Annotated in this window: 54 protein-coding genes (2 of these 54 only partly in view); 25 read left to right on the forward strand and 29 right to left on the reverse strand. The window is 38.4% G+C overall.

The features are described from left to right. On the reverse strand, window positions 1-4 hold the start of the coding sequence (locus CHB68_RS12110) for a ferritin-like domain-containing protein (RefSeq protein WP_089261133.1). The gene continues 446 nt to the left of window position 1, outside the view; 4 of the gene's 450 nt are visible here — the first part of the coding sequence; the start codon lies at window positions 2-4; its stop codon lies beyond the left edge, outside the window. Between the two features lie 51 nt (window positions 5-55). Further along, window positions 56-304: a hypothetical protein gene (locus CHB68_RS12115; RefSeq protein WP_089261134.1), complete on the reverse strand. Its 249-nt coding sequence runs from the start codon at window positions 302-304 to the stop codon at window positions 56-58. Between the two features lie 276 nt (window positions 305-580). Here CHB68_RS12115 and CHB68_RS12120 point away from each other — a divergent pair, with 276 nt between their 5' ends. Beyond that, window positions 581-790, forward strand: a complete 210-nt coding sequence (locus CHB68_RS12120; protein WP_089261135.1) for a hypervirulence associated TUDOR domain-containing protein — start codon at window positions 581-583, stop codon at window positions 788-790. Between the two features lie 42 nt (window positions 791-832). Here the strand turns inward: CHB68_RS12120 and CHB68_RS12125 are convergent, their stop codons facing one another. Further along, a complete protein-coding gene (locus CHB68_RS12125) occupies window positions 833-1,909 on the reverse strand; it encodes a DNA topoisomerase IB (protein WP_089261136.1) in 1,077 nt (358 codons plus the stop codon). Between the two features lie 263 nt (window positions 1,910-2,172). On the opposite strand from CHB68_RS12125, the gene CHB68_RS12130 reads away from it, so the two are divergent. Together CHB68_RS12130 and CHB68_RS12135 are read left to right on the forward strand one after the other, a co-directional pair. After that, the gene (locus CHB68_RS12130) at window positions 2,173-2,778 is read left to right on the forward strand and encodes a DUF2652 domain-containing protein (RefSeq protein WP_089261137.1); all 606 of its coding nucleotides are present in this window, start codon (window positions 2,173-2,175) and stop codon (window positions 2,776-2,778) included. Window positions 2,779-2,889: 111 nt separating this feature from the next. After that, window positions 2,890-3,366 carry a Dps family protein gene (locus tag CHB68_RS12135; protein ID WP_089261138.1) on the forward strand — a complete coding sequence of 159 codons (477 nt, stop codon included), beginning with the start codon at window positions 2,890-2,892 and terminating at the stop codon, window positions 3,364-3,366. Between the two features lie 209 nt (window positions 3,367-3,575). On the opposite strand, the gene CHB68_RS12140 is transcribed toward CHB68_RS12135, so the two are convergent. Genes CHB68_RS12140 through CHB68_RS12150 form a run of 3 tightly spaced genes read right to left on the reverse strand, consistent with a single transcriptional unit; the run spans window position 3,576 to window position 4,463 of the window. After that, window positions 3,576-3,770, reverse strand: a complete 195-nt coding sequence (locus CHB68_RS12140) for a hypothetical protein (protein ID WP_089261139.1) — start codon at window positions 3,768-3,770, stop codon at window positions 3,576-3,578. A 9-nt stretch (window positions 3,771-3,779) separates the two neighbouring features. Further along, the gene (locus tag CHB68_RS12145) at window positions 3,780-4,127 is read right to left on the reverse strand and encodes a hypothetical protein (RefSeq protein ID WP_089261140.1); all 348 of its coding nucleotides are present in this window, start codon (window positions 4,125-4,127) and stop codon (window positions 3,780-3,782) included. A gap of 3 nt (window positions 4,128-4,130) precedes the next feature. After that, window positions 4,131-4,463 (reverse strand): YtxH domain-containing protein, encoded by a 333-nt coding sequence (locus tag CHB68_RS12150; protein ID WP_089261141.1) that lies wholly within the window; start codon window positions 4,461-4,463, stop codon window positions 4,131-4,133. A 200-nt stretch (window positions 4,464-4,663) separates the two neighbouring features. On the opposite strand from CHB68_RS12150, the gene CHB68_RS12155 reads away from it, so the two are divergent. From CHB68_RS12155 to CHB68_RS12165, 4 genes are read left to right on the forward strand one after another with little or no spacing between them, the layout of a single operon-like run. Further along, window positions 4,664-6,025 (forward strand): NAD-dependent succinate-semialdehyde dehydrogenase, encoded by a 1,362-nt coding sequence (locus CHB68_RS12155; protein ID WP_089261142.1) that lies wholly within the window; start codon window positions 4,664-4,666, stop codon window positions 6,023-6,025. A gap of 5 nt (window positions 6,026-6,030) precedes the next feature. Next, window positions 6,031-6,201 carry a hypothetical protein gene (locus CHB68_RS18570; RefSeq protein WP_179213195.1) on the forward strand — a complete coding sequence of 57 codons (171 nt, stop codon included), beginning with the start codon at window positions 6,031-6,033 and terminating at the stop codon, window positions 6,199-6,201. 37 nt (window positions 6,202-6,238) lie between these two features. After that, window positions 6,239-9,967 carry a BamA/TamA family outer membrane protein gene (locus CHB68_RS12160; RefSeq protein ID WP_089261143.1) on the forward strand — a complete coding sequence of 1,243 codons (3,729 nt, stop codon included), beginning with the start codon at window positions 6,239-6,241 and terminating at the stop codon, window positions 9,965-9,967. 54 nt (window positions 9,968-10,021) lie between these two features. Further along, window positions 10,022-11,233: a Pycsar system effector family protein gene (locus tag CHB68_RS12165; RefSeq protein WP_089261144.1), complete on the forward strand. Its 1,212-nt coding sequence runs from the start codon at window positions 10,022-10,024 to the stop codon at window positions 11,231-11,233. Window positions 11,234-11,246: 13 nt separating this feature from the next. Here CHB68_RS12165 and CHB68_RS12170 read toward each other — a convergent pair whose 3' ends face one another. The 13 genes from CHB68_RS12170 to cobA all read right to left on the reverse strand — a co-directional run bounded on the left by CHB68_RS12170 (window position 11,247) and on the right by cobA (window position 27,067). Then, complete coding sequence (locus CHB68_RS12170) at window positions 11,247-11,687, reverse strand: nucleoside deaminase (RefSeq protein WP_245838927.1); 441 nt, start codon at window positions 11,685-11,687, stop codon at window positions 11,247-11,249. 23 nt (window positions 11,688-11,710) lie between these two features. Further along, window positions 11,711-11,836: a hypothetical protein gene (locus tag CHB68_RS18800; RefSeq protein ID WP_261375021.1), complete on the reverse strand. Its 126-nt coding sequence runs from the start codon at window positions 11,834-11,836 to the stop codon at window positions 11,711-11,713. Between the two features lie 236 nt (window positions 11,837-12,072). Continuing rightward, on the reverse strand, window positions 12,073-13,509 hold the full coding sequence (locus tag CHB68_RS12175; RefSeq protein ID WP_089261145.1) for a rubredoxin: 1,437 nt from the start codon (window positions 13,507-13,509) through the stop codon (window positions 12,073-12,075). Window positions 13,510-13,520: 11 nt separating this feature from the next. Continuing rightward, window positions 13,521-17,051, reverse strand: coding sequence for a nitrate reductase (locus CHB68_RS12180; protein ID WP_089261146.1), 3,531 nt, complete (start codon window positions 17,049-17,051; stop codon window positions 13,521-13,523). A 230-nt stretch (window positions 17,052-17,281) separates the two neighbouring features. Continuing rightward, on the reverse strand, window positions 17,282-17,944 hold the full coding sequence (locus CHB68_RS12185; RefSeq protein ID WP_089261147.1) for a response regulator transcription factor: 663 nt from the start codon (window positions 17,942-17,944) through the stop codon (window positions 17,282-17,284). A gap of 127 nt (window positions 17,945-18,071) precedes the next feature. After that, a complete protein-coding gene (locus CHB68_RS12190) occupies window positions 18,072-19,355 on the reverse strand; it encodes an alginate export family protein (protein WP_089261148.1) in 1,284 nt (427 codons plus the stop codon). 35 nt (window positions 19,356-19,390) lie between these two features. Then, window positions 19,391-20,215, reverse strand: coding sequence for an ABC transporter ATP-binding protein (locus CHB68_RS12195; RefSeq protein ID WP_089261149.1), 825 nt, complete (start codon window positions 20,213-20,215; stop codon window positions 19,391-19,393). 11 nt (window positions 20,216-20,226) lie between these two features. Beyond that, on the reverse strand, window positions 20,227-21,066 hold the full coding sequence (locus CHB68_RS12200) for an ABC transporter ATP-binding protein (RefSeq protein ID WP_089261150.1): 840 nt from the start codon (window positions 21,064-21,066) through the stop codon (window positions 20,227-20,229). A gap of 18 nt (window positions 21,067-21,084) precedes the next feature. Further along, window positions 21,085-22,185, reverse strand: coding sequence for an ABC transporter permease (locus tag CHB68_RS12205; protein WP_089261151.1), 1,101 nt, complete (start codon window positions 22,183-22,185; stop codon window positions 21,085-21,087). A gap of 32 nt (window positions 22,186-22,217) precedes the next feature. After that, the gene (locus CHB68_RS12210; protein WP_089261152.1) at window positions 22,218-23,603 is read right to left on the reverse strand and encodes a CmpA/NrtA family ABC transporter substrate-binding protein; all 1,386 of its coding nucleotides are present in this window, start codon (window positions 23,601-23,603) and stop codon (window positions 22,218-22,220) included. 258 nt (window positions 23,604-23,861) lie between these two features. Further along, entirely contained in the window at window positions 23,862-24,614 is a 753-nt protein-coding gene (locus CHB68_RS12215) for a Crp/Fnr family transcriptional regulator (RefSeq protein WP_089261153.1), read from the reverse strand. 11 nt (window positions 24,615-24,625) lie between these two features. Continuing rightward, a complete protein-coding gene (locus tag CHB68_RS12220; protein ID WP_089261154.1) occupies window positions 24,626-26,062 on the reverse strand; it encodes an MFS transporter in 1,437 nt (478 codons plus the stop codon). A 231-nt stretch (window positions 26,063-26,293) separates the two neighbouring features. Beyond that, window positions 26,294-27,067, reverse strand: a complete 774-nt coding sequence (cobA, locus tag CHB68_RS12225; RefSeq protein WP_089261155.1) for a uroporphyrinogen-III C-methyltransferase — start codon at window positions 27,065-27,067, stop codon at window positions 26,294-26,296. 123 nt (window positions 27,068-27,190) lie between these two features. On the opposite strand from cobA, the gene nirB reads away from it, so the two are divergent. From nirB to CHB68_RS12255, 6 genes are all read left to right on the forward strand, one after another. Continuing rightward, complete coding sequence (nirB, locus tag CHB68_RS12230; RefSeq protein ID WP_089261156.1) at window positions 27,191-29,707, forward strand: nitrite reductase large subunit NirB; 2,517 nt, start codon at window positions 27,191-27,193, stop codon at window positions 29,705-29,707. A 105-nt stretch (window positions 29,708-29,812) separates the two neighbouring features. After that, window positions 29,813-30,190 carry a nitrite reductase small subunit NirD gene (gene nirD / locus CHB68_RS12235; RefSeq protein WP_089261157.1) on the forward strand — a complete coding sequence of 126 codons (378 nt, stop codon included), beginning with the start codon at window positions 29,813-29,815 and terminating at the stop codon, window positions 30,188-30,190. Window positions 30,191-30,211: 21 nt separating this feature from the next. Next, window positions 30,212-30,802, forward strand: coding sequence for a DUF4202 domain-containing protein (locus CHB68_RS12240; RefSeq protein ID WP_089261158.1), 591 nt, complete (start codon window positions 30,212-30,214; stop codon window positions 30,800-30,802). 16 nt (window positions 30,803-30,818) lie between these two features. Then, a complete protein-coding gene (locus CHB68_RS12245) occupies window positions 30,819-32,645 on the forward strand; it encodes a sensor histidine kinase (RefSeq protein WP_089261159.1) in 1,827 nt (608 codons plus the stop codon). Window positions 32,646-32,655: 10 nt separating this feature from the next. Next, the gene (locus tag CHB68_RS12250; RefSeq protein WP_089261160.1) at window positions 32,656-33,240 is read left to right on the forward strand and encodes a precorrin-2 dehydrogenase/sirohydrochlorin ferrochelatase family protein; all 585 of its coding nucleotides are present in this window, start codon (window positions 32,656-32,658) and stop codon (window positions 33,238-33,240) included. Window positions 33,241-33,394: 154 nt separating this feature from the next. Then, on the forward strand, window positions 33,395-34,282 hold the full coding sequence (locus CHB68_RS12255) for a diacylglycerol/lipid kinase family protein (protein ID WP_089261161.1): 888 nt from the start codon (window positions 33,395-33,397) through the stop codon (window positions 34,280-34,282). A gap of 27 nt (window positions 34,283-34,309) precedes the next feature. Here the strand turns inward: CHB68_RS12255 and CHB68_RS12260 are convergent, their stop codons facing one another. Further along, the gene (locus CHB68_RS12260; RefSeq protein WP_089261162.1) at window positions 34,310-34,864 is read right to left on the reverse strand and encodes a hypothetical protein; all 555 of its coding nucleotides are present in this window, start codon (window positions 34,862-34,864) and stop codon (window positions 34,310-34,312) included. Between the two features lie 147 nt (window positions 34,865-35,011). Here CHB68_RS12260 and CHB68_RS12265 point away from each other — a divergent pair, with 147 nt between their 5' ends. Together CHB68_RS12265 and CHB68_RS12270 are read left to right on the forward strand one after the other, a co-directional pair. After that, on the forward strand, window positions 35,012-35,572 hold the full coding sequence (locus CHB68_RS12265; protein ID WP_143815203.1) for a hypothetical protein: 561 nt from the start codon (window positions 35,012-35,014) through the stop codon (window positions 35,570-35,572). A gap of 60 nt (window positions 35,573-35,632) precedes the next feature. Next, entirely contained in the window at window positions 35,633-36,682 is a 1,050-nt protein-coding gene (locus CHB68_RS12270; RefSeq protein ID WP_089261164.1) for a phosphotransferase enzyme family protein, read from the forward strand. A gap of 10 nt (window positions 36,683-36,692) precedes the next feature. On the opposite strand, the gene CHB68_RS12275 is transcribed toward CHB68_RS12270, so the two are convergent. From CHB68_RS12275 to CHB68_RS12290, 4 genes are all read right to left on the reverse strand, one after another. Further along, entirely contained in the window at window positions 36,693-37,391 is a 699-nt protein-coding gene (locus CHB68_RS12275; protein ID WP_089261165.1) for a TVP38/TMEM64 family protein, read from the reverse strand. A gap of 2 nt (window positions 37,392-37,393) precedes the next feature. Beyond that, window positions 37,394-38,278 carry an SdiA-regulated domain-containing protein gene (locus CHB68_RS12280; protein ID WP_089261166.1) on the reverse strand — a complete coding sequence of 295 codons (885 nt, stop codon included), beginning with the start codon at window positions 38,276-38,278 and terminating at the stop codon, window positions 37,394-37,396. Window positions 38,279-38,503: 225 nt separating this feature from the next. Beyond that, window positions 38,504-39,769: a sensor histidine kinase gene (locus tag CHB68_RS12285; RefSeq protein ID WP_089261167.1), complete on the reverse strand. Its 1,266-nt coding sequence runs from the start codon at window positions 39,767-39,769 to the stop codon at window positions 38,504-38,506. Between the two features lie 59 nt (window positions 39,770-39,828). Next, window positions 39,829-40,506: a response regulator transcription factor gene (locus CHB68_RS12290; RefSeq protein WP_089261168.1), complete on the reverse strand. Its 678-nt coding sequence runs from the start codon at window positions 40,504-40,506 to the stop codon at window positions 39,829-39,831. Window positions 40,507-40,662: 156 nt separating this feature from the next. On the opposite strand from CHB68_RS12290, the gene CHB68_RS12295 reads away from it, so the two are divergent. Continuing rightward, a complete protein-coding gene (locus CHB68_RS12295; protein WP_089261169.1) occupies window positions 40,663-41,109 on the forward strand; it encodes a PepSY-like domain-containing protein in 447 nt (148 codons plus the stop codon). An 89-nt stretch (window positions 41,110-41,198) separates the two neighbouring features. On the opposite strand, the gene CHB68_RS12300 is transcribed toward CHB68_RS12295, so the two are convergent. The 3 genes from CHB68_RS12300 to CHB68_RS18575 all read right to left on the reverse strand — a co-directional run bounded on the left by CHB68_RS12300 (window position 41,199) and on the right by CHB68_RS18575 (window position 42,710). Continuing rightward, window positions 41,199-41,774 (reverse strand): TlpA family protein disulfide reductase, encoded by a 576-nt coding sequence (locus tag CHB68_RS12300; protein ID WP_089261170.1) that lies wholly within the window; start codon window positions 41,772-41,774, stop codon window positions 41,199-41,201. Between the two features lie 468 nt (window positions 41,775-42,242). Next, window positions 42,243-42,515, reverse strand: coding sequence for a hypothetical protein (locus CHB68_RS12310; protein ID WP_089261172.1), 273 nt, complete (start codon window positions 42,513-42,515; stop codon window positions 42,243-42,245). A gap of 36 nt (window positions 42,516-42,551) precedes the next feature. Further along, window positions 42,552-42,710, reverse strand: coding sequence for a hypothetical protein (locus CHB68_RS18575; protein ID WP_179213197.1), 159 nt, complete (start codon window positions 42,708-42,710; stop codon window positions 42,552-42,554). Between the two features lie 375 nt (window positions 42,711-43,085). Here CHB68_RS18575 and CHB68_RS12315 point away from each other — a divergent pair, with 375 nt between their 5' ends. The 9 genes from CHB68_RS12315 to CHB68_RS12355 are packed head-to-tail and all read left to right on the forward strand — an operon-like array spanning window position 43,086 to window position 55,045. Then, window positions 43,086-45,866 (forward strand): type I restriction endonuclease subunit R, encoded by a 2,781-nt coding sequence (locus CHB68_RS12315; protein WP_089261173.1) that lies wholly within the window; start codon window positions 43,086-43,088, stop codon window positions 45,864-45,866. Further along, the gene (locus CHB68_RS12320) at window positions 45,867-47,471 is read left to right on the forward strand and encodes a type I restriction-modification system subunit M (RefSeq protein ID WP_089261174.1); all 1,605 of its coding nucleotides are present in this window, start codon (window positions 45,867-45,869) and stop codon (window positions 47,469-47,471) included. Further along, complete coding sequence (locus CHB68_RS12325) at window positions 47,471-48,892, forward strand: restriction endonuclease subunit S (protein WP_089261175.1); 1,422 nt, start codon at window positions 47,471-47,473, stop codon at window positions 48,890-48,892. The genes CHB68_RS12320 and CHB68_RS12325 overlap by 1 nt, the downstream gene beginning before the upstream one ends. Then, window positions 48,873-50,705 carry a restriction system-associated AAA family ATPase gene (locus CHB68_RS12330; RefSeq protein WP_089261176.1) on the forward strand — a complete coding sequence of 611 codons (1,833 nt, stop codon included), beginning with the start codon at window positions 48,873-48,875 and terminating at the stop codon, window positions 50,703-50,705. Before CHB68_RS12325 ends, CHB68_RS12330 begins: the two co-directional genes overlap by 20 nt. A 2-nt stretch (window positions 50,706-50,707) precedes the next feature. Continuing rightward, a complete protein-coding gene (locus CHB68_RS12335) occupies window positions 50,708-51,808 on the forward strand; it encodes a hypothetical protein (protein WP_089261177.1) in 1,101 nt (366 codons plus the stop codon). A gap of 9 nt (window positions 51,809-51,817) precedes the next feature. Beyond that, on the forward strand, window positions 51,818-52,456 hold the full coding sequence (locus CHB68_RS12340; RefSeq protein ID WP_089261178.1) for a hypothetical protein: 639 nt from the start codon (window positions 51,818-51,820) through the stop codon (window positions 52,454-52,456). Next, on the forward strand, window positions 52,453-52,863 hold the full coding sequence (locus CHB68_RS12345) for a hypothetical protein (RefSeq protein ID WP_089261179.1): 411 nt from the start codon (window positions 52,453-52,455) through the stop codon (window positions 52,861-52,863). The genes CHB68_RS12340 and CHB68_RS12345 overlap by 4 nt, the downstream gene beginning before the upstream one ends. Window positions 52,864-52,878: 15 nt before the next feature. Then, a complete protein-coding gene (locus tag CHB68_RS12350) occupies window positions 52,879-53,574 on the forward strand; it encodes a uracil-DNA glycosylase family protein (RefSeq protein ID WP_089261180.1) in 696 nt (231 codons plus the stop codon). A 1-nt stretch (window position 53,575) separates the two neighbouring features. Beyond that, the gene (locus tag CHB68_RS12355; protein WP_089261181.1) at window positions 53,576-55,045 is read left to right on the forward strand and encodes a DUF2779 domain-containing protein; all 1,470 of its coding nucleotides are present in this window, start codon (window positions 53,576-53,578) and stop codon (window positions 55,043-55,045) included. On the opposite strand, the gene CHB68_RS12360 is transcribed toward CHB68_RS12355, so the two are convergent. Both CHB68_RS12360 and CHB68_RS12365 read right to left on the reverse strand, forming a co-directional pair. Then, window positions 55,042-56,826, reverse strand: coding sequence for an amidohydrolase family protein (locus tag CHB68_RS12360; protein ID WP_089261182.1), 1,785 nt, complete (start codon window positions 56,824-56,826; stop codon window positions 55,042-55,044). The genes CHB68_RS12355 and CHB68_RS12360 overlap by 4 nt on opposite strands. Then, window positions 56,813-57,671, reverse strand: the 3' portion of a protein-coding gene (locus tag CHB68_RS12365; protein ID WP_089261183.1) for a hypothetical protein. Its footprint extends 854 nt past the window's final position; the window shows 859 of its 1,713 coding nt (coding positions 855-1,713); the start codon falls outside the window, past its right edge; the stop codon is at window positions 56,813-56,815. Before CHB68_RS12365 ends, CHB68_RS12360 begins: the two co-directional genes overlap by 14 nt.

The following is a 57,671-nucleotide window of genomic DNA, read 5'->3' on the forward strand; positions in this document are numbered from 1 at the left end:
TCATTGTTTTTATTTTTAAATGACGTGATTAATTGTTTAAAGATGTCAATCACAATTACATCCTGTAAAATCTATTCCTGTCCTTAAAATCCTGTAACTTCTTCTTTAATTCATTGATATTTTTTGCTTCTCCTTTATTGGATTGCATCATTATATATTCCATATCAATATCGCAAAAACCCTCATCATCCCTTTCTTGCACTCGTGTAACTTCTTGTTTGTCCGCCATGTAATAATCCTTGACTACTACGGCTATACATCCTGAAGCTAATAATATAGAAACACCTGAAATTAATTCTACCATGGTATATATGTCATATTTTCATAGCTAAACTACTTCTCTTTTAAATGAATTATTGCCTTGATTCATTCAAGGCTTAACTCCTTTCAATTGGGTTAAGTTTTCTTGTAAATGGATCAAAAAAACAACGTGTTTTAGCGTGATGTTTTTTAACAAATTAAAGATCTTTATACCACAGAATAGTTCTCTAGTTTGTGCTCCTTAAACAGGATAAAATTCCATCACCGGTTCTCCAAACTACAGCGGTGATGGAATGCGCAAACCTTATAATATAAACCAATGATACGAAAAGGTACAACAGTTAAATGGTCATGGGGAAATGGTACTGCAGAAGGCAAGGTCCAGGAAACCTATACATCTAAAATTACCAAGACCATAAAAGGTAATAAAGTCACCCGAAACGGAGAAGATGGCAACAAGGCCTTATATATTAAACAAAAAGATGGGGACCACGTATTGAAGTTGGAAGATGAGGTTGAACGTTCGTAAAACCACCTTTTTTAAAATGTCTTCCTAAATATAGTTCTGTAATTAGAACGTCTTCTTTAAATCCGTGAACGGATCATAACGTTGAATACAACCCAATAATACCTGCTCCGCTGCTGTTTGGTATTCTTTTTGTACTTTAGAATCAATTGTCCTCAAGGTCTTAAACAGCCGTTTTTCCTCATACTCCTTAACAATAAAAGGATGTACGTAATATTTTCTACAAACGTTTCTAGTATTGCCCAATGCATCCGCAGTTCTGTCAAACGCACTAATTATATTTTTTTTGAGAATAGCCTCATCATCCGTAGGTTCGTTTTCTGCCAAGGATTCAAAGAAAATAATGGTACCGGCCCAAGTCCTAAAATCTTTTGCTGTGAACATTTGCCCACTTATTCGCTGTAGATATTCATTGACCATTCCACTTTCCACACCGGTTTTTATTCCATCTTCATCATAAAATTGAAATAGCTCCCAGCCAGGTATCTCTTCACATTGTAACACCAACCTTCTTAACCTTTTGTTATTCAAGGTTATGCTGTGTTTTTTACCTTTTTTGCCCGTAAATTCAAATTTAAGCTTGTTCTTGGTCGTCTTTAAATGTCGTGTTCTTAGCGTAGAAAGGCCATATGTCTTGTTTCTTTTGGCATATTGCTCATTTCCAATGCGTATATGGGTTTCTTCCATTAACCGTATGATCAACGCCAATACCTTATCCTTGGGCCAGCCGGTTAATTGTAAATCTTCGTCCACTTTCTTTCTTATGACGGGTAGCGCTTCACCAAATTGGGCCATCCTGGAGAATTTTGTCCTGTTTCTGACCTTTAACCATAAATCATGATACCTGTATTGTAATCTTTTTTTAAGGTCATAGCCCACCGCCTGCAAATGTGCGTTGGAAATTGATGCTATTCTGACCTCCTGCCACGCTGGCGGTATTACCAGTTTTTCTATTCGGTTAATTTCCTTCTTTTTCTTTAGAGGCTTATTCTTGTATATGTACTGAAATTTTTCTTTTTCCTTAATTCTTAAAATGGACAATTTATTACGCTCTATATATTTTAGTTGCATGTGTTCCGCAATTTCTTGGGGATCACCTTCTATAAGTTGTGTATAGTCCATTTGCTCAATCCTTAGTTACACCAATGTTCTAAAAAAATTGATTTAAAAAATCAATTTATGTTTAATATTTAAGATTAAAATATAAACAAAAATAACAACATCGTCTTTTCAAGAATACTTCAATCCAACGGAAAACTAACCCCATTGACTCCTTAATAATTATACAATACCCATTTATTTTTTATAGGAGTACAATTTTAGTGGAACGGACCTATTTTAAAAATTTCATTATCATACCTTAACCTCCTAAAACAAACCTATTTATGAAAGGGTCCCCAATGTTGATTTGTATACCGGATATAAGCGGTTTTACCGAATTTATGAGCGAGACGGATTTTGAACTTAGTTCCAAAATTATTCCCGCACTTTTAAATCAGATAATTTATACCAACGAAATTGGCTTAAAGGTTTCAGAAATTGAGGGCGATGCCGTTCTCTTTTTTAAAACCGGCAAAATGCCATCCCTAGAAAAACTAATTCATCAATGTAGGGTATTCTATACGGAGTTTTACAAGGAATTGGACGCATTAAGAAAGAAGCACAACGATAACGCGGATGCGGCCTCTATTCCAGATATTTTAGGACTTAAAATCATTTTACATTATGGTAAGGAAATTGCCCTTACCAAAGTTGGCAACAGTATTAAACTTTTTGGCGAAGACCTTATAGTTGCCCATAAACTTTTAAAGAACAAGGTTAAGATAAACGATTATTTACTACTGACGGAAGGCTTGGCGAACCATTATAAAGAAAACAACTTAGATGATCATTTTGACTGGGCTTCATTAAAACAAAAGTCAACATCTTACGATCATGTTGGAGAAGTAAATTACTACTATATTGATTTAAAACCTTTGGTAAACCCATAGGCGCCATTGATAGTTTATAAGGTTTTAATTGCGTTGATCAATAGTGGTAATGAGTTAAGTTGCAACACCGCTTATAGTTAACTTTGTACCGTTAAACTTTAAACAAAAATCATGAGCTATTTAGACATAAAATCTAAGGATATAGAACCTATAGTAGAGGAATTGAACACCTTACTTGCAGATTACAACATATATTATCAAAATTTAAGAGGATATCATTGGAACGTTTTGGGCAAAAACTTCTTTGATCTTCATATAAAATTTGAGGAATTATACACTGATGCCAGAATTAAAATTGATGAGATTGCGGAACGTATTCTAACCTTAAGACATCATCCTACCAGTGAATTTTCAAAATACTTTAAAATGTCTTCCATTAAAGAGACCTCCTCATTGATCCCTGATCATGAAATGGTCCAAAATATACTTGTACAACATGAAGCCATTTTAAAACAAATGAGCAAAGTGGTCAAAAAAGCGGAAGCTGCCGGTGATGAAGGAACCATTGATATGATCGGCGGGTATATTGGTGAAATAGAAAAAGTAAGTTGGATGCTAGATGCCTGGACCAAAGATTCTAGAGACTAAAACAATATATACCATATTAAAAACACCCCATTTAGGGGTGTTTTTTTATGTTTTATAATAGTGTTATCCTATTTGTTTTCTAGCTACAAAATGTTTTAAATATGTATTACACTCTACAAACTTGCATTTTGAACATTACAACAATATAATGAATAAATGAGCGTCAGTTGCAGGTTACTCAAGACAAAAACACCAACGCTTTAAACAACCTACTTTACGATCTTCTTCATTAAATATAAAAACCCAAACTTTTTTACTCCGGACAAAATCGTAGAAATCCAGTTATAGGGACTTAAATCTTCCTGAACGTCATGTTTTAAGCCTTTTATTTCCTCCAAAGCTATTTGTCGCTCCAGTTTAAGTCGTTTAAGGTTATATTCTATCTCATCAAAATTTTTGTACATAAGTCTATTCTAATTAAAAAATTTGACCGAAAGTTTTCTTACGAGTAGGTTATCCAATTTTCTTCGCAACATATATGCAAGAATTACCAGGATTATAAATATCGCGGTAGCGATCAAACATGAAATTACCATGCTGCCCAATACATTTCCTAAATAGATAATGCCGGCTACGCTTAAAAAAATAAGAGCCAAAAAGCCAAGACCACCGATCACAGCCATTTTAAGCAGCATACCAGTGGTCATGGTCAATTGTTGAAACACTTTAAGTCTATAATACTCTTGAGTTTTCTTATAGTAAATTTCGCCTACATCAATTGCTTTATTAGATGTATCGTTAAGTGATTCAATAATTCCCATTAGTTATGATGTTTTCTGCAGTTTCTTATTCTTTGACTTTAGCTCCGCCAATTTCTTTTCTAGCGTAGATATAACGTCTTCCGTCTTATAACTTAAATCCGTTACCAGAGATTCTACTCGTGTATCCAAGGATTGTTTCTCATCCAAAACTTTGGAGGCTACCCTATTTTTAAGTTCCACTGCACTTTCGGTCAAATTATTTTTGGTTGCGGCAGCTTGGTCCGCAATCATTTTTCTGGTGTTCTCACCTTTGTCCGGCGCATAAAGAATTCCTAACGCGGCCCCTATGGCAGATCCTGCAATAATGGCCAATAATGTATTTCCGCTGTTATTCATGATATTGTTTTTTATTTATCTATTTTTTTGATTTTGAACAATCGACATCGTTCCTTACAAAGGTCATTAAATCAAGGAGATAACCTTGACTCAAAACCTTTAAATATTAACGGTAACCAAATGATTAAAAGGGTTAAAAGGGTTAACATTTAAATGAAACGCATTAAACCCTTTTTACTGGAACATCTAATTTTGTAACCATGAAAAAGAATACTTCAACAAACCCATATAACGGTGAATCAATTAATTCCTATAATAGGGATACCCAGGAGAGTTTGGACATAAAGCTGCAAAGTTCCTTATCCGTTGAAAACCAATGGCAAGAAACTTCCATTAAATCAAGGTCTAAATTACTTTCCAAAGTTTCTTCGTTATTGGTTGAACGCAAGGAGGTCTATGGCAAACTTATTACACAAGAAATGGGAAAGCCTATTGCCCAAAGTATATCAGAGATAGAAAAATGTGCTTGGGCCTGTGATTTCTATGCTACCAATGCAGAGGATCTATTGGCAGATGAACTTATTGAAACCGATGCAAGTGAAAGCTTCATAAGCTATGACCCTTTAGGATGTATTTTGGCCGTTATGCCATGGAATTATCCTTTTTGGCAGGTAATACGTTTTGCGGCACCTACACTTACGGCAGGCAACACCGTACTCTTAAAACATGCGGCCAATGTTTCCGGCTGTTCCAAGGCTATTGAACAATTGTTTCTTGATGCAGGTTATCCTGAAGGATGCTTTCAAAGTATTATCGCAGGTCATGAGGAAATTGAACGATTAATCGCCAATGATCACGTTAAGGCGGTTACCTTGACCGGGAGCGAAAAAGCGGGTAAATCCATAGCTAAACTGGCAGGTGAGCACCTTAAAAAATCAGTTTTGGAATTGGGTGGCAACAATGCCTGTATTATATGGGAAGATGCCGACTTAGAAACTCATTTAGACACCATGGTAATGGCACGTATGCAAAATACGGGTCAAAGTTGCATCGCCGCAAAACGATTCATCGTATGTGAAGACATCTACGATACATTCATGGAGCAATTTATCGCAAAAGTAAAGGATTTAAAATCTGGTGACCCCATGAAGGACGATACCTATATAGGGGTCATGGCCCGTGAGGATCTCGCAGAAACATTACAACAACAAATAAATGACTCCATTGCCATGGGAGCAAAGAACGTACTTGGCAACGAAAGGAGCGGGGCATATTTTTCACCTACCATCATTACCGAAGTTACGCCAGACATGCCCATTTTCAAAGAAGAGACCTTTGGACCCGTTGCCGCCATTATAAAAGCCAAGGATAGAGCAGAAACATTGGCGTTGGCTACAGATTCAAGATTTGGTTTGGGCAGCATGTTGTTTACACAAGATATAGATGCTGCATATTCCGTTATTTCCAATATTCCGGACGGTGCATTCTTTGTAAACGATATGGTAAAATCTGACCCTAGATTACCTTTTGGGGGCACAAAGGCATCGGGTTATGGTAGAGAGTTATCAAGAGAAGGAATATTGGAGTTCGTCAATAAAAAAACAGTATACATTAACAAATAAAAGCTATGAAAAAAGAAACTGAAGAAACAAAATTTGTAAAAGAACCGGAAGAGGAAACAAGGGAATTCATCTTACAGAAAAATAAAAAAACTAAACTAGGGGCAACTATTGTCATTGCATTCCTTGTTCTTCTTATAATCGGGATTATTGTATCCAATGTATTTTTTACGAATTAAATATACCTACGACCAAAGTATTCACTAAAATCATTTTATGACCAAACGACCATATTCAATTCAGTGGCAAAATTATAAATTCTCTTTTGTTCTTGGCTCCTTGCTATTGCTTGCATCATGCGCAACTTTTAAAGAGCATAAGGCCGCTGATTTGAACGATATCCGTGCGGATAAAAAGATTACGCATTCGTTCTATATTGCTGGTGGGTTGGGTAATTTTTCCGCTACCCCAAATGACAATCTTTTAAAACAATTTAAAGAGGAACTAACTAATGCCCCAAAAAATAGTACGCTAATTTTTACGGGGGATAATATTAGTCCAGAAATTAAGAATTGGAATACTGATAGTCTTCTTATTCAACAACAATTGTTATTGTCCGCCAGCTTTAAGGGAGAAACGGTTTTCTTGCCGGGAAATAATGAATGGAAGAGTTATGAGTTGGATAAAATTGAAAAAGTTGAAAACTTACTGAAAGAAGTCAATAGGGAAGGCACTAAGGTAGATCCCAACAATGGTTGTCCTATAGAACACAAGGTCATTAATGATGATTTAGACCTTATCCTCATAGATTCCAAATGGTTTGTTTCCAATTGGTCCAGGATAGAGGATATTAATAGTAAATGTACAGACATTATTACCCGTAGACGCTTTATGGAAGAGCTTGAAGGGTATATTGGTGACGGACAGGGCAAAAATATCGTAATTGCCATGCACCATCCGGTTTTTACCAATGGTATCTATGCCGGCAAAACTACCATAAAGGACCATATGAAACCACTACCTCTGGTAGGTACGGTTAAAAATGCGGTTATGGACCTTGGGGCTTTTAATCCTGAACATGTGAATTCCAGAAGGTATAATTATCTAAGGATTGCAGTAAGTGCTTTGGCACAGGCCAATGATCGTATAACCTTGGTTTCAGGCCATGAGGAAAGTCTTCAATTGCTTGAAGGAGGTGGTTTACATCAAATTATTAGTGGTTCCCTAGGTTCCAAAAGTGCTACAAAATTAGTTCCTGGTAAAATTACCGCAATAGGCGGGTCCATAGATTTCAATGGCAAATATGCGTATGGAGACCGTGGTTTTGCCCGTTTGGATTATTTTGAGGATGGCAGTTCCAAGGTTACTTTTATATCCGAAAATAACCTAAAGGAGAAAAAAACATTTGCCGTTCTACCACAATTTAAAACCAAAAAACAATTTACGGATTTTGCAGAACCATCGGATACCAATATTTCTACCAACATACTGGAGGACCCAGCGGATTATTCCAAAAGTGGATTTTATGAATTTTTATGGGGCAAGCGTTATCGCTCCTATTACGGTCAACCGGTCAATGCCCCGGTTGTTGAACTAGACACATTGTACGGAGGGTTAAACGTAGTTAAGGAAGGTGGCGGCCACCAGTCTTTCTCCTTACGCTTGGAAGACGCCAACGGCAAACAATACGCCATGCGCTCCCTACGTAAAAGTGCGCTCAAGTTTTTAAAATTTAAGCTACCCGGTATTTCTTACAATACCGCAGATTATCAAGATACTTGGGCAGAAAAAGCCATCTCGGATTTTTTTACCACTGCACATCCGTATATGCAATTAGTGGTAGATCCTTTGGCCAATTCCATAGCCATCAACCACTCGGACACCGATCTGTTCTATGTGCCCAAACAAGAGGCGCTCAAAGAGTACAATGAGGATTTTGGAGATGAACTTTATTATATAGAAAGGCGCCCATCAGAAGAACAGGCCAATTATAAAGGGTATAGAAGGACTATTGATGAATCGGGCAAGGTGACCGATTATGAAAGTACTACGGATATGCTCGAAAAAATAAAAAGTGACGAATCCTATACGGTCGATGAAAAAAACTTGATCCGTGCACGAATTTTTGATATGCTCATTGGTGATTGGGACAGGCACCAAGATCAATGGCGTTGGATCGAATATGAAAGTCCGGACGGAGAAAAGGAATTTATGCCCGTACCCCGTGATCGAGACAATGTATTTCCAAGATTTGATGGCAAGGTCATACCATTTATAAATTGGTTCGTGCCCAATTCAAGAAACTGGGAAACCTATGATGAGGATGTGGACAACGTAAAATGGCTAAACCTATCTGGAAATAGGTTAGATAGAACCTTACTTACTTCTTATGGTCCAGAGGCATGGGTAGAGGAGGCCAAGGCCATTCAAAAAGGTATGACGGAAGAGGTCGTTGAAAATGCATTTAAACGTCTTCCGGTAGAGGTACGGGACGAGACTTCTGAATATATCAAAAAGAGTTTGCTCAAACGTTTACAAACCTTGCCGGAAGTTGCAAGGGAATATGCCACCTACCTCAACAAAATCGTTGCGGTTAGGGGTACCGAGAAAGATGATATTTTTACCATAACCAGAATGCAGAACGGTGAAACCAAAGTTGTGGTAAAACGACTTCTATCCGATGAAAAGAATGAATTAATGTATTCCAGGACCTTTGACCCGGACATCACCAAGGAATTATGGATATACGGCCTTGGGGACGATGATATCTTTGTTGTTGAGGGTACGGAAAAAACCCGTATCAAGTTAAAAATAATTGGTGGTTATGGTGAGGATATATATACCATAAAAAACAAAAAGCAGGTTCATGTGTACGATTGGGAACATGAAAAAATATCCTTTGAGGAAGAAACTCCAAAAAATTTACTTTCGGATAATTACAAGACCAATACCTTTCATTTTAGATTCTTTGAACCTAATTCCAATATTTTAGTGCCCAATGCAGGATTTAGAACGGATGATGGTGCTTTTGTAGGTATTGCGAACACGTATACCAAAAATGGCATCAATGGAAATTCCTTTAGACAAAAACATAGGTTAAGCGCCAATTATTTCTTTAATTTCCAAGCTGCGGAAGTTGCATATTCCGGTACATATGGCAGTATCTTTCCTGGTTGGAACTTGGAAGTGGATGCCTATTTTACCAATGATCGCTACGTAAGCAACTTTTTTGATTATGGTAATGAAACCTTAAACGACGAGGACAATCTAGGTAGGGACTTCTACAGGGCCAGAATACAACAGTTTAAGGCAAGTGCAGGTTTGGCCTATTACAGTTTACGGTTTAAGGCATTATATGAATCGTTTAAAGTAGCGGACAATGAAAACAGATTGTTTAATCCCGCCAATTTGAACAATGCGCTCTTTGATAGCCAAAAATATGGTGGTGTGGAACTTACAGGTGAGTATGATCGTGATGATGCTGGAGATTTTCCTACCAAGGCCATTTATTTTGGCTTTGCCGCAGGTTATAAAATGAACCTTGATCTTAGTGCCAATAAGTTTGGATATGCTTCTTTAAAAGTAGGTTTTGACCACAAATTGGAACCCTCCGGTCATTTGGTTTACAGTACCATGGCAGAATATAAAGGATTGTTTGATTATGATACGGTGTTTTTCTACCACACCCCTTCCCTAGGAGGCCGTAACGGCTTACGAGGATTTAGGGACGAGCGGTTTACCGGCAAATCCTATTTTTTTCAATCCTCTGACCTTAAGCTAAAGGTTAAACGATATGTTACGGCTGTTTCCCCGGTTACAATTGGTGTTTATGGAGGTTTTGATTATGGTAGGGTATGGCAACCGGATGAAGATTCCAATGTTTGGCATACCTCTCAAGGTGGTGGGCTTTGGATCAGTAGCTTAAAGGCATTGACATTCAATTTGGGTTACTTTAATTCAAAGGAAAGTAATTTGATTCAAGTAGGATTTGGTCTATCATTCTAACAAATAGATTTTAAATTCATACCTTAAAAACCTCATTATGATAAAAACCTATCCATGTCCTCAATAGTTTCAAAGGCAGCACGTTTTGTTAGCGATAAATTGGCGTCGGACACCAATCCTAATTACCTGTACCATAATTTACGCCATACCCAACGTGTAGTCAATAGCACCAAAGAGCTAATTGAAGGAGAGCAAATTGGCGAAGTGGAAGAGGAAGTTCTATTATTGGCAGCATGGTTTCACGATTTGGGGTATACTGTTTCATACAGTAACCATGAGGAAAACAGTTGTGGTATGGCCAGGGATTTCTTAACCGAACATGGGTGTAGTAAAGAAATACTATCCCAGGTTTGTAGCCTGATCATGGCCACGGAAAAGGAATACGAGCCCAAAACAATACTTGAGCAGATAATGCGCGACGCAGATTCTTCCCATTTTGCGGAGAAAGATTTTTTGGCTACCTCAGAACTTTTGCGCGAAGAGCTCGAGTCTTTAGGTATTGCCCAATATTCCTTGGTAGATTGGCGAGAGGAGAATATTAGGCTATTACGTACCAAGCATAGGTTTTATACGGATTATGCCTTGGAAAACTGGCAACAGGGCAAGGATAAGAATATCAAGAAACTGATAAAGGACAAAAAAAAGAACAGTAAACTAGCCAAGAAAGAGCGATTAAAGGCTAAATATAAAGGAGAATTACCCGATAGGGGCATACAAACATTGTATAGGGTAACCTTAAGAAATCATTTAAAATTAAGTGATATTGCAGATACCAAGGCCAATATCCTATTATCCGTCAACGCAATTATCATTTCTATGGCATTATCCAACCTAATACCTAAACTGGATAACCCGTCCAATGATTATCTCATTTATCCAACATGCGTATTCATAACGTTCAGTATCGTATCTATGGTCATGTCCATCTTGGCCACTAAACCAAATGTTACTTCAGGTCAGTTTACAGAAGAAGAGGTTAACCTAAAAAAGGTCAACCTTTTATTCTTTGGGAATTTTCATAAAATGAAGTTGGAACAGTATGATTGGGCAATGTCCCAACTCATAAAGGACAAGGATTATATTTATAGTTCCCTGACCAAGGACCTCTATTTTCTAGGTATTGTCTTAGAACGTAAGTATAGAATTTTACGGTGGACATATACCGTATTCATGATCGGCATGGTACTGTCAGTAATCGTTTTTGGAATTGCACTAAAATTCTACGGTCCAGAAAGAGTATTGGAGCTACCGGTCATGCAACCGTAACCATCCATTATGGTTATTGCCATACTTTAACGGCCTCTTCCGCCATCAATTGTTCCAGATTAAATTCTTTTTGCCGTGCTTCTGTATTGGAGTCATAAAACATATTGGAGTAGATAAATCCATGTTCTTTGGCATCTTGTGCAGAACTGCCATAATATACTTTTTTGAATTTGGCCCAATAGATTGCTCCAAGGCACATCATGCAAGGTTCACAGCTGGTATACAACGTACAATCCTTAAGTGTTGTTGAATTCAATTTTCTACATGCTTCTTGAATCACTAAAAGCTCCGCATGCTGAGTACAGTCGGATAATGCTTTGACCTTATTGAACCCTTCGGCCAAAACGGTACCATTCCTTACAATGACCGCACCAAAAGAACCACCTTCGTTTTCCTTGCCAAGTTTGGCCAGTTCAATGGCCCTTTGCATATAACGGTTCGCGTTATCGTTCATTTTTTATACTGTAGTATGCAAATCTATTTATCAAGTGCCAAAAACACAAAACATAAGATAATGCCTATAGCAGCAATAACTATGGTGAATTTTATGGCTTTTTCAAGAGCGGTAACTTTCTTGGATTCGTCTATATTTACTCTGGTCATAGGTGGTTATTTTACGGTTGATATGTAACAAAATTATAGTCAACCATTTAGACTTTTTGACTGTACAAAGTAAATTGTTGCCTGTATTAAATATACGTTAACTTATTGACATAATGTAAGATAAATCCTATTTATTGTAAGAATGGTTGTGAATATTGTACTTCTAGATTCGCTGGATACCTCCTATCAATGGTATATAGTTAGCCTATATAAAACACTATTAAAGCCTTTTTCGCTTATATAAACTGTATCATGGATTCCTTAAATCTACTTTTAGGAGCATCGCACACCGGACAAGAATAAGTTTCCTTAATATCCAAAAATTGTGTTCCTGCCGGTATTCCATTAATTTCATCACCCAATGTTTCATCATATACGGTAAAACAGTCCGTACATTGAAAAATGCTCCGTTCCTTATCCTGTACTTCAACTTGGGCAGTTTCTTCTTCATTGACCACCGTACCCAATTGTTCAAAATACATTTTACTCAACTCCATTAAAAGACCGGGGAGCTCAATTTTATCAATATCCTGGGCGTAGGTAAGATAATGCTGGCTATTGGGATCAAAATGCTCAAAATGTAGCACATTGTAGGTTGGTCTTACCTCAAATTCCTGTACCAATGTCGGCAAATTATTTTTTTCTATAATTACCGATGCAAAATGAGATCGTTTACCAACTTCATTACTAATACCAAAGGTAAGACCATAAGTACTAATGTCATTTTGGTCAAAACTACGTACCAAATATTTCTTCAGCTCCAGCGCCTCCCCATCATCTATAGGAACATGCCAGTTCATCTCTAGCTGTGAATGCCTTACATTGATTCCCCTTTTACCTAAAAACCGTTCCAGTTCCGGTCTACTGGATTTTTTGATTCCTTTTACAACAAAGGACTTCCAAGGGGTAATGCATATTTTACCAATGCTGTTGTCCAAGCAAAACCCACAGAACTCTTTTAGAAAGGAGAGGTCATATTTGTTGTTTCGCCAATAAAGCCCTAGCCAATAAGAATCCAGTCCCATTCTGTTCATTCCCTCGTAATATGGAAAAGTTTGAAAAGGCACCTTAAGCTCTTTCTCCATGGTTTTGTTATTGGTTTCAAGATTTTTGTTCATGATATAAAACAACTCGTCCACATCTGCTATATCTTCCTGAAACTCCTCTATTTGCCTTGAAACAGAATTAATATCCCAACTATAGATCAATACAGGATAAAAGGCGGCGGACTTCCAATGGGGAAGCTTTATATTTAAATACCAATAATCTTCACTTTCCGAAGCAATAAAATTAAGATTGCCATTGAATATGGGAACCAAGCGCTGTTTGGGATCCGTGATGTTGATCTTGAGTTTGGGCTGAAAATCAAAACCTTCCAAAATATACAGGTAGGTAGAGCCTTTTAACCAGTGGGTCATATCAAAAATATCTGCGGAAACATAAGAACTTACAATATTTTGAAATGACCGCTCCCCAATAATATCCGTATTGAATTTTGAGATGCTTTCCAGTTGCTCTTCCTTGGCGTCCTTTAACGGAAATAAAATATCCTGTCTTGAACCAAAATTAACATGGGTCAGCCCAGCGGACTCCAGCATGGTAATAATGTCCTTTAATTCTCCCGGTGAGGTTACGCCACCTTTGATCAATATTCTATGAAGATCATCGTTCATAACATTATTGCTTAATTTGCCAGTACAAGTTGACCCTTTAATAATTCCTTTATTTCAGGTTTACAACTACCGCACCCAAGACCGGCGCCCGTTTCTGAACATAATTTGTTGAAATCGGTACAGCCGCCATGAATGGCGTCGTTAATATTACCTTCTCCTACCTGACTACAAGAGCAGACCAGTTTACCTTTTAAAGGAGTTGACGTAGAAGCTCCCCTTAATAATTCGTCCCTTTTTTCGGATAGTTCAATTTCTTCTTCTATAAGTCTCTTGAACTCCGCAAATTCATTTTTGTCCCCCATTAAAATAGCCCCTTTCAAGGTATCGTCCTTAACGATGCATTTTTTATAAAAACGTTTGCTTACATCCATCAATATAATTTCCTCATAAGTGGTATCTCCTATGGGAGCATTTACCATACCTATACTACAGAGATCAAGGTTTTCAAATTTTAAAATATTCATTAATACCGACCCATTGTATATACTGCTAAAATCCCCTAGGATAAAATTGGCGGCTATATCTGCCTGTTGCTCTGCAGCGGATGTTATCCCAAAAAGAGAATTGTTGTATTCCGCAATTTCCCCCAAGGCAAAGATAGATGGGTCTGTGCTCTGTAAATACGAATTGACCACCACACCTCTACGTGTTTTTATACCGGTCTGTTTGGCCAATTCTATATTTGGCCGGGTACCAATGGCATAAACAATGGCATTGCATTGAATGGTACGCCCTGTCTTTAAGTTTACCAAAAGGGTATGCTTTAGCCCTTTATCCTCAAAAACGGTACTAACCTCATTATCAAAATATAGATTGATGCCCCTTTCAGAAACATCTTCTGCCAATAACCGACTTGCCACACTATCCAATTGCCGTTCCATTAATCTTGGTGCACGCTGAATGATACTGATGTTAATGTCTATTTTTTTGAGTGCCGCGGCAAGTTCCAGGCCCAATAGTCCACCGCCCACGATCACCACATTTTGTTCTTTTGCAGGCAAGCCAGTTTCTAAAAGGTATTTTCTCAATTTATCCGCATCTCCCCGTTCGCGCATCGTAAAACGACCTGGTAGCTGTATCTGCACATCACTTGGTATAAAAGCCCTACTACCCGTTGCCATGATCAATAGATCATAGGAATGCTGAACTCCCATACTATCCGTAACCTTCTTATTGGTACTATCGATACTATCTATACCTATACCCGGGTGCAGTTCCACATCAAGTTTTTGCAATTCTCCTTCCTTTAATTTTTCCAAAGCCTCCCAAGACAGTTCATCACTTACATATTCCGGCAATAGTACCCTGTTATAGAATGGGTCTTTTTCCTTGGAAAAGACATGAAGGGAATCAATTGAGTTCTTTTCCCTATATGATTGTATAAATCTATACGCAGCGGCTCCTGCACCAATGACGATGATGTTCTGTCTTACTTTTTCAAATTTGGTGACCTCTACAGCACAATACTTAAAATCTGGCTCCTTGGAAACCGGATCTACCAAATCATTGGTAAGGTTGTTGGCCCTGCCAAAATCATTGTTCAATACTTTGCCCCAGTGCATGGGCAAGAATACCACCGATTCCTTTATATCATAGTTTAATTGAACCTTTACCTGTACACTGCCCCTTCTGCTCCTAACCACTGCAATGTCTCCTTCCTTGATCTTTCTTAGGTAAGCATCTACCGCGTTCATTTCCAAATAAGGGTGGGGAATATGGGTCAGCAGACGTTTTACCTTGCCCGTTTTTGTCCTGGTATGCCATTGATCCCTTACCCTGCCGGAATTTAATATCAATGGGTAGTCCCCATTGGTCTCTTCAGATTTATTATATAATGTTGAAGGCGCGTTGAAATGGGCCTTTTTATCGTTTGTAAAAAACTTAAGGTCCGTAAATAGTCTTGGTGTACCCTTGTGTGTTTTGTGCGGAACAGGCCATTGAAAGCTTCCTTCGTTGATCAGCCGTTCATATGATAATCCAGAAATATCTATTTCCGTTCCTTTTGTCAACAGGCAATGTTCATCATAGACTTCACTACTGTTTTTATAATCAAAACCATGGTAACCCATTGCCTGTGCAAATCGCCATAAAATTTCCGCGTCCGGAAGGGCTTCGCCCGGGGCATCTATTACTTTAGGCAAATAACTGATTCTTCTTTCCGAATTGGTCATGGTACCTTCTTTTTCCAACCATCCAGCGGCCGGTAGCAATAGATCTGCATATTTAGTGGTCTCGGAATTATGCGAAATATCCTGTACCACTACAAATTTTGCGTTTTTAAGAGCCTTTTCTACCTTTTTTACGTTGGGCATACTAACAACAGGATTGGTACAAATAATCCATACGGCCTTCATTTTTCCACTCTCAAGGGCATCGAACATTTCCGTAGCGGTATACCCTGGCTCTGGTTGTATCTCTCCACCACCCCAAAATTCCGCAACTTCCTTTCTGTGTGCCGCATTAGCCAAATCCTTGTGTGCGGCCAATAAACTGGCCATACCGCCCACTTCCCTGCCACCCATTGCATTTGGCTGTCCCGTTAGGGAAAAAGGACCACAACCGGGTTTTCCAATTTGTCCGGTCAATAGCGATAGGTTCAATAACGATACATTTTTTGCCACACCGATCACGCTTTGGTTTAGTCCCATGGTCCACATACTAATGAACTTTTTGGCATTGCCTAAATATTCGGCAGCCTTACGGATATCTGATGCGCCAATGCCACACTTTTTTGCGGCCTCTTTAATACTAAGCGCAAATGCCGTCTCCTTCACCGCGTTATAGTTAACGGTATGCTTTTTAATAAATGCCGTATCTATTTTACGCTTTTCTATGAGCCTACGTGCAATGGCATTGAATAATATTACATCCGTACCGGGTAAAATTTGTAAATGAAGATCGGCGCCCGCGCAAGTTTGCGTTTTTCTGGGATCTACTACAATGATCTTTACATTTGGATTTTCTTCCTTATGCTTTTCAAGCCTGCGATACAAGATGGGATGGCACCAGGCAGGATTTGCACCGGCAATTAAAAAACAGTCCGCCAATTCTATATCCTCATATGAAATAGGTACAGAATCCTCCCCTAAGGTCTTTTTATAGCCCACCACGGCCGAACTCATACACAGCCTGGAATTGGTGTCGATATTATTGGTACCTATAAACCCTTTCGTTAACTTATTCACTAGATAATATTCCTCTGTAAGGCATTGCCCGGAGACATAAAACCCAACACTATCCGGACCATGTTTGGCAATGATACTTTTAAATACCGCAGCAGCACGCTCAAAAGCCGTGTCCCAATTTATTCGTTGTAAAGGATGATTGCGACTCCATTTCATTTCTGGATACATAATACGATCTGTCGTATCCTGAGCTACATAATTAAGGTTACGCCCTTTTGTACAAAGCATACCCTTATTTGAAGGATAATCCGGATTTCCGTCTACGGAAATTGTACCCTTATTGTCCACATTGACCAACATACCGCAGCCAACCCCGCAATAGGAACAAATTGTCTTATGTGTCTTTTTTATACTCATGGTATATGAAATGAGATGCAGTAGATAATTCTTATGCAAATTAAAAAAAGTACGTATAAATACGTACTTTTTTATCATAATTGTTCGGCATTAAATCGTTTATTTCGCAATTAAAATGATCAATTGTTGAGATTTAAACAATTCGCTGTCCATAAAATGGCTCGTTGAACTTTTATTGTTGCACTACTATGCAAATGGTTTAGTAAGACAATATGTTGGTAACAGCTTTATTAGATCAAATTATATTTCTGTGATTTTTTAGAAAGGTCTATCAGGTTTTTCACATCCATTTTACGCATTAAATTAAAACGGTGGGTTTCAATGGTTCGCTTGCTATTTTGAAGTTTTTCCGAAATCTGTTGATTGGTCAGACCTGAGAGAACAAGTTCTAGAACTTTAAGCTCTTTATTGGTAAGATCAAACACATTTTCCCCTTTGGACTTTGGCGATTCCTCTTTGACCAACGGCTTGTTGGCTCCCAATAAATTATTGACCAGTACATTACTTATATCTCCACTAAAATACTTTCCGCCATCCCTTACCGTATGTATGGCTTTTATAAATTCCGTTTTGTCCGTATCCTTAAGCAAATAGCCATTGGCCCCGGCACTGATGGACTTTAAAATATATTCTTCAGAATCATGCATGCTCAATATAATGCATTTTACATCGGTATTGGTTTTTGTGAGTTCCTCTACCGCATCTATACCGTTCATAACAGGCATTCGTATATCTATAATCAATAAATCTGGGGTTAGTTGACCAACCATTTCTATGGCTTCCTTACCGTTTGATGCCTCTCCTATAACCTTTAAATCACTTTCAGACTCCAATAAAGAGCGTATACCATCTCTCACCAAAGCATGATCATCAACCAAAACAATTCTCGTCATTTCACTTAAAATATAGGTAATTATACGTAATACGCTAAATTACATATATTTTTACATATGAAAATATGGTCCATACACTCTTTGTTGCATGGACCATTTGCTTTTTATTCATTCTGTATTGAAAATACTATTCCTTTGAGGTGTTCAAAAATTGTGGCTTTATCGTCAATTGTACCCATGCCCAATTTTGACTACTTGCCGCAAGGTCTTCAGAAATGCCCTTAAGTTCATACATACCGTCCGCTGCAAAAAGCTGTGAATATCCTATGGCCAAACCATAGCCGTTGAATCCTTTTGAGAATACCACATCTATTTCCGTTCCCAAAGATTTTTCGCCGCTGGGCAAATCCTGTTGCCCACTAAAATTCAATGCCTTTACCAATAAACTAGATTTGTTCCCTAAATTAAACTTGGCACTGGCGTGGATATCGGTTAAACCTACACTATTTGCATGGTTGCCCACATAGAAGTAATCCATAAATCCATTAAATTTATGATTCGTGCCATAAAGGGGGAAAAAAGCTTCGGTCTTATCAATAGTATCGGTTTTGTTACCACTGATTATTTCAGTTCCCAATCCTAACATAATCTTGTCACTGGCTTTGTAGCCCAGTTCCAGCCCCAGTAAATAAGCTCCGCCTACTTTTACACTGTTCTGCCTTTCCCCGGTCTGTAAAAACAAATTGGCACTGGCATTGAACTTCCCTTCCTTAAAGGCCAAATGAGTACCCAAGGTCTGTAGGCTACTTATCCCGTCTGCCACACCTTGGCCATCAAAATTTTGAAACCCGTTATTGAGCGCCAGAAAACTAGCCGAAAAACCTGTCCATTGTTGTTTGGCATAAAGGTATTGCATGGTTTTATACGTAAAGAACCCTGCTGTATTATATGCCGTACCAACCGATTGAAAGCCTGTAGGGTTATCAAAATCCTGACTAAATGCCAAACCTACATCAAGTAAAAATTTATCTTTCTTATATTTCAACAATGCGGCATCATGGTTTCTACCTTGCTGTGCCCAATCTAACCCGCCAAATATGCGTTGGTCATCATATGAAATAATTTGCCTTCCCAGTTTAGTGGACCAGCCTTTTCCCAAGTTAATATTGGCCCAAGCTTCAAAAACCGCAAAGGAATCATTTTGGTCATCTGGTAAAATTTGCCTGTTCTCCCCCCATACCATTACATCTTGTATACTCAAATAAAACTGGTAGGCATCAAGTGCATAAGCGGCGTTTAACCTAGCGCGTGTAGAAATGGCAAACCCGGCATCTGCCTCATCTGCTATTAATGTGCCGAAACCATGTCTGTATTCCGTTCTTGGCCTAAACTGCCCATCTAATGTAAATTGTGCATTAATTGTATTGATGGCTATAACCAAAAAGGCAATAATTACGTATTGTTTTTTCATATTCTAATTCTTTAAATAATAAAAAGTGTTGCTGGTTAGTGTTCTAAAAAGTCTATTAAATGTTTACGATAGGTGTAGTAATCCTCATGATCCAAAACAGATTTCCTTGTTCGTGGCCTATCAAAATCTATAGCGAGTATGTCGCCAATTTTGGCCCTTGGCCCACTGGTCATCATAACGACACGGTCCGCAAGAAATATTGCTTCGTCAACATCATGTGTGATCATTACGGCGGTAATTTTTTCTTTATTCCAGATTTCTATGAGGATATCCTGAAGTTCTCCGCGGGTCAAGGAATCTAGCATTCCAAAGGGTTCGTCCAATAACAATACTTTTGGTTTTATGGCAAATGCGCGGGCAATACCTACCCTTTGCTGCATACCTTGAGAGAGTTCAGATGCCTTTTTGTGAAAATCCTTTTCAAGGCCTACCTTTTGCAAATAGTATTTTGCAATATCATGTCGTTGATTTTTTGTGGCGTGTGGAAATACCTGATCAACGCCCAAAAGCACATTTTGGAATGCGGTCATCCATGGCATTAAACTTGGTGCCTGAAATATTACCCCACGGTCAGGCCCCGGTCCGGTAACAGGTTTTCCCAGCACGGATATATTTCCTCCGGAAATAGGGTTCAACCCAGCTATCATGGACAACATTGTAGTTTTTCCGCAGCCGGAATGCCCAATTATAGTGACAAATTCTTCCTTTAATATCTGAAGGTTCAAATCCTCTAAAACCACATAATCGCCTTTTGGCGTAGGATATACCTTTTTAAGCTCAGATAGGTCCAACATAACCTTGGACGGATACACAATACCGTTTTCAGTATAGGTTTTATTTTGTTCTATTAGTGTATTCATTTTTTTGATTTTTAGGCTACAAAGCTTTTGGGAAGTATATCCGGTAATACATATTCCTCTTGTGAAACCGTTTTCCTTTGATTTCCAATATCCATAAGATATGCTATGATTTCATTCCTGGTTTTCTTGTAATTGGGATTGTCGTTCATCGCTGTTTTATCGCGTGGCCGCTCAATGTCTATCTTAAATTCCGGACCAAGTGTTGCATTTGGGCCCGGCTTAAGTGGAATTATACGATCTGCCATATAAATACCCTCATCCACATCATTGGTAATCAATAGTGCGGTACGCTTATCCTGACTCCAAATGTTCAGGATTTCATCCTGTAGGTTCCCTCGGGTCAAAGCATCCAGTGCCCCTAATGGTTCGTCCATGATAATCATCTCCGGATTCATGGCCAAGGCCCTGGCCACGGCAACACGTTGCCTCATACCCCCTGATAATTCCTTGGGCCTTTTATTGATCGCCGGACTTAGACTTACCATGGCGACATAATCTTTTACCCGTTGCCTCAAAGCCATCTTATTCTCCTGGGGAAATGCTTCCTTCACGGCCATATAAATATTTTGGCCCACGGTCAGCCAAGGCAAAAGCGAGTAGTTCTGAAAAATTACACCTCGCTCATGGCTGGTGCCTACAACAGGGGCCCCCTTAAAAAGTACCTCACCGCTAGTTGGCTTTAAAAGCCCATTGATAAGATTTACCAATGTTGTTTTGCCACTGCCGGTAAAACCTACTATAGCAACGAACTCACCCTCTTCTATAGTAAGGTTAATGTTAGAAAGTACGTTCGTAACATTGTCGCCATAGCCGTAACTCTTATAGATATTATTTAATTCTAAATATGCCATTTGCTTTGAATTTTTTGGTTAGGCCATTTCATTCTTGTTGAACGACACTATATTTTGTACCGATAACATTATTCTATCCAACAGAAAACCAATGATGCCTATGACGAACATGGCCACGATAATCTTAGCATTGGAATCATTGGCGCCATTTTGAAACTCCTCCCAAACAAAAAGACCCAATCCTTGACTCTGTGCCAAAAGCTCAATAGCTATCAATACCATCCAAGCTACCGATAGGGTAATACGCAAACCGGTAAATATTAATGGGAGGGAAGACGGCAGGATTACTTTAAAGACTTTTTGGAACGTACCTAATTTCAGTACTTTGGCCACATTGATATAATCCTTGTCCACTGACGATACCCCCATGGCCGTATTGACCAATGTGGCCCACATGGCACATAACCCTACACTGATAAAGGAAATGACAAAGGCATTGTCAGAACTATCCCCAATGTATAGTGTTTTAACGATCATGAAAACCAGGAGGTACCATACTACGGGTGATACCGGTTTGAACACTTGAATAAACCAATTGAACGCACTACGCAACGATGGACTTAAACCAATGATAATGCCAATAGGTACGGCAATAAGTAGTGCTAATAAAAATCCTGCAAAAACCGTTTTTATACTTGTAAGGACAATATCAATAAATGATGCCCTACCTGTATATACTATAGCATCTTTACCTTGGGCAATCAACTTTGCATTGGTTTCTGCCATTTTCTCCACAAATGCGGCCTTATCTGCCGTAATTACTTTATGGTCGGCGATCAACGATTGCAAGGAGCCCCATACCTGTAATGGCGAAGGCAGCGTATTGGGCTGGCAACTACTGTCCCCAGATTCTATACAGGCACGTTCTGCAGCGGCCGCTTCCTCACCTCTTTCCGTCAGGGCCTTTTCAATTTTATAATTGGCCTCTTTATTGTAGAGCGCTTTTGACCCTAATTGCCAAAGCGCCAAGAACAATAGTATCGAAACTATGGTAATCCCGGTTTGTTTCAATGATGAAAGCACCTTGGTTTTATTAAAACTCGGGGTTATTTTTGCAATGAAGGGTCGTAAAAACGCAACTCCCTGTCCTTCTTTTTTTAATACGATTTCCTGCTCCATATTACTATAATTTTAATTCTATTTGTGTGCATTTAATCTTTGTTACCAATGGAAAAACTATTGATATACCCTATTGGGTCTTTTGCATCGTAAGATGTGCCATCTATAAAATCTGTTGTAGCAGGCTTATACCCATCGGTGTTAGGGATATCGCTAGCCGGTATTTGCCCTTCCGCAACCAATAAATCCGCCGCTTTTTTCCATATATCCGGACGATAGATGTCCTTGATGGTTTCACCGTACCAATCTGCTGGTTTGGTTTCCGGAATTTGACCCCATCTACGCATTTGTGTCAAGAACCAAATACCATCTGAATAGAAAGGATATGTGGCATTGTATTTATAGAATACATTGAAATCCGGCATTTCCCTTTTATCTCCTTTTTCAAATTCAAATGTACCGGTCATTGAATTCGCAAGAACCTCTTCCGGTGCACCCACATATTGCGACATAGCAAGGATTTTTACCGCTTCTGCCCTATTAGAAGGTTCATCTAACCATTTTCCCGCCCTGATCAATGCTTTGGTAACCGCAATGGCGGTATTGGGGTTTTGCTCAACAAATTGCTTGGTCATTACAAATACCTTTTCAGGATTGTTCTTCCAGATATCATAATTGGTAGTAACCGGCACCCCTATACCTTTAAAGACCGCTTGCTGGTTCCAAGGTTCGCCTACACAGTATCCATAAATGGTTCCAGACTCTAAGGTTGCGGGCATTTGTGGCGGTGGTGTAACGGATAGCAATACCTCTGCATCTATTTGTCCCTGAACATTGTCCGCGGTATACATACCTGGGTGAATGCCTGCTGCAGCCAACCAATAACGAATTTCATAGTTATGGGTAGAAACCGGGAATACCATACCCATTTTAAAGGGTTTACCACTATTTTTATATTCGGTAATAACGGGTTTGAGTGCATCTGCCTTAATAGGATGAATAGGCTTTCCTTCATTATCCGCAGGAACATTTGGTTTCATTTTGGACCAGACATCATTGGATACCGTAATGCCGTTTCCGTTCAGGTCCATTGAAAATGGTGTTACCAACTCCGCCTGTCTCCCAAAACCAGCACCGGCAGCAATAGGTTGCCCTGCCAACATATGGGAACCATCTAACTGACCATCTATGACACGGTCCAATACATTTTTCCAGTTGGACTGCGCCTCTACCGATACAAATAATCCTTCATCCTCAAAAAACCCTTTTTCCTTGGCAATGGCCAAAGGTGCCATGTCTGTCAATTTTATAAATCCAAAGGTCAATTGTGGTTTTTCAATATCCAGCATTTTGGTCTTTGATACTGGTGAAACTTCCTTGGCTTCTACAGCATTCTTCTTTGCTTCCTTTCCTCCGCAAGCCATTAGCACTAATGCCGCACTTGCCAGTAATGATGCTCTTTTTACAATGTTCCTCATAGTGTACAAAAATTTAATTCTACGTATTTATACTTATACATGACAAATATATACGTATCGCTAATTGTAGCCTATGGGATTACCTAGGTTTGAACCTCTTTTTACACCATACTTTTGCATGGCAAATAACCATGAACAAAACTGATAATTCACAGGTTATCATTACAAATCATTAGTTTATAAGGACTTATGTGTCTTGATTTGGAATTAAGAATAATTACTTAGGAAATGTGATGGACTAAAAATTAATACGTAGTACTAACTATCTAAATAGAAGTTGTGCTCAGAAATTTCATTTTGTAGCATAGGAATGTTCAATAAGCCGATTCTTTTTCCTTTAGTGGCCACCAACCCTTCTTTCTTAAGGGCGGACAAGGTTCTAATAACCTGCTCTTCCGTAGTTCCGGCATAATTGGCATATTCCCTCCTACTTAATACTATAGCGGTATACCCATTGTTTTGACCAAACTTTCTGTTGATATATAATAAGGTATCTATGACCCGCTCCCTTACGGTCATCTGTGAGAGCGATTTTACCCTTATCTCACTTCTATTAAGCTCATTGGCATAAAACAACATAAGATCATAGGTAAGCTCCGGACTAATCTTCAATATTTCTTGCAATAGGTCTTTAGAAAAATAACACAAAGAACTATCTACCAATGCCATGGCGCTTATTGGATATGTCTCTTCAGTACCAAAACCGCGGTGACCTATAATTTCTCCCGGTGTGGCAAAACGAACAATCTGTTCCCTGCCCAACAAACCCGTTCTTACTACTTTTACCTTGCCGTTCAAAAGAAAAAACAGTCCGGTTACGGAAGCGCCTTCCATTATAAACTGTTGACCTTTTTTACATTTTATCTCTTTTCGCGATTTTATTAGCTCACTTATTGCCGGATTAGATACATGTTTCTGTACCAGACAATTAGTATTTGTGCATCTTGTACACAAGTTACCCGCTATAGGGCTACTCCTTTTATTATGTATGTGGTGAACAGGTAAATGCATGACGTATCCTTTTAAACCTTAGTGCCCAAAAATTTGTAGGGGGCAGATACTGAAGTGGCCGTCTCTGTCTGTACGCTTTTTTCATCTACGGTTGAAAATTTTATGGCCAGGCTAGCCAATGCGGCTACAATAACAAAGCCCCCGATCATGAAATATCCGCTGGAAACCGCATTGGATGCCGCAGCGGCTTGGGCTGCGCGCATGGCTTCTTCCCCAAGACCCGTGCTTGAGGCCAATGCATTTGTTTCTGCCATGGCAGATTTTGATTTTAACAATAACGCTGCAAGAAAGGCTCCTACATTTCCTCCCGCACCAACAATTCCGGATATAGAGCCAATGGCCTTTTTATTGATAAACGGTACTACTGAAAACGTTGCCCCTTCTGCCATTTGAACGGAGAGACTAAAGGCTATAAGAAAGATGATACCCATAGTAAAACTGGTGGTCAATGAAAAAATGGATAACATAAGTCCTTCCAATGCTAGTATTATGGTCAAAAAAACAACCCTGCCCCGTAACCCTTTTAGTCGGCCAAAGCGGTCGCCAAAAAAGCCTCCTAGAGTACGAGCAAAAATATTCATCAAGGCAAATGATAAAACCAAATTACCTGCCGTACTTCTAGTGAGGCCAAATGTATTCTGCAAATAATCGTCCATAGTACCGTAAACGGTCAGTTCCATACCAAAAGATGCTGCATATACAATAAAAAGAATCCAGACCCTGTAATCCTTCAACACATTTTTAAAGGATTCCTCATCTTTCTTTAGGGTAGGCATTTTGCCCAATTTTTTCAATTCACTAAAATTCCCTTCGGGGGTATCTTGGGTAAAATAATAATATATGACTCCCATAGCCATGGCAATGATTCCTGCGATGACCATGGCATAACGCCATGCGACCTCATCTGCAACCCCAAAGCTAACTACGGCCGCAGCAATCAAAGGCATTCCCAACCGGTTGGCACCTCCGCCAAGATTTCCCCAGCCTGCAGAAGTAGCATTTGCCGTGCCTACAATATTAGAGGCAAACATAATTGATGTGTGAAATTGAGTGATTACAAAAGATGCTCCTATAAAACCTATAAACAATCTACAGATCAAAAACTGTGCTGGCGTTTGTACAAAGCCAATAAGTATTACAGGTATGGCCCCTAAAATCAATAAATAGGTATAGCATATTCTTGGACCATACTTATCACATAATTTTCCGATTAGCAATCTGGCAAATACCGTTCCCGAAACGGCCAGAATTATGGAATTCCATTTCTGATTTGGGGTCAATCCCAAATCCTTGACCACATCTGGCATGAAAGGTACAATGCCAAACCAAGCAAAAAAACATATAAAAAATGCAATTGATGTTATCCAAAACGTACGTATAGGCATACTTTTTATATTGGATAAATCCATGGTTGTTGATTTGTTAGAATTGTTAGAATTGTTGTCCATAAGATGCTAATTTTACGTTATACGCAAACCTACCATTATTTATACGTAATTATACGTAGTTTTATGTTAATTTTGCTAAATACTACGTACTTTTATGTATTTCAAAATTCACGTAGGCACATATTATGGTTTTATCAATAGTGATATCAATTTTCCTGAGCTCTGTTAATACATGCCAATGTTTTTCATAAAAATCCCCGTAAACACAAAAGATAATTCAGGGAAAATAACCTAGTACCCAGAATATAATACCCGTTGCACCTCTTCCTCAAAAAAAGCTGGATGTTCCGCTACCACATCCCCAATTACAATAATACCCGGCATGTCTATCGATATACGGCCTACATAATCCTTAATGGTACCCAAGGTTGCCACTATACATTGCTCGTTGCCCAGGGTGCCATTTTGAATAACAGCCATTGGCGTTAACGACCCCCTGTATTGATTGACCTCATCTACTATTTGAACTAATTTCCTAATGCCCATTAAGACGACCATTGTGGTAGATGAACGGGAAGCATATTCAAGATCTTGGGAAAACGAACCATCTTTCATTGTAGCCGTCATCACCCAAAAGCTACTACTTACACCTCTTTTGGTCATAGGTATACCTTGACCGGTAGGCACCGCAAGCGAACTTGAAATACCGGGTACCACATGAACGGAAATACCAAATGCTTCCGCATAGGCTATTTCTTCATTTGCCCGTCCAAAAACAAAGGGGTCTCCCCCTTTTAAACGCACAACATGACCATATTGTAATGCATATGCCACCATAAGTTCATTGATCTCTTCTTGGGTGTGGGAATGTTTTCCACAACGTTTACCTATGTATATTTTAGGGATATCACTACGTAGTTCTTGCAACAGGTCATTACTTATCAATGCATCGTGTAAAATTACATCGGCTGATTGCAAAACCTTCATTCCCCTTAATGTTATCAAGTCTTTTGCTCCCGGTCCGGCACCTACCAAACTTATTTTTGCTTCTTTTTCAACCTCCATTCCCTTAGTATTAAGTATTAATAATTATCAATTTACTAACAATAGTACGTAATTATTTCGATAAAATTAATACATTTATACGTATTTATACGTAATATTGTTACGTAGCTAAATTATAATCCTATGAAAACTATAATTGTTGTGGGTAATGGAATGGTCGGATATAAATTCTGTGAAAAAATCGCGGACCGTATTAAAGGCAAAGGGTTTAAGGTCCTTGTTTTTGGGGAAGAACCCCGTGCCGCCTATGATCGCGTTCATTTAAGTGCTTTTTTTGGCAATAGGGATGCCAAAGCATTGGAAATGGCTCCTATGGAATGGTATGCACAAAATGGCATTGAGCTTATTATTAACGAAAGGGTTACGGATATCCATAAAACAAAAAAAACCATAACCACCGCCAACGATAAGGAATTTGCTTATGATTACTTGGTGTTGGCTACAGGTTCAGCTCCCTTTGTACCGCCCATTAAAGGGGTCGAAAAAAAAGGGGTTTTTGTATATAGGACCATTGAGGACTTGGAAGCCATGCTGGATTATGCAGAAGAAATAAAACAAAGAAAACCCAATGGCAAAGCGGCCGTGCTAGGAGGTGGGTTATTAGGCCTGGAAGCCGGTAAAGCGGTCATGGACATGGGCTTGGAACCCCATGTAGTAGAATTTGCGCCAAAATTAATGCCTAGGCAGTTAGATGCAAGAAGTAGTAATGTACTACAACTTACCTTGGAATCTATGGGTATTTCCATTCATACGGGCAAAGCCACCAATAGCATTCTTGGAAATGGCGCCATTACAGGTATGGACTTTGGTGAAGATGACACACTGGAAGTTGATATGTTGGTTATTTCGGCCGGTATACGTCCAAGGGATGAGTTGGCCAAAACATGTAACCTAGAGTTGGGGATTAGGGGCGGTATCGTCGTTAATGACAAAATGCAGACCTCTGACCCCTACATCTATGCTATTGGGGAAGTGGCCCTTTACAACCAAATGATATATGGATTGGTAGCTCCTGGGTATGAAATGGCAGAAGTAGCGGTAAATCAAATATTACGGGCATCTGATGTCGTCATGAAACAGGAAATAGATATGTCTACCAAATTAAAGCTTATTGGTGTGGATGTAGCCAGTTTTGGAATTCCTTACATGCCTGCAGACAAAGGCTTGTCCATCATCTATGAAAACAAGACAAAAGGTATTTACAAAAGGATTAATGTTAGCCATGATGGCAAAACCCTACTTGGCGGTATTATGGTAGGCGATGCCGAAGATTACAGTATACTTCATCAAATGTACCTCAATAACATGCCCCTTCCCGATAATGCGGAAGAACTTATAGTAGGCTCTAGGGGAGAGGGCGGTTCTGCATTTGGAAGCGCAATGGATTTGCCCGATACCGCCGTAATCTGTTCCTGTGAGGCAGTGACGAAAGGTGCGGTATGTAAATCGGTACTTGAAGACGGACTTGAATCCGTAAAAGATGTGGCTAAGGCCACAAAAGCGACTACAGGTTGCGGAGGATGCAAACCTATGGTAACCGACCTTATTAAGGAAAGCCTCAAAACCTTGGGCAAAACAGTTAAAGAGCGCATCTGTGAACATTTTAATTATTCTAGGCAGGAACTGTATGACCTTATCAAATTAAAAGGTATTACGGATTATGATCACTTATTGGACGAAGTAGGTAACGGTAACGGTTGTGAGGTCTGTAAACCTGCTGTAGCCTCTATTTTTGCAAGTCTATATAATGAAACGGCCAACAGGCAAGAGTCCATTCAGGATAGCAATGACCGGTTTCTTGCCAATATTCAAAGAAATGGTACGTACTCCGTAGTACCAAGGGTCGCCGGTGGTGAAATAACCCCTAAACAACTTATGGCTATAGGCCGTATTGCCCAAAAATATGACCTGTATACCAAAATTACCGGTGGGCAACGTATAGATATGTTCGGGGCACAATTGCACGAACTGCCCTTGATCTGGGAAGAACTTATTAAGGAAGGTTTTGAAACCGGACAAGCGTACGGCAAATCGTTACGTACCGTAAAAAGCTGTGTGGGCTCCACATGGTGCCGGTACGGAATGGATGAAAGTGTAAGCTTTGCCATTGAGATAGAAAATAGATATAAGGGCATACGCTCCCCACATAAGTTTAAAGGTGGCGTATCTGGATGTATTCGCGAATGTGCCGAGGCACGGGGGAAAGATTTTGGCTTTATAGCCGTTGAAGGGGGGTGGAACGTGTATGTTGGCGGTAATGGTGGTGCAAATCCAAAACATGCCCTACTACTGGCTGAAAAAGTAGACAAGGAAACTGCCATTAAATATGTAGATCGCTTTATCATGTTCTATATAAAAACGGCACAACCCCTACAGAGAACCGCACCATGGTTGGAAAAATTGGAAGGTGGCATTACTTACTTGCAAAATGTAGTCATTAATGATTCCTTGGGTATTGTCAAAGAGTTGGACGATGCCATGCAAGCACTGGTAGATTCTTACGTGTGTGAATGGAAAGAAGCCGTAGAAACTCCTGAGATTAGGGAACGATACACCCATTTTGTCAATTCTGATGATACGGACAATACTATAGAGTTTGTAGCACTTAGAGACCAGAAGATGCCTAAGGAATGGGTATAAAATAATGCAAGGCTAAAAATATGAAGTACTAAGTATAAAATGCTGGTATTTGGATAACGTATAATATAGGTCTAAGGTAAAATGACCTAAATAACATATAAAATTATGATAGCTCACCTTAATGTTTACGAAACAGTTTCCCCAAATGAAGTAAAGGTTTGGTTTAAAGCTGCACCTATTTCCAAATTTCCCAAAAATGGAGGCGCATGCATCAAATACAAGGACAAACAGATAGCGGTCTTTAATTTTACCCGTGAAGGTTCTTGGTATGCGTGTCAAAACCTATGCCCCCATAAGATGGAAATGGTCCTGTCCAGAGGGATGATAGGAGAAGAGCATATGGAACCAAAGGTTGCTTGTCCATTGCACAAGAATACGTTCTCCTTGAAAACCGGAGAGAATTTAAACGGCAGTTTGGACGCTATTGCCACCTACCCGGTAAAAACTGAAAATGGCTTTGTGTATGTTGGCTTTTCTGAATAGCTTTGAGGAAACACAAAACGTATGGCGACCACCAATAAATTAGAACTTGCCTTTCAGCTTTTTGACACCGCCAATGAACAAGATCCCAATACAGAAGTTTTTGAAGGCACTACTTACCCAAAAGAAGTACTTTATGGCCAAAGGATGACCAAACGCTTAAATGAATTTAATCCTAACGCATCTGAAGCGTTGCGCCTAACGGCCCGCTGCCAACATATTTGCAGGTGGGAAATTCCAAGAGAATCCTATGAAATGAACCGTGAAGGTTATTTAAGATGGAGGCAAGAGTTAAAAAAATTCCATGCCAATAAAGCGGCAACCCTATTACATGAAGTGGGGTATGACCAAGAAACCATAGATAAGGTACGGTTTCTTCTGGAAAAAAAGCAACTAAAGAAAAATGAGGAAACCCAATGTTTGGAAGATGTAATATGCCTGGTATTCCTGGAATATTATTTTGAACCGTTCGCCTTAAAACATCCTGAGGACAAAACCATAGATATTCTACAGAAGACATGGCGTAAAATGTCCGCAAAGGGACATGAGGCGGCATTGGCCTTGCCTTTATCATCATATTCCACCAATTTGATTACCAAGGCCTTGAGCGCCTAATACTAAATTTAATTTTATGGCCAATGCAGGACACGAGATACCATTAGACACTGCTACATTTTTACGCATAAGAAAATGGTACCTCTTGGCTTTTGCCGCAATTGCATTGACAATTATAATCGCCCAAATATTAATTCAGTTGCACCTAAAGGCACAATCCGGGGATTCTGAAGTTATCAATGTTGCCGGTAGACAACGTGCTTTTAGCCAAAAACTGGTCAAGGAGGTCTTGCTTTTGAACAGGGCTACAAATATTGATGACAAACAAATGCTGTTGGCCGAAATTGACAAGACCCTAACCGTTTGGAAAACTTCACATTCCGGACTTCATTTAGGTGACAAATCCTTTAATCTACCCTATGAGGACGATGAAAAGGTACAGGAACTTTTTTCCAAGCTAGATCCGCACCATACTAAAATGGTAAAGGCCCTGCAAGAAATCCTAGACCGATACGATTTACATGGGGACAATACCCAATTGTTTAAATCCAATGTGGAAATTTTACTGAACAATGAGCGGACTTTTTTGAATTTAATGGATCAAATTGTCAATGAATACGATTATAGAAGCAATGAGCAATTACAGAAATTAAAACAAAAGGAATATTGGTTGCTTGCTTTTTCGCTCTTGATTCTGCTGTTGGAAATCTATTTTATTTTTAGACCGTTGTCCATCCAGATTAAAAAGACCATTGGGCACCTTGTTGGCAGCCAAGAAGAATCCAAAAATCAACTTGCTAAAATTCAAAGCCTATATGATGAAAAAGAGCGTTCGCTAAAGGAATTGCAAGAACTTAATTTTGTTATAGACAATGCGGCCCTGTTTGCAAGTATACGCAAAGATGGCAGCGTAGTGTTCATCAGTAAAAAATTCCTGGCATTGCTTGGCCATACCCGATCTACCCTCAACAAGCCATTTTCAGAGATTCTTACCATAGATGAAGGCCAACAAGCCTATCTTAAAGAGGTGCTGAAGGTAAATCGAAAAAATATAATCCGTAAAGAAGAGCTACAGGTGCGTACCGTTAACGGATCTACGGTATGGTTAGACATGTCCATTGTACCAATGCACCACTCATCGTTAGAGCAGGACATTTTGATCTTATGTTCGGATATTACGGAACGTAAGGAAAACCAGTTAAAGGTAGCCGAACTGACCAAGCAAAACTTTGAGGAGCGCATACAACAGAAAAAAGCTCAGGCCAGCCAAATTGTAGAAGGGCAGGAAGAGGAACGCAAGCGTATTGCCAAGGATATTCATGATGGTATAGGACAAATGTTGACTGCCCTAAAGTTCAATATTGAATCCATAGACTTGGAAAACAAGGAAAAAACAGGGGAGAAAATCGCATATTTAAAGGCACTTACATCAGACCTTATTAAAGGGGTAAGAACGGCTACTTTTAACCTTACACCGCCTGAGCTAAGTGATCATGGCATATTTCCGGCCCTTCATAAAATGACTGCCGAATTATCCAAGCTTACGGGTAAGAATATCCTCTTTAAGAACAAGACCGATAGTAATATCCGGTTTGATTCATTGGCAGAGACCAATATTTACAGGGTAACCCAAGAAGCGGTCAACAATGCCATAAAATATGCCGATGCCAATTACATTTTGGTTACCTTGAACTATACCCACCCCGTTCTAAGCGTTGTTATCGATGATGATGGTAACGGCTTTGATGATAGTATCCTTGGCCAATTGCCCAAAAATAACAGTGAAGGGGGTATGGGCCTTTTCTTTATGAAAGAACGTATTGACTATATCAATGGCCGACTCTTTATCAATTCCGAGCCGGGAAAAGGTACAAGGGTCACCATAAACTACAAAACGGAATAATATATTACACATGGAACGCAATGAACTTTACCCGGTTTTCTTAAAAGTATCCAACCTACATATCCTTATCGTAGGCGGTGGTAATGTGGCCTTGGAGAAATTGACTTTTTTGTTAAAATCCAGCCCTAATGCACAAGTGGAAATGGTGTCGCCCATGTTCAGGGAAGAAACCATTGCCTTGGCCAATGAGTTTAATATTAAAATGCATGTTGCGCCCTACGACCCTTCCTATTTAAAGGGGAAGCATATTGCCATTGCCACAACGGACAATGTGCCTGTAAACGAACAGGTTTATCATGATTGTCGAGAACGGCAAATACTGGTTAACGTAGCGGACAATCCGCCGTTTTGCGATTTTTATATGGGTGGCATCGTAACCAAGGGCAATGTAAAAGTGGCTATTTCCACCAATGGCAAATCTCCGACAACGGCCAAAAGATTGCGCCAATTTTTTGAAGATGTTATCCCGGAAAATATAGACGACCTTGTTAAGAACCTCAACGAATTCAGAAAAACGATCAAAGGTGATTTTGAAGAAAAAGTGGAGACCTTGAACGAGTTTACCAAAGGGCTGGTCAACAAAAAGGAGAAATGATCTTCCACGAAATCAAATGTCAAAATGCGTTAAATTTTTGATGTAAACCTGTTTTAAGTATACGTATTGTTTTTTTACATCGTTTAACTGTATAGCTTTATGCGAAAGCCAAACCGTCTATCGGTCGGGCTTAACAATAAACACAATGTATTAGGTGATCCGTATTCATTTTATAGTAAACCCTATTGCCGGTCATGGTAACGCTCCATTGACGAAAGAGGAATTACAGCCTTATTTCATTACCAATGTCCATGACCTTACGGTCAAAATATCGGAATATAAGGCCCATGCTACCCAATTGGCACAAGAGTCCATTGCGGAACAGGCAGATATTATTGTGGCCTGCGGAGGAGATGGTACGATCAATGAAGTAGCCGCTTGCCTTATAGGCACCAACGTTGCCTTAGGTATTTTACCCATGGGGTCCGGCAACGGATTGGCCTCTAATTTAAAGATTCCGAAAAATCGTAGAAAGGCACTCACGATCATACGCGAAAGGCATGAGGAATGCATGGATGTAGGCACCATAAACGGTCGATATTTTTTCAGCAATACGGGAGTTGGCTTTGATGCCAGTTTGATCAAGAATTATGAGTCTTCCGAAAAAAGGACCATCCTTGGTTATATTAGTGCATGTGTAACAACTTTCAGGGATATTAAAAAGAACCAGCCATTGTCCATTACGGTAAATGGGGAACAACCCATGATCAATCCGTTTATAATTCTTATTTCCAACTCCAATGAAATGGGCTACAAACTAAGTTTAACCCCAAAAGCATCATTACAAGATGGTAAGTTGGATGTTTTGGTCATTAAAAAAATCAACCGTTTAAAAATGCTTTGGCTAGGGTTTTTGATTATTATCAGAAAAGTGCACTGGCTCAAGGAGTCTACCAGTTTCCAGACCACCAAACTACAACTTACCCGTAATCACGAGTCCTTTTTTGATACCCAAATAGACGGGGAGCACCACGAATTGGCAACCAATATCCTGGACATCGCCATTTTGGAAAAATCGCTGTGCGTGCTCACCGCAAAATAACATTCCTTAAATAGGAAACGGTTGCCTTTACCTGTCTTTACTAGCATGGTCTTTATTGTGACTACAACTATAATGGGCTATTTCCGCAGCATAGGCAGAAGCATCCGCCGCATCTTGTGCATCACGCATTAAACGCTGTGCCTTTCTTATATGAAATTGTAAGTTGCCCAAATTATTGGCCTTTGCGGCACTCTTGGCATTTTCAAAAGCCTCTGCGGCATAGTCCCGTGCATCTATTGCATGACTTTCCGCATCGATCGTGTAGCTCATTGCCTCGTCCAGACCGCAACTTTCCGAGTCGTACTGTGCGTCAGAAACCAATATTACGGCTTCATCGGCAGCGGTTACTGCCTGGCCCAATAACAACATGACCGTTTTACTATGGTTTTTTGCGGTGCTATAACGCGCATCAAATGCCGCTATTTCCGCGGAAGTCTTTAGGGAATCCGATAATTTACCAAACTGTACCATATACTTCTGTACATCGGAAATCTCACTTTTAAAAACTTCACATTGTGCTTGGGAAAAAAAGGCCATACCCATGAACAGGGCTGTAGCCAAGTAGGTTTTGTTATGCTTCATATTTGGGGAAACTTTATTTTAACTATGCTACTAACTGTTAAAATTCGCAAAAAGTATATTTTTTGGATGTACTGCACTAAAAAGATTCAATACTGCCTAGTAATGCTAATTGATTATTTTAGTGTTTCACAACCAAACACCACACATATGACTTTGTACCGCAAGAATCCCGGAACAGTAAAATTGGTCCTGTTGCTTTCTCTAAGCCTTATGTTCTTTACGACCTCTTTTCTTTGTGCGCAAAGCAATATGCCCGATGATTCCTATACCATTATTACAGAATCCTCTAAAGTTGGCCCGGAGAATCCCAGAAGAGGCCTTAGTCTGTTAAGAGGGTTAAAAAAACATTTTTATGATAAAGGCAGTTATGAAAATATCGATGATTTCTCTGTTTACTATTCCGTTGTGGCTGCAGAGGCTGGAATTCATGCAAACGAAAAAAAATTCTCCACGATATATAGGTTGTTCGGTGAGATAGGCGAGCATATTAAGCCGTTAATGTCCATGGATGACCAATATGCTGCTTATTATTACTTTTCCAAAGTGATGATCTTAATCTATAAGGCCCAGGAAAACAACACCGTAATTGTAGGAAATGCGAAGTATAGGGGCGAGATAAAAGCGTTGATTGAAGAAGTAAAACGATTTAACTTTAAGGAAAAAATTACCCAAAACTTAGTGACTAGCCACCTAGAACAGTATCTATAACCACCATTTACAGGTTAACATCATAGATTCTTTATTGATCATGTACGCACCACACAACCTATGACCCAACATCAAATTACCTCTATTCTTAAAGCCTTTGACCTTACCGGTGACGAGTTTCAGTACACTCCTTTAACCGCGGGACTAATCAATGATACCTTTTTAGTAACGGATGTGGAAAACCGTCAATTCATCCTTCAGAAAATAAATGAAAAGGTATTTAAGAATGTTGATGTCCTCATGCGCAATATTGGTCTTGCCCTGCCCCATTTATCTGCTCCGGCCTATGCAACGATTACTTTTATAAACAATAATAACGGGGAAAATTATATTAAGCATAATGGTGCTTTTTGGCGGATGATGACCTTTATCCCCAATAGTACCACCTATAATACTACAACTAATAACACCATTGCTTTTGAAGCGGGGCGCATCATAGGAAAATTTCACAGCCTATTGGCCCCTGTCCCGAAAAATTTGTTCAAGGACACTTTACCTAAATTCCACAACCTTGACCATAGGACCAAAGCGTTTAAACAAGCCCTTGATGCCGCTGAACCGGGCAAATTGGTTATAGCCAAATATGCCATACAGCAAGCAACTATTTTTTTAAAGGAGCTAAATCATCTCAACGACCAGGAGTTACCTGTGCGTATCTGTCATAACGACACCAAATTGAACAACATTCTATTTTCAAAAACTTCGGACAAGGCGCTGTGCCTCATTGACCTGGACACCTTAATGAAAGGCTATTTTTATTATGACTTTGGTGATGCTATAAGAACGGTGGTCAATACCGCTCCAGAAGATGAGAAAGAACATGACAACATCGTTTTCAATGAAAATTTGTTCAATGCATTTATAGACGGACTGGCAACCCAACCACATTTGTTGACCAACGCGGAAAAGGAAAGTTTAGCGCTTGGAGCGGTTTTTATGCCCTTTTTACATGGCTTACGCGCATTGACCGATTATCTGAACAACAATATATATTATAAAGTAACCTATGAAAACCAAAATCTGGACCGCTGCCTAAGCTTGTTCAACTTTGCGGAAAAAGCATTACAGCACAAAAACATAATGACCGACTATATTCTTAATAAACTATAATACACGCAGATTACGTTTTGTTTTTATGTCGCTTATCATACCAAACATATCCGCCAAAGGCTAGTAAACTGACCAAAGACCCCCATAGCAAACCCATTTTAAGGTCATCTGTACTTTTGCCGAAAATAGCAATAAATAGGGTTAAGGGAGCTATCCCCACCATGGTTGCACCTATAAATTTCCAATAGCCCATACGCAATAGTCCGCCCACAAAGCTAATGGCGTCATTGGACAAAAACGGATTAAAGCGGGTAATGATAACGGCCCAAAATCCGTAGTCCTCTAAAAAAGATTCCACCTTATCCTCAGATTTTTTGCCAATAATCTTGGTTACGATACTGTCCCCAAAATAATTCCCTATAAAATATCCTACGGATGACGCCGCAAATACCGAAGCAAAAATAATGACACTCCCCCAAATAGGACCATAGGCCAATATGGATACCACCATGAGCAGAATGGATGGGATTACCAAAAGGAACAATTGCACGATCATGGCCAAGACCAATACAATGGGTCCAAACCAACCAAAGCCGGCAACCCAATTCTTGATCTGTTCCTCATCGTCACTGGTAAGTACCCGCCAAGCTTCATCTAAAAATTCCTGTACGGAAGGAACCAAAAAATATGCGGCTATAATTGCCACCAACAAAGCAATGGAACTATAGAGGGGCAACCTGCTCTTTTTGCTAGGGGAATCGTCTGACATCGTTAGGGTAATAATTTTAATTCGGTGATGGTACCTATACCGTCCTTTTTACCTTCGCTAGCAATATAAAGTGTTCCATCCGGATCAAAGGTAATTCCCTCTGGTTGTGGAAATATTCGTTTATCAAATTTATAGGCGTGTTGTGCGGCACCTTGCTTGTCCAAAATCAATAATTTAGGCTTGGAGCCTTCCAAGACATACATTTCCCCGGTTTGTGGATGTATGGCCATATCAGAAGGCCTAAAGGTTTTGTACAGTTTTTTTTCCCTAAAATTCTTTAACACCTCATCGCCCATATCAATCGTATAAATAGGCTTTGGGTCAAGCGTATTCGTCCTTAAGGAAAAGGCATATATACTTTTTACCCTATCCGTAGCGGCATCCTTATCCTTTGGAATAATAAGCAAGCGGTTATTTTGGGCATCATACTCCAAACTTTCCATATTATTTTCAATATCAAAACCGGTATCAAAAGAAGTTACGGTTCTATCATGGTCTTGAAAATTCTTAACGATCGTTATGGTTCCGTTACTTTCCAACACATAGGCATCCTTATCGTGTACGGCCAATCCTTCATAATCACCGGCATGGCCAAATTTAATTTCTTGGGTTACCTTTTGCCGTTGAAGATCGTATAGAAAAATAATTCCGTCCTCATCTTGAACAGCGGCTATGGTATTATCCCTTAACCACGCAATTCCAGAAACTTCACGTAACTCAATTGGCAGTTCCCAACGCCCTGCAATTTCATATGTTACTTTTTTGGCACTATCATACGGTAACCAGTCCCTAAAGTTCATAAATAGAAACCCTATACTGATAATCAATGCCGCCACGGTCCAGAATTGTATTCTTGCCATGCTGAAAGTGTTCGTATTTGTTTTCATTGTTCCAATACTTTTAAAGGGTTATTAACCGGCAATCCAAAAGGAATATGAACCGGATACAAAACTTATATTAGTTGAACAAATTTGCCCAAACCTTTGTTTTTTCGCTCAAAACAATATCATATCCTTCAATTCCTTTTTGAAAGCACTTATAAAAATAAGCTCCAAAACTGGAAAGAAACAGGAATTTGCTTGTGTTTAACAACTTTAGGAGAACCTTAACGCTTAAGGAAAGGTAAGCGTAAACTCATGCCTGTCCGTAAAGGAATAGGTCAACGCAACATCATACTTATCTGCAATGGCCTTGGCAATGGAAAGTCCCAATCCTGTAGAACGACTATCTGCAGAAGCTTTACGAAAGCGTTCAAAGAGACCGCCGGACTGCAATGCGGAGTTCTCCCCATAGTTCTGAATACGAATTTGGTTCTCCACAATCTCAATATGTATGGGTTTTCCACCTTGCCCATGTACAATGGCATTTTTAATTAGATTGGTCATGAGCACCACGGCTAGGTCTGGGTTCATGGTATAGGTCAGTTTTTGATGGGCATCTACCTTAAGTTCTATGTCTTTATGGGTAGCAAAATCCGCAAAATCCTGCACCATCTTTTTCACCAGATCCGTAAAATCTATTCGTTCCGCATCAACATATTGCTTGTTGTCAATTTTGGAAAGCAGCAATAAGGATTTGTTCAAACGGGTCAACCTTGTCAAATTATCCAAAACACTTCCCACTTCCTGAGATTGTGCTATGCTCATTCCGTTCTTTTCCAACAGGAGCTCCAATTTATTGATTGCAATGGCCAAAGGTGTCTGTAATTCATGGGCCGCATTTTCTATAAACTCCTTTTGGGCCAAATAACTATCCCTAGATTTTTCGGTAAGTCGCTCCACACTTTTGTTGAGCAGGTTAAACTCATCTATGGTCGTAGGTTCAGCGGTAATAGGGTCGTCTTTTTCAATACGGAAAGTTTTTAACCTGCCGATCAATCTATAAAAAGGCTTCCATATCCTTTTCATCACAATATTGTTCAGTACCAAAATACTTAGGATCAGCGCCAGGTACAGTCCAACCAAATAGATAAAAAGGTTTTCTATCTGGTCATCTTCCTCTACCATTGAGGTAATCAACTTTAGTTTATAATAGGAACCATCCTGTTCAAAAACACTTTCAAGAATACGCACGGGTTCATAATCTTCCTCGTTCTGCATGTACATCAAGGTATCTCTATAGCTGTCCTTGAACTTGGTTTCCTTATGGACTTGCGTTTTTTTAATGGTATAATTATTGACCCCAAATTCCGTATCGTTTAATAACTCTGGGTTATCATTGACTGCCTGTATGATAATTTCCTTTTGATTTTCCAATCCGTCGTCCAGACTATCATAGACCTCATCGATCATGGCCACATAGAATATTACGGCCCAGACCGAAATGAGTACGACCAGCAGGATGGCAAAATATTTTGTGGTATGGTTTAACAGTTTCATAGGCGTATCAGCACTTAAAAATAAGCATTACATTGGCGAACGGTAGATATGGTTTGCCGCTAGACGACCTGTAATTTATATCCTACCCCGTATACCGCCTCAATTTCTATCGTTGCCCGCGCATCTGCCAATTTTTTGCGTACGTTTTTTATTTGGGAATAGATAAAGTCAAAACTATCGGCTTGGTCTATATGGTCTCCCCAAACGTGTTCTGCCAGTGCGGTCTTGGTAACCAAACGGGTCTTGTTGGATATCATATAGGTAAGGACATCAAACTCCTTACGGTTAAAAACGACCTCTTTTTCGGCAACAAAAACACTTCTACTTTCCGGGTCTATGCTCACATTGCCGATTTCGATTTGGTTGTTGCCCTCAAAATTACGCCTGCGCACAATGGCCTTTACCCGAGCATGCAGTTCTGCCATATGAAACGGTTTGGGCAGGTAATCGTCCGCCCCTAGGTTCAAGCCTTTTATACGGTCATCCAAGGAATCCTTGGCCGATACAATGATGACCCCATCTTCTTTGCCCAGCGCCTTTAGTTCCTTTAACAGCTCTAACCCATTACCATCGGGCAAGGTAATATCCAATAAAATACAATCATAGTCGTACGCCCCGATCTTGTCATTGGCGGCGGTAAAGTCCGTTGCCGTTTCCACAATATACTGCTCGCGCTCCAACGTTTGGCGCATATTCTCCAACATTTGCGGTTCGTCCTCAATAATCAGAATCTTCATGGGCTATGGTTTGTTACAACAATATAGCAACAATCTAGAAAGAAATGGGAATAAAGTCCAATGGGAAACCAATGCCTTTGGCCAAGATAAATAGGCATTCCCAATTCCTTCTAGAATTGTACCTTTTATTTGTAGGGAATCTAAAAAATATACAACATGAAAAACAAGCATATACTTACGGGAGCCTTGGCCACATTGGGGATTTTTATTGGCTCTGCACAGGATATTGACAGGAATACGGTGCCGACAAATCTAAAGGATACTTTTGAACAAAGCTACCCTACAGCCAATGATGTAGAGTGGGAAAAGGAAGGTACTTCCTATAAGGTAGAATTTGAAATCAATGCCCAGGACCATGAAATATGGTATGCCACAGATGGTACAACGACAAAAACGGAGCAAGAACTCACGGAAGCCGATTTGCCACAGGCCATACGCACCGCAATTACGAATACCTATGCCGGTTTTAAGGTCGATGAGGTAGAAAAGACTACGGAAAATGGTAGCACCACCTATGAAGTGGAGTTAAAAAAAGGGTGGATGAATGAAAAGGACGTAGTTTTTAATGCCGATGGAACGGTACTGCGCGAAAAGAATGATTGATGTTTCTTTGATTGGGAAATGTGGAAGAGGCCGGGAACTATGTTTCCGGCTTTTTTTGCACCTATTTTCAATGCCCGATGCTATACAAACTACTTCATAGGTTCTGCGATCAATTCATCTAACAGGGAACGTATTTTTGTACTGTTCCAATCTGCCGCACCTGTTTCCTTAACAATGATCTTTCCTTGGGCATCTATGACATAATTGGTGGGCAAACTGTTTTCGTTAAGTACTTCCGGGGCCTGCATTTGCGGAAAATAAATGGGAAGATGGTATTGCTTTCTGGCTACAAAGTTTAACACCTTAGCTGGTTCCTCCTGGGTCAGCAATACAAACATTACCTTGTCCCCATAATCAGTGTACAATGCTTGAATACCGGGCAATTCCGCAATGCAGGGAGGGCACCACGTGGCCCAATAGCTCAAAAAAACCACTTTTCCCTGGCCTATAGCAATGTGTTGGGTTGCCCCTTGCATATCCGTAACGGCATAATCAAACGCCGCTATCTTTTGCTGGTCCTCTTGATCCTCAATACTGGGCGACCAAATGGCCACCTTTACTTTGTTGACCGCTACTTGAATAGGCGTTCTGGTCTGGGGAATCAATAACAATACAATGAATACCCCAAATAGAATATCGCTAATTTTAAATTTTCGCTTTTTCATATAAGGCGTTGGTCGGAATAGGTGCGGATAGTTTACTGAAATTTGTTCGTTTCTTGAACGCTGAGGGAAGAATCTTTTGTGTACTAGCAGATTTTGATAATATGCCCATAATTAGTACAATTTTTACATCTTGCAACCTTTAAATGCAACATTAGTGTTATTATTGTTCAAAACCGATTTTATACAGAAGCCTTTCGTGCTTTAAGATAATTGTTTAACATTAACCCGAATAAGGCTGCCCAAATGATGCGAAAGACCCAAATGTTAAATTCAAAACCGAAGAATCGTCCGGTGTCGTTCATGGTATAAAAACTGTAACCAATTTCCACCAACGCAATTGCCATTCCTATAATAGGTATTATTTTTCTCATCATGTGTTCTTTAATTATGCTATGCAAACTATAGCGCCTACTGCTATTCTGTTTGCTTTTTTAGGATACACATTGTCCATGTTAATGACAACCCCCTTTACTGATCACTGGTATTGTCGTTGGACTTGTTGTACTTGGTAAAGGCCACCTTTTTATCTTCCAGAATCTTATAAAACCGCCGGTGGCTTATCTTAAGGTCCTTGGTAATTTGGGCCACCTTTTTCTTTTTCTTCTTGTACAGTTTGATCTCTTCCGTAACCGCCTTGTTGAAGTAGTGTTTTTCAAGTGCGGCTACCACCTCCAATGCCGTTTTGTTGTTCGTTTCCACATAGTGATCAATAGCACGCTTTATTTCCTGTAGCCCTTTCATAATTTAAATCTGTAAACAAGTAAGTTACAAAATTATCTATGCATATTTACTCATTAGCAAGGCATACTTGTCAATGTCTTCTAAGGAATGGTTGCCATAATCGTTGACCACGTTAAACTTTATATTGTTGTTGGCCAAGAATGTAGCTACTCTTTCCAACTCTTCTGGGGAACCTTTAATTTCAATTTTTGCCATGGATAGGTACTCGTGTTTATACGCTATAAATGTAGTAGTTTTCTTTCAATGATAATGTATATGAAGCCTACGCCCCATTTATTGAGCGCCAAAGTTACTGGTTTTTTTGCACTACCCTAGCCTAATAGTACAGCCGTAAGGTGAATTTTATCCCCTAAGAAAATATTAATTGGTCTTTAAGCATCTTTTCCTGGAAAACATTACGGCTTTCCGTAATGAATGGTTTAAAAGTAATAGTACTTTTCAAAGGTTAAAAAAAGGGGGATGTATTGCTGGTTTCCCTGCTTTTTACAGATGGATTGATTAATTTGGTGGTATGAAATGATCTTCCCCCGCTAATTTGGATTACTTTATAGAGTTTTCTATTTAGAAATAATGATAAACGAGAAACAAACACGTAAAAAACTAATTGACCACCACTTGAAATCAGCAGGGTGGAATATTAATGATTTTACCCAAGTGGTCTCGGAGTATTCAGTAATCTCGAAATCTAATGAGCCTTCTCTTGAGTACGGCACCACCTTCAGCGATTATGTTCTTTTGGGCAAAGACGGCAAACCTCTGGCAGTGGTAGAAGCAAAACGGACTTCGAAAGACGCTGCATTAGGTAAGGAACAAGCCAAGCAATACTGTTTGGGCATTGAAAAAGAAACCGGGGTTTTGCCTTTTTGCTTTTACACGAACGGGTTGGATATCTTCTTTTGGGACCTGAACAATTATCCTCCGAAAAAAGTTATTGGTTTTCCTTCGCGTGATGATTTAGAAAGGTATGACTATATAAGAAAACGAAAAAAACCTCTTGCAACCGAATTAATCAATACGGCAATAGCCGGAAGGGATTATCAGATACAAGCGATTCGTGCGGTGATGGAAGCTATTGAACGTAAGAGAACCAAGTTTCTATTGGTGATGGCAACAGGTACTGGCAAAACAAGAGCCTGCATTGCATTAACCGATTCTTTGATGCGTGCAAGCTGGGCTGAACGTGTTTTGTTCTTGGTAGATAGAATCGCCTTACGAGATCAGGCTTTGGATGCCTTCAAAGACCACTTGCCAAACGAACCAACATGGCCCAAGAGAGGTGAAAAATCAATTTCGACGGACAGACGAATTTACGTTTCCACCTATCCTACAATGCTCAATATTGTCAAAGATGAAGAGAACACCTTATCCCCTCATTTCTTTGATTTGATTGTGATAGATGAAAGCCACCGGTCAATTTATAATACCTACCAAGAAGTTTTAAGTTATTTTAATACCATAACTCTTGGGTTGACCGCCACCCCTACCGATGTTATTGACCATAATACATTTGAGTTGTTCGAATGTGAAGATGGGCTACCAACTTTTGCTTATTCCTATGAAGAGGCTGTGAATAATATTCCACCTTATCTCTGCAATTTTGAAGTGATGAAGATTCATACCAAATTTCAAGATGAAGGCATTAGTAAGCGTACTGTTTCTTTAGAGGACCAAAAAAAATTATTGAAGGAAGGACGTGATATTGAAGAAATCAATTATGAGGGGACACAACTTGAAAAATCAGTAAGAAACCGTGGAACAAATGCCTTGATCGTTCGTGAATTTATGGAGGAATCCATAAAGGACCCTAATGGCGTACTACCAGGCAAAAGTATATTCTTCTGTCAATCGATTCCACAAGCCAGGCAGGTAGAGGAAGTTTTCGATAAGCTTTATCCTGAATATAACGGGGAACTGGCCAAAGTTTTAGTATCCGATGACCCTAGGGTATATGGTAAGGGGGGATTATTAGATCAGTTTAAATTGAACAATATGCCCAGAGTGGCCATTAGCGTAGATATGTTGGATACCGGTATCGATGTTCGCGAATTGGTAAATTTAGTTTTTGCCAAACCTGTGTACTCGTACACCAAATTCTGGCAGATGATCGGTCGTGGTACTCGCCTGCTGGAACCAACGGCTATGAAACCTTGGTGTGTTGAAAAAGATGTCTTTAGAATTATCGACTGTTGGGATAATTTCGAATACTTTAAGCTCAACCCAAAAGGCGTAGAAAACAAAAAACAAGTGCCTTTACCCGTCCGTTTTGCGGGATTAAGGATAGATAAAATTGAATTGGCATTGGAGTTGGATGAAATGGACATTGCCTTAAAGGAAATTGAACTCTTCCGAACACAGCTAAAGAACCTACCTAAAGATTCGGTGGTCATCCAAGATGCACAAACTCCTTTGCTCAAAGCCATGAAAGCCGATTTTTGGGAAAATTTAGACGCTAAAAGCTTCGATTTCCTAAGAGAAATTATCACTCCTTTATTCAGAACGGTCTCACAAGTTGATTTTAAGGCCATGCGCTTTAAAAAAGACGTATTGGAGACTTCGTTGGCACATCTAGAGGAAAATGCTGAGCAGTTAACAATCCTCAAAGAAAATGTTCAAGAAAAGGTGTCCCTTCTGCCCTTGTCGGTAAACGTGGTCGAAAAAGAGGCGGGTTATATCAAAAAAGTGCTTACCAATAACTATTGGGCGACTATTACAGACCTGGAGTTTGACGTGCTTGCCCAAAAGCTCGCTCCCTTAATGCGCTATGTTGACAAACCTGTTACGGGTAGTGGCATGGATCATTTGAATCTAAGGGATGTTGTCACCACAAAGGAGTTCGTGGAATTCGGGCCCCAGCACGAATCGGTTAGTATTTCCCGATATCGAGAAATGGTAGAGCAAAAAATCACTGAGCTTTTAAAGCGCAACCCTATACTGCAAAGCATAAAGGAAGGGAAACAAATTACGGCCGAAGAAGCGGAGCAATTGGCCAAAGAACTGCATTCGGAAGACCCTCATATTACCGAAACCCTATTACAAAAAGTGTACAAAAACCAACGTGCCAGTTTCTTGCAATTTATAAAGCATATTTTGGGCATTGAGGTATTGGAAAGCTTTGATGAAACTGTCAGCAAAAAAGTTGCTGAATTTATACAAACACACACTACCTTGAGCACCCGACAAATTGAGTTTTTAAATCTCTTGCGCGATTATATTATAGAACGCGGCCAAATACATAAACGTAATTTAATGGAAGCCCCCTTTACGGTCATTCACCCAAAAGGGATACAGGGAGTATTTAACCCTAAGGAAATTAAAGAAATAATAACATTAACAGAACAATTGGTAGCATAAATGAGCTTATTACAAAGTAACCCAGAAATAAAATCGAAAATTCAGGAACTCTGGAACAAGTTCTGGAGTGGCGGTATCTCAAACCCATTAACAGCCATTGAGCAGATTACTTATTTGCTCTTTATGAAAAAACTGGACGAGAACGATCGCGACGCTCAATCAAAAGCTGAGTTTACCGAAGAACCCTATACATCTCGTTTTGAAGGGGTGTTCCAACTGCCAAATAGTGACCTGAAAATTGAAAAGCAACAATTGCGCTGGAGCGAGTTTAAGCGATTGCCCGGCGAGGAGATGCTGCAACGGGTTCAACAATATGTTTTTCCCTTTATCAAAACACTGGACACCGATGACTCGCCTTTTGTAAAACATATGCGCAATGCGGTCTTTATCATTCCCAAACCTTCTTTGTTGGTAGAAGCGGTAAAGATTATCGATGGGATATATGAAGAAATGGAAAGGGATGCCTCTGAAAAGGGACAGGATTTTCAGGATATTCAAGGGGATGTGTACGAATACTTATTGAGCGAAATTGCAAGTGCGGGTAAAAACGGACAGTTTAGAACTCCAAGACATATCATTAAATTATTGGTAGAGTTGGTAGCGCCGCAATTGGGCAACCGTATTGCAGATCCTGCCTGTGGTACTGGGGGTTTTTTATTGGATGCTTACCAGTATTTAATTACCAACTTACCCGGTAATAAAGTTAAGGTTAACCCAGACGATGACGGTTTTATACGCTCTAGCAAAGCATCTAGTTATGACAAAAAAACTAAAGACATTTTAGATAAAAGCTTACAAGGCTATGATATAGACCAGACCATGGTACGTTTGGGGCTGATGAACCTAATGATGCACGGTATAGAAAGCCCCCAGATAGATTATACCGATACCCTGAGCAAAAGTTATAATGAAACCAGCCAGTACGATGTGGTATTGGCCAACCCACCCTTTACAGGCAATATAGATAAAGGTGACATTAACGAAAGCTTACAATTAGGCACCACAAAAACAGAGCTGCTGTTTATTGAGCGTATCTACCAAATGTTGCGCATGGGGGGTACGGCCGGTATCGTAGTGCCCCAAGGGGTGCTATTTGGAAGTGGCAAGGCCTTTAAAGAGGCCCGAAAGCTGATGATCGAAAAAAGTGAACTTAAGGCAGTGATTACCGTTCCCAGTGGCGTTTTTAAACCTTATGCCGGGGTTAGTACTGCTCTCCTGATTTTTACCAAAGGCGGAGAGACCGAAAATGTGTGGTTCTATAACATGGAAAGCGATGGCTATAGCTTGGATGATAAAAGGACCAAGTTAGAAGGTTACGGAGACCTGCAAGATATTGTCACCAAATACAAGAGTGCTAAACCGGCCTCTGAGAACAACCGGAAACGCAAATGTTTTACCGTACCCAAAAAAGAGATTGTTGCAGAAGGTTACGATTTGAGTTTTTCCCGCTATAAAGAAGAAGTATATGAGGAAATTGAATATGAAAAACCCAAAGTGATTTTGGAAAAACTATTGGGAACATTTGGAGAGGATGGTGAAATTATAGAAAAGGGCCTAGAGCAACAAATTAGTGATAAACTGAACAAATTGAAAGAGTTGTTTTAATGGATATACAAATAAAACCATTTTCTAAGGTTCTAGATGATTCCACTAGAAAATTCAAAAAAATTCCTAAAGGTGAATATCTGTCGGAAGGCCTTTACCCTATTATAGACCAGTCCAAAGATTTTATTGCAGGTTATACTAACGATGAAAATCTTGTGAATAGCCAAAATCTTCCTGTTATAATTTTTGGTGATCATACTAAAGCAATAAAATATGTAGATTTTCCAATCGCACTAGGTGCTGATGGGGCGAAAGCATTAACATTAAAAACCGATTATGCTCGATATGTATACTATACTTTAAAAAATCTGAAGCTACCTGAAGCTGGTTATAGTCGACATTTTAAGTTTTTAAAGGAAAGTAAACTTGCCATTCCAAAAAAAATTGACGACCAAAAACGCATAGCGCAAGTCCTGACCGATTGTGAAGAACTCATTGCCAAGCGAAAAGAAAGTATTGCCCTATTAGATGAGTTGTTGAAAAGTACTTTTTTGGAAATGTTTGGGGATATAAGAGCGAAGAAATCACCATATAAATGGGAGAAGTTTCGGCCATATATAAAGGCTCAAAGTGGTAAGTCAAGCAAGTTGGTTAAGTCTATTGAAAAAACTGATTTTCCGATTTATGGTGGAAATGGCACAAATGGTTGGGCCACAAAACCATTATATAATAAGCCAATAATTATAGCGGGAAGAGTTGGGCAACATTGTGGCGTAATACATAAAGTTAATCAGCCTTGCTGGGTTACAGACAACGCTATTGTTTTGACAATTCTAAACAAAGAAAAGCTTAACATAACTTATCTCTCTTTTGCTTTATCTAATTCACCAATTCTAGAAAAAGTTAAACAACTTGATTTACCCTTTATAAATCAATCAATGATTTTAGATATTACCGTGCCCATTCCACCTTTTGAAATTCAGAACAAATTTGAAAAAATTGTTAAAGAAATAGAAAAAGCAAATGAACTCTTTCAAAACCACTTATTTGAATTGGAAAACCTCTACGGTCGTTTAAGTCAAGATGCTTTTAAAGGGGAGTTGGATTTGAGTAAGGTGGTGTTGAGGGAGGAGTTTTTAGAAGATTTTGAATCATCAACTAGTAAAGAAAACTTAATAGAAGAAAAAGAATCCAAAGATTCAAATATATTTTCCAATACCCTTTTTGACGTAACTGAAATAGACACATACCTTGAAAATCTTATAAAAAGCAATTTTGGTGTAGAAAGCTTTGTTTTTGATGATATTAAAGATTTGCTATTTCAAGATTCTAAGATTCAAGATTATCAAGACAATTATGATTATTGGAAAACGAATTTCTTTAGTCTGCTGAAAAAAGAGAATAGCCAAATAGAGCAGTGTTTTGACACTGAAGAAGGCCGTATAAAATTTAAACTTAAAGATGAAGTTAATCAGGTTTAAATTAAATAGCCAAGGAGGTTTTCGTTCTCTTCCTGAGGGTTTCGAAATACATTTTCTCAGAGATTTTCATCATGATGAAGCAACTGAGTTTAACCCTTATGTTTTAGCGGGGCTGAATGGTAGTGGTAAGTCGAACATTTTAGAAGTACTAGCAGAGATTTTCTATCATCTGGACTGCATGTTTCTGTCTAAACGACCTGACTATTTTGACACTACAGAAGAAAACCCGAAAGGTTTTAACCCGGAATCTAGTTTAATAGAGGCCTATGAATTAGAGTACTTTACATTTTTGGATTCCGAAACCTTTTCTGATTTGGATGTTTCAAAAAAAGCGGAAATTCATATTACCAAAAAGGCACAAGAACGCCCGAAAATAAACTGGGTAAACCAAGAAGCGTTTCGCAAGGTCAAAGAACTTTCCAGGGCTGAATCAAAAGCCCTGTTGCCTGAATTTGTTGTAGGCTATGCCTCTGGTCTCAACCAAACGCTTAGTTTGCCATTTTTTAAAAGTCGATTTTTACAATACGATGCCTACCTAGAAAATTTAAAAACCGGGGAGTATGTAGCACCAAGGCCCGAATCATCATTGGTTTTTCTAGACAATACATTTAGTCAGGCAATACTGTTATCCAATTTATTGATGAATAATTTGGAAGATGAAAACAGTGTGCTAGGTCCTTTTAAGAATTATGTAAATCTATCGGATATTGAATCCTTTAGATTAATCATAAAAACAAGTGTTAAAGCGGAAATTCATAGCGAAATAACGTATGAGGACGGCATTCCGAATAATGGTAATGAAATAAGAAAGTATAATATTTTTGAGAGTTTAAGGGGGGTGGATGGTAGTAGGAAAAATTATACTCAATCGTATCTTGAAAAATTAAAACGCTGTGCTACGGCCTATAGCGAGAAAAGCTTTTTAGAGAATGAGGTTTATGATAGTGAATTGACATTTGAAGCAGATGAAACCAAATACCTTTATTTAGATTATTTAGTGAACGATGCAACCAAGGAAGCCTTTCAACTCCATTTTGACCATGACCCCCTTAAACTATTTGAATTGTTTCAGCTCTTACTGATTTTCAATAATTATGAATTCAGCATCCAAGAAAAACATGCAACCCTAGGGTCAAAAAACATCTTTCTTGTTAATGACATGCAACGTCAACCCAAAGAAAATGATAGGGTTCTCCGATTTAAAGACTTATATATTAAAAAGGAAGGGGTAGCCAATTCAATTTATACAAAAAACCTGTCCGATGGAGAACACCAGTTTTTACACACACTAGGACTCTGTCTACTTTTTAAAGATACAAGGAGCTTATTTCTGTTAGATGAACCCGAAACGCACTTCAATCCTGATTGGAAGGCAAAATACATTTCCAGTATAAGAAACAGTTTTAAGAAAGAAGAATTGGATAGTACGATGACGATGCGAGAAATGCTTATTACCACACATTCTCCATTTTTGATTTCCGATAGTGAAATGCAGTATGTTCTACTATTTGATAAAGATGAGCAAACAAGGAAGGTAAAAGAGGTTCTTAGACCTGACTTTCAAACTTTTGGAACCTCTGTTAATAAAATTGGCATTAGATTGTTTGCAATGCCTAATACTATAGGAGAATTTGCTCAAGCCAAGGTTACGGAGTTTAGAGAGAAAAGCTCTAATTTGAGAAATAATGAAGAAAAGGAGGACCTTATCAAAAAAATAAAGGAATCGCTTGGAGAATCTGTAGAGCGAACTCTTCTTATACATGAAATTCTAGAGTCTATGGATGACGAAAGTCCTAACCCAATGCCAGCCTAAAAATGCACTTTACATTTACCTACATACCGCATAATATTGAAAAGCTACAAGAATATTTAGATTTCTTGTTTTATGAGGTATGGTTAAAGGCAGATGGTGATTTCGATGCGGATAAATTGTCTGGTCATCCAGAGCTACAGCAGATATACATTGATTTAGGATATAAAGAGGGTAAATGGGCCCAATTTTTTAACTCCTCCATTGAAAATATTTATCGGGAATTTTTAAAGCTAGACTCGAAATATAGAGCCTTTCTGTCCGTCAGGTATGCAAATAACAACAACATTGAAGGGTTGTGCTGCGACAAAACAATTGAACCAATAACCTATGAGGAAATTTCACAATCACACCCTGACCTTTCAAAAGCCCTAAAGTCATTTTATTCAAAATTATACGGTAGTAATTCTCCTTTTAATCTAGAAGATTTTGGGTTTTTAAATAAGGATCTTATTACGGATTATGACATGGCTTTTATGGAAAAAAACAATCAACAAGTTTGTCCTTTTTGTGCCTTAACCCACCTAAAAGCAAATAACCACAGCTATAGAGAGGCCTATGACCATTACATCCCTAAAGGTTCTTATCCATTTAATGTGCTAAATTTTAGAAACTTAGCACCCATGTGCAACGAGTGTAATAGTACATATAAACTATCCAAAAGTCCATTGTACCCTATTGACCCCTTAAAAGGAAAAAATGCAAGAACCAAGGCTTTTTATCCCTATGCAGATGATCATCCTGAAATTTCATTCAAAATTGAAATATCCAATTCTAATATCCTAAATCTTACTCCAGATGATATTTCTATCACAATACATGCAGATTCTGGTTATAAGGAAGAAATTGAAACATGGATGAGAGTTTTTGGTTTAGAAGAACGCTATAAAGCAACTTTATGTAGCCCTAATGATGGTCAAGTTTGGTTCAACAAAGCTATCGATGAATTCGAAAATGCAAAAGAGCTGGCAAATATTGTTGACTATGATGTTTTCTATAAACGCATCTTAAGGGAAGCGCAAAAATACCCGCTTTCGGACAAAGGTTTTTTAAAAGCTCAGTTTTTGGAAGAGTGTCGAAAAAAAGGGTTATTCAATTCAATTTAAAATTTACTTATGGAAGGAATTATTGTAAAATACATTGCTCAAAACAATCAAAAATTCCATCGCTATAATTCTTGGAATCACTGTTATAGTGCCTTTGAAAATAAAAACTTAGACACCAATACACTTGCCCTATATTTAGGAATGTATTTAGCCAGTTGGGGTATGTACAGAGGGTCAAGTGGTTTGCTCCAAAAAGACTATTTGGTGCATGAAGGTGCGGTTGAAATACTCAAGAGTTTTTCACACTTAAGATGTTCTGGAGAACATGAAGTAAACAAATTATCAATACCAGAAATTGAAAAATTAATCACACTTCTTAAAAAACATTATCGTTCTTTTCAGTTCGAGACCCTAAAAGGGGTTACCAAAAACATTTCACCTACAGATACATTAATCAGTAAAATATTATTAGGAACTCTTGGCTGCGTTCCTGCGTTTGACCGCTTTTTTATTGAGGGTGTCATTAAAAAAGAAGAAGCGTTCAAATCACTTCAAAAGAATAGCTTAGAAAAATTATTTGAGTATGCTGATAATAATGAGAAGATGAAAATGCTTCAAAAGAAATACTCTGAATATCCAAAAATGAAGCTTGTCGATATGTATTTCTGGCAAGTTGGTTTTAATAAAAACAGAAAGGATAAGAAATGAATTTTAAAGAAAAGTATAAACCAGTATCCTATTCGTCCCTTAATTCTAAACAAAAAGAGAACTACAATTTTCATAAAGTTGCCGCAACGTTAGCTGACTATGGTTTTAATTCTTTACGTCTAAACGATGATTGGCAAGGAGCTGATTTTATATCCGTTCATGTTTCCGGTGCGGATATACTCAAAATTCAATTAAAAGCTCGTTTTACAATTGACAAGAAATATATTGGCAAAGATTTGTATATAGCCTTTATAGAAGAAGGAAAAGTGAAATTATATTACCATGATGATGCTATTAATATGATTCCCGAAAACATAGAAAATTCAACATCTTGGATTAGAGATGGCCTCTATACCTGGGGTAAAACTCCTGTAATATATGAACCAATAATTTCAATTTTGAATTGATAAAAACTTCATATTATGACTTTTGCAGATAAGGTTATTACTTTCAATAAAGAGCTGAATTTGCCAGATACGGTTCAATTACCAAAGAACATTGCAATTATGAATCCTTTTAAGGATAATGGTAAAGAGACTGTCAAATTATCTACAGAGTTCTACAAGAGATATTTTTCAGATCATAAGAAACGTCACCTAGTTCTAGGTGTAAACCCTGGTAAAAACGGCGCTGGTGTAACCGGTATACCCTTTACCTCTCCACAAAACTTAAAAGAATCTTGCAACATTTTCTGTGAACAAAATCACCATGAGGTTTCGGGTGCCTTTATATACCGCATGATAAAACAATATGGAACTATTGAGGACTTTTACAGTAAGTTTTTTATAAGTAATGTTAGTCCTTTAGGCTACATCAAAAGAAACGAAAACAATGAAGAAATTAATAAGAACTATTATGACTATATTGATTTAATGGTCTCTACCACTCCCTTCATCATCGAAACCTTAAAAAAACAAATTGAATTTGGTATTTACACTGACAAAGTATTTTGCCTTGGAAATGGAGATAATTACAATTACCTATACAATCTAAACAAAGAGTATGGTTTATTTGACCAAGTAATAGCTTTGCCTCACCCAAGATATATTGCTCAGTATAAAAGAAAACAAGAAACAAAATATATTGACCTTTATCTAGAACAGTTTAAAAGTATCTAATATGCAACTCACCAAAACCGACTTTATACATTACCTACAATGTCCAGAAAGTTTTTGGTTGGCAAAAAAAGAACCTGAGAAATATCCAAAAGGGGAGTATTCACTCTTTTTACAAAAGTTGATCAATGAGGGCTATGAGGTAGAAAGTTATGTAGGTGAATTATTCCCTAACGCAATAGTGTTATCAAATTTTGCAAATCCATTAGAAACAAAGGGAGCTCTAAACAAAGGGGGAGAAACCTTTCTACAACCTTCTTTCATAACCGAAAAAGGAGTATTTGCCCGTATTGATGCATTGGAAAAACTTGCCGATGGTAGTTGGCATTTATACGAGGTGAAATCTTCTGTTAGGGTTAGTGAAAAACCCGCACACAACCATATATACGATGTCTGTTTTCAAAAATATGTGCTAGAACAAAATGGTTTAGTTATTTCTAGATGTAGCATAATTCATCTCAATGGAGAGTTTATAAGGAAAGGGGAAATAAAAGCAGAAGATCTTCTGACCATTACAGATGTTACCGAAAAAGTGGAAAACGCCTTTTCTGATATAGTAAACAAGATTCATGCAGCACTCCAACTATTGAAGATTTCCAACTTGTCGTATGAGGGCTGTTCTTGTTTGTATAAAACCCGTGCCAACCATTGTGAGACTTTTGACTTTTTTAATCCCGATGTGCCCCAACCTAGTATCTATGAGCTAAAACGCCTTTTTGAAAAGAAAATAAAGGAGCTTGTAGACTCTAGTAATTATGGCCTTGTGGATGTTCCCGAAGGTTTTGAGCTTACTGCAGGGCAGCAATTACAATATAATTCTTTTGTACAACAAGAACCAATAATCAACATTTATTCAATTAAAAAAACACTAACCGAATTGGAATACCCGCTACATTTTTTTGATTATGAAGCTTATGGTAGCGCTGTACCCAAAATAGATGGCTTAAAGCCTTTTGAACAAATTCCGTTTCAGGTAAGCATACATTCTATGCAAGAAGATGGTTCTTTAAGTCATTTTGAATTTTTATGCGATCAATTGGAGTTTCCAAAAACAATGTTGAAACAAATGCAAGCTTTTACCAAAATGGAAGGCACCTTTGTGTCTTGGCATGCTTCTTACGAGATAGGCACTAACAATCGAATGATTTCATGGTTGCCAGAACATGAGCAGTATCTTGAATATATTAACACCCATATTTTCGATTTAGAAAAAGTGTTTATGAAAGACTATGTGGACTACCGTTTTAAAGGATCTTCTTCCATAAAAAAAGTCTTGCCCGTTTTAGTGCCCAAATTGAGCTATAAAAACCTAAATGTACAGGATGGTACTATGGCTATGGATACATGGGGAAAGATCGCCTTTGATTCCGTTAGCCAAAAAGAAAAAAAACAGATACGACAAGACCTCTTGGAATATTGTAAACTGGATACTTGGGCTATGGTAGAGATTTTTAAAGTTCTGCAAAAACTTTAAAAATTTAGAAATCTTTTCGGGTTAGTATGAGCCAACCTGTTCCACTTTTCATGTCCTAACGTATTTTGCATATCTATCCAATATTGTTTTTCACTTTTATGGTTACTAACAACGTAAAAATCTGTTCCAAAAAGAATACGCTTTCCAATTTTTTTGTTATCCATAATTTCGGATAATAAATTCAGATATTTTAAATCATGTACGGTATAACTGATATCGGTATATACATTATCAAAAGAAAGCATCATCGAAGAAATAATGGAAAACCAATCAACATAATGCCATAAGCTGTATAAAATTGTTAGGTTGTCCATTCTATTTAATAAATCTAACCCAATGGTAGGTTTGTTAATAATAGCATTAGCTTCATCGAAACGATCTTTAGCTAAAAATTCATCCCAATTCTCAGAACCTCCATAATGAGCTAAATTAATTTTTAAATTAGATAAATTTCTATCTAATTTTTTTTCATTATTTTCTGGGTCATAGCCAAATAATTTGTTCAGATTTGAATCGTTGTGAAAATCCAAAACTCTTTTTAAAAATGTTTCGTTAAGCAAGCAGACGTAATTTAAAGGATGTGTAAAATTCCTTTGAAATACTCTATTTTTATGTAAGGGTAGACGAAATGGCTCAATCTTATTCTTTCCTTTCAAATTCTTACCAATTATTTCGTCGAAGACTGGATGACGGTCAATTCCTCTTTTAAAGGTCTTTTTTTTACCTTTTTCTAAATCCTTTAAATTCCCTCTATAAAAAATTGGCCCTACCGAACAGTGAGTTGTTATTGGGATATTATTTTGGGCGCAGTATAACCATAAGGGCAGTAAAGTTTCGTCAAATGGATAATAACCCATTGCTGGATAAATTTTAACCCCTGTACATCCATTTTCAAAATAATCCTTCACTTCTGAGGTACCTAAAATATATTTTCCACTACCATTTAAATTACCCTTAAAGTATGGTTTGCCATTATGGACTTCTATCATCCTTTTTGGATGCGCAAATAGGAATGGATAAATATCTTGGCTGTTACTTTTCTTTATTTTCAAAAGCTGGGCCATTTGTATGCGATATGGCCTTTTAACAGGTCCTGCTGCCATGAATTCCATATCCATAGGCAAAGCAACAAACTTAGTGCCAGGTGGATATTGATTTTTGAGTTTATTAAAAATCCCCTTCATATTACCGTATCCAGCAAAAAGCAGGATATTTCTATATCTTAACATGAACTCTACCCAGTCGTTACCTAGCCTTTTTTTGATGCTCTTCCAGATCAGCGAAAAAAACCAATTCTTGATTTTCTTAAAGAAAAGAAAGATGAACAATATGATAGAGATATAGTAAAATCTTTTAGGAAAAAACAACAGATACTGTGAAATCTCATTTTCATACAATCCATTCAACCAGCCTTTTATGGGCCAAAAAGTAAATATCGGTTGTATGATATAAAGAGCATAAAAAAAGAAAATTATATTTACTACAATTAAAAACACCCTTTTTGCCAACTCAAATATAGGAGACTTTGAAGAACGATATTTTTGCCAGATTTTATTTTTAGCCCTATATCTAAACTTTTTTGCCTGTCGTTTTCTATGTTTTTTTAAAATAGAAATTGCCCATTGTGTATTTAGTAAATAATAAAATGGCCAAATGACAAACCGTTTTACTAAATGGTTAGGAGTATCATTAGCATTAAATATGTGTGTATGGGCGTTTATAAAATATTTTTCATTCCCTATTTCGTTCAACCTTTGTTGATAAATTTTATTTATTTTCATCTGGCGTTGTACTTGATTTTGGCTTAAAACGATTTACAAATGAGGTTAAGTTGGTTGCGTAACCTACTAAAACTTGAGGGAAAATAGCATCTGACGCTGTATGATAAGCGACTCCAACCCTAGCATACACACCGCCAGTAGTTTTTCCTGGATTTGTTAACCAATAAAAATTGGTAGAGACATTAACTAAATTATGTTTAACTAAAAAGGAATTAGATTGATCTTGAATAATTATATCATCTCTAAAATCTCGTTCATTAACTTCTAACTGATCATTCAAATTAAATTCTTCTAAACTCAACATGATATCTGCACCGAAATTATCTTGAGGACGAAACTCAAAATTAACATATGGGCCATGCGAAATGGAAAGCACTTGACCTTTAGTAATTACATCTTGATCACTAGATTGGGTGTTGGAATATTGAAACCCTGTACGATAAAATCCTAAATTATAGCCTAAGGAATAGGTTGAAAACCACCCTTTTGACTCAAAACTTAATACATCCACACCTATCATAGCATTTAGATTGTTCTTTTTCATTAAATCAAAATGAGAAACCATCTCCGTATCAGAAAAGTTTATAAAACGAGAATCATTTTCAAAACTGTTGTTTAAAGCCACATTAGCCGTTAGCTTAAATTGTTTTAATGCGGTCAATTTTGCCCAATTACCTAAATTCAATGGCATTATCAAATCTGCCTGAGCATTGATGAGTGAATTACTATTCTCAGTATTAAATCCCATTAAATCAGAATAAATAATCGCGGTAAAAAAGTCAAAAAAACGTCGCTGTACCACCTTATAAGAATTAGACTCATTCTCTCCATTCGCAAGTCTAAAT

Source organism: Maribacter sedimenticola, assembly GCF_900188415.1.
GTDB lineage: Bacteria > Bacteroidota > Bacteroidia > Flavobacteriales > Flavobacteriaceae > Maribacter > Maribacter sedimenticola.

Excerpts from the sequence above, each read along its gene's own strand:
- CHB68_RS12185 (WP_089261147.1), bottom strand. The coding sequence starts at position 17,944 with ATGACGAGAATTGTTTTGGTTGATGATCATGCTTTGGTGAGAGATGGT.
- nirB (WP_089261156.1), top strand. The coding sequence starts at position 27,191 with ATGAAAACTATAATTGTTGTGGGTAATGGAATGGTCGGATATAAATTC.
- nirD (WP_089261157.1), top strand. The coding sequence starts at position 29,813 with ATGATAGCTCACCTTAATGTTTACGAAACAGTTTCCCCAAATGAAGTA.
- CHB68_RS12170 (WP_245838927.1), bottom strand. The coding sequence starts at position 11,687 with ATGAACGATAACGCGAACCGTTATATGCAAAGGGCCATTGAACTGGCC.
- CHB68_RS12355 (WP_089261181.1), top strand. The coding sequence starts at position 53,576 with ATGCAACTCACCAAAACCGACTTTATACATTACCTACAATGTCCAGAA.
- CHB68_RS12155 (WP_089261142.1), top strand. The coding sequence starts at position 4,664 with ATGAAAAAGAATACTTCAACAAACCCATATAACGGTGAATCAATTAAT.
- CHB68_RS12175 (WP_089261145.1), bottom strand. The coding sequence starts at position 13,509 with ATGAACGATGATCTTCATAGAATATTGATCAAAGGTGGCGTAACCTCA.
- CHB68_RS12190 (WP_089261148.1), bottom strand. The coding sequence starts at position 19,355 with ATGAAAAAACAATACGTAATTATTGCCTTTTTGGTTATAGCCATCAAT.
- CHB68_RS12335 (WP_089261177.1), top strand. The coding sequence starts at position 50,708 with ATGCACTTTACATTTACCTACATACCGCATAATATTGAAAAGCTACAA.
- CHB68_RS12160 (WP_089261143.1), top strand. The coding sequence starts at position 6,239 with ATGACCAAACGACCATATTCAATTCAGTGGCAAAATTATAAATTCTCT.
- CHB68_RS12340 (WP_089261178.1), top strand. The coding sequence starts at position 51,818 with ATGGAAGGAATTATTGTAAAATACATTGCTCAAAACAATCAAAAATTC.
- CHB68_RS18800 (WP_261375021.1), bottom strand. The coding sequence starts at position 11,836 with ATGACCAGAGTAAATATAGACGAATCCAAGAAAGTTACCGCTCTTGAA.
- CHB68_RS12270 (WP_089261164.1), top strand. The coding sequence starts at position 35,633 with ATGACCCAACATCAAATTACCTCTATTCTTAAAGCCTTTGACCTTACC.
- CHB68_RS12120 (WP_089261135.1), top strand. The coding sequence starts at position 581 with ATGATACGAAAAGGTACAACAGTTAAATGGTCATGGGGAAATGGTACT.
- CHB68_RS12115 (WP_089261134.1), bottom strand. The coding sequence starts at position 304 with ATGGTAGAATTAATTTCAGGTGTTTCTATATTATTAGCTTCAGGATGT.
- CHB68_RS12150 (WP_089261141.1), bottom strand. The coding sequence starts at position 4,463 with ATGAATAACAGCGGAAATACATTATTGGCCATTATTGCAGGATCTGCC.
- CHB68_RS12285 (WP_089261167.1), bottom strand. The coding sequence starts at position 39,769 with ATGAAACTGTTAAACCATACCACAAAATATTTTGCCATCCTGCTGGTC.
- CHB68_RS12180 (WP_089261146.1), bottom strand. The coding sequence starts at position 17,051 with ATGAGTATAAAAAAGACACATAAGACAATTTGTTCCTATTGCGGGGTT.
- CHB68_RS12350 (WP_089261180.1), top strand. The coding sequence starts at position 52,879 with ATGACTTTTGCAGATAAGGTTATTACTTTCAATAAAGAGCTGAATTTG.
- CHB68_RS12295 (WP_089261169.1), top strand. The coding sequence starts at position 40,663 with ATGAAAAACAAGCATATACTTACGGGAGCCTTGGCCACATTGGGGATT.
- CHB68_RS12320 (WP_089261174.1), top strand. The coding sequence starts at position 45,867 with ATGAGCTTATTACAAAGTAACCCAGAAATAAAATCGAAAATTCAGGAA.
- CHB68_RS12275 (WP_089261165.1), bottom strand. The coding sequence starts at position 37,391 with ATGTCAGACGATTCCCCTAGCAAAAAGAGCAGGTTGCCCCTCTATAGT.
- CHB68_RS12360 (WP_089261182.1), bottom strand. The coding sequence starts at position 56,826 with ATGAAAATAAATAAAATTTATCAACAAAGGTTGAACGAAATAGGGAAT.
- CHB68_RS12220 (WP_089261154.1), bottom strand. The coding sequence starts at position 26,062 with ATGGACAACAATTCTAACAATTCTAACAAATCAACAACCATGGATTTA.
- CHB68_RS12195 (WP_089261149.1), bottom strand. The coding sequence starts at position 20,215 with ATGAATACACTAATAGAACAAAATAAAACCTATACTGAAAACGGTATT.
- CHB68_RS12280 (WP_089261166.1), bottom strand. The coding sequence starts at position 38,278 with ATGAAAACAAATACGAACACTTTCAGCATGGCAAGAATACAATTCTGG.
- CHB68_RS12165 (WP_089261144.1), top strand. The coding sequence starts at position 10,022 with ATGTCCTCAATAGTTTCAAAGGCAGCACGTTTTGTTAGCGATAAATTG.
- CHB68_RS18570 (WP_179213195.1), top strand. The coding sequence starts at position 6,031 with ATGAAAAAAGAAACTGAAGAAACAAAATTTGTAAAAGAACCGGAAGAG.
- CHB68_RS12315 (WP_089261173.1), top strand. The coding sequence starts at position 43,086 with ATGATAAACGAGAAACAAACACGTAAAAAACTAATTGACCACCACTTG.
- CHB68_RS12245 (WP_089261159.1), top strand. The coding sequence starts at position 30,819 with ATGGCCAATGCAGGACACGAGATACCATTAGACACTGCTACATTTTTA.
- CHB68_RS12135 (WP_089261138.1), top strand. The coding sequence starts at position 2,890 with ATGAGCTATTTAGACATAAAATCTAAGGATATAGAACCTATAGTAGAG.
- cobA (WP_089261155.1), bottom strand. The coding sequence starts at position 27,067 with ATGGAGGTTGAAAAAGAAGCAAAAATAAGTTTGGTAGGTGCCGGACCG.
- CHB68_RS12260 (WP_089261162.1), bottom strand. The coding sequence starts at position 34,864 with ATGAAGCATAACAAAACCTACTTGGCTACAGCCCTGTTCATGGGTATG.
- CHB68_RS12290 (WP_089261168.1), bottom strand. The coding sequence starts at position 40,506 with ATGAAGATTCTGATTATTGAGGACGAACCGCAAATGTTGGAGAATATG.
- CHB68_RS12345 (WP_089261179.1), top strand. The coding sequence starts at position 52,453 with ATGAATTTTAAAGAAAAGTATAAACCAGTATCCTATTCGTCCCTTAAT.
- CHB68_RS12240 (WP_089261158.1), top strand. The coding sequence starts at position 30,212 with ATGGCGACCACCAATAAATTAGAACTTGCCTTTCAGCTTTTTGACACC.
- CHB68_RS12310 (WP_089261172.1), bottom strand. The coding sequence starts at position 42,515 with ATGAAAGGGCTACAGGAAATAAAGCGTGCTATTGATCACTATGTGGAA.
- CHB68_RS12330 (WP_089261176.1), top strand. The coding sequence starts at position 48,873 with ATGAAGTTAATCAGGTTTAAATTAAATAGCCAAGGAGGTTTTCGTTCT.
- CHB68_RS18575 (WP_179213197.1), bottom strand. The coding sequence starts at position 42,710 with ATGGCAAAAATTGAAATTAAAGGTTCCCCAGAAGAGTTGGAAAGAGTA.
- CHB68_RS12210 (WP_089261152.1), bottom strand. The coding sequence starts at position 23,603 with ATGAGGAACATTGTAAAAAGAGCATCATTACTGGCAAGTGCGGCATTA.
- CHB68_RS12325 (WP_089261175.1), top strand. The coding sequence starts at position 47,471 with ATGGATATACAAATAAAACCATTTTCTAAGGTTCTAGATGATTCCACT.
- CHB68_RS12140 (WP_089261139.1), bottom strand. The coding sequence starts at position 3,770 with ATGTACAAAAATTTTGATGAGATAGAATATAACCTTAAACGACTTAAA.
- CHB68_RS12145 (WP_089261140.1), bottom strand. The coding sequence starts at position 4,127 with ATGGGAATTATTGAATCACTTAACGATACATCTAATAAAGCAATTGAT.
- CHB68_RS12200 (WP_089261150.1), bottom strand. The coding sequence starts at position 21,066 with ATGGCATATTTAGAATTAAATAATATCTATAAGAGTTACGGCTATGGC.
- CHB68_RS12250 (WP_089261160.1), top strand. The coding sequence starts at position 32,656 with ATGGAACGCAATGAACTTTACCCGGTTTTCTTAAAAGTATCCAACCTA.
- CHB68_RS12125 (WP_089261136.1), bottom strand. The coding sequence starts at position 1,909 with ATGGACTATACACAACTTATAGAAGGTGATCCCCAAGAAATTGCGGAA.
- CHB68_RS12265 (WP_143815203.1), top strand. The coding sequence starts at position 35,012 with ATGACTTTGTACCGCAAGAATCCCGGAACAGTAAAATTGGTCCTGTTG.
- CHB68_RS12130 (WP_089261137.1), top strand. The coding sequence starts at position 2,173 with ATGAAAGGGTCCCCAATGTTGATTTGTATACCGGATATAAGCGGTTTT.
- CHB68_RS12205 (WP_089261151.1), bottom strand. The coding sequence starts at position 22,185 with ATGGAGCAGGAAATCGTATTAAAAAAAGAAGGACAGGGAGTTGCGTTT.
- CHB68_RS12300 (WP_089261170.1), bottom strand. The coding sequence starts at position 41,774 with ATGAAAAAGCGAAAATTTAAAATTAGCGATATTCTATTTGGGGTATTC.
- CHB68_RS12215 (WP_089261153.1), bottom strand. The coding sequence starts at position 24,614 with ATGCATTTACCTGTTCACCACATACATAATAAAAGGAGTAGCCCTATA.